Consider the following 53,062-nt stretch of genomic DNA (forward strand, 5'->3'; position numbering starts at 1 on the left):
TTTATATCGAAAAAGATTTACTCAACCCATTTCTGGCAAATTAAAAATTGAGGGGTTGAGAGACTTTGCTACAGTTTATGTAAATGGAGTTAACGTGGGCGAGTTAAATAGAGTTTTCAAAAACTACGAGTTGACAGTTTCGATTCCTTTTAACGGCAGTTTAGAAATTCTAGTTGAAAATATGGGGCGTATTAATTACGGAGCCGAAATAGTACATAATACTAAAGGTATTATTTCTCCAGTTTTTATAAATGAATATGAAATTAGCGGTGGTTGGGAAATGTATAAAATGCCGATGAATGAAGTGCCAGTTATTAAAAACGAAACGGTAAAATCAGGGCGTCCAGTTTTATATGAATCTATTGTGAACATAAATAAACCAGCAGATAGTTTTCTTGATATGACAGCTTGGGGAAAAGGAATTGTATTTGTTAATGGCCACAATCTTGGTCGCTACTGGAAAGTAGGACCGCAACAAACATTGTATGTACCAGGCTGTTGGTTGAAAGCAGGTGAAAATAAGTTTGTTGTATTGGAGCAACTTAATGAGAATAGCAAAACAGAATTAACTTTTACAGATCAGCCGATACTTGAAAAATTAAACTGAGAATACCACTATTAAACAAAAAACAAAAGAATAAATAAAACCTAATAAATAGATTAAAGATGAAAAAAGGAATATTCATAATCGCCCTTTTATTTTCAGCTCAGATATTTGCTCAGGCGATATATGAAGATGAAAGATACGTACCAGAAACAGATCCGTTAGTGTTGAAAAACTTAGACGAATGGCAAGGCAAAAAATTTGGTTTGCTAATGCACTGGGGAACTTACAGCCAGTGGGGTATTGTAGAGTCTTGGTCTATTTGTCCGGAAGATTACGGATGGTGTGAGCGTAAAAAAGGGAGTAATCCAAACAATTACAATCAATACGTTGCCGATTATGAAGGATTAAGAAAAACGTTTAATCCAGTAAAATTTGATCCTGCAAAATGGGCAAAAGCAGCCAAATATGCGGGTATGAAATACATGGTTTTCACTACAAAACACCATGACGGATTTAATATGTACGATACTAAATATTCTGATTATAAAATTACGAGTAAAGAGGTTCCTTTTCATACCAATCCAAAAGCTGATGTTTTAAAAGAGATTTTCAATTCTTTTCGAGGAGAAGGTATTTCAACAGGAGCTTATTTTTCTAAACCAGACTGGCACAACGAAAATTACTGGGATCCTTACTTTCCTCCATTCGACAGAAACGTAAACTACGATCCTGCTTTATATCCAGAAAAATGGCAGAAATATGTTGATTTCACGCATAACCAAATCTTAGAAATCTTAAGCAACTACGGAAAAGTAAACATTTTATGGCTTGATGGAGGATGGGTTAGAAAAAGAGACCAAGTAAACATTAAAGAAAACTACGATGAGAAGTTTACAGAAAACGAATCTAAAAATGGTTTCATTAAACACAGAGTGGTAGATCAAGATCCGAAAATGGACGAATTGGTTGTAAAAGCACGTCAAAAACAACCAGGTTTAATTGTTGTAGATAGAGCAGTTCACGGTAAAAATCAAAACTACTTAACTCCAGAAGGACGTGTTCCTGCTAAAACGTTGCCTTATCCGTGGGAATCTTGTATTCCAGCTGGTGGCGGATGGTCTTATTCTCCAGGCGCTACTTATATGACAGGAAGACAAGGAATTCATTTGTTAATTGATATTGTGGCAAAAGGTGGAAACTTATTGTTAAACGTTGCGCCAAGCCCAGAAGGAGAATGGGATAAAGGTGCTTACGACTTGTTGCAAGCTTACGGAGATTGGATGAAAGTAAACAGCACAGCGATTTACAACACCAAACCAATCGAGCCTTACAAAGAAGAAAACATCTGTTTTACACAAAATAAAGCGGGTAACGTATTTGCCTTTTATTTAGCTAAAGAAGGAGAAGATAAAATTCCTGCTGAAGTTACAGTAAAAGCGATTAGCCCTAAAAAAGGAACAAAAATTACCATGTTAGGCTCTAAAACTTCTTTAAAATGGACCAAAGAAGGAAACGGATTTAAAGTACTTATTCCAGAAAGTTTAAGAAACAATCTTCCAGCAAAAGAAGCTTGGACTTTAAAAATTGAAGCGATTAACAGATAAGAAGGAAACCTATGGTTTTAAATAATAAAAACAAATTCAAAACAGCATGTATTTTGTACATGCTGTTTTTTAGCATTACTATTTTTGCGCAGGAGCCTGCCGATTTTGTCAATCCCATAATTGGAACTTCCAATTACGGAGCAGCATTTCCAGGCCCGATTGCACCGCGCGGAATGGCAAGTATTAGTCCGTTTAATGTGGCTGGAGTAAAAAACACTCCGATGGAAAAAGACAGCCAGTGGCTTTCTAATCCGTATGTGAATGAAAATACTTTTTTGACGGGATTTAGTCAAGTGAATTTAAGTGGCGTTGGCTGTCCAGATTTGGGCGTTATCTTATTGATGCCAACTACGGGAAAAGTAGAAATCGATCATTTAAAATACGGTTCGACTTATTCTAATGAAGTGGCAAAGGCGGCTTATTACAGCGTAAACATTGACAAGTATAAAGTAAAAGGAGAATTTACAGCTTCAAAACGAGTTGGGATTAGCAGATTCACTTTCCCGAAAGGGCAGTCTAATATTTTATTAAATCTTGGTTTAGGTTTAACAAATGAAGAAGGAGCCATGATAAAAGTAGTTTCTTCTACAGAAATTGAAGGAATGCGTTCGGTTGGTTCGTTTTGTTACAACAGCCCAGAAGATGCTTACCCAGTTTATTTTGTGGCTCAATTTTCTAAACCTGCCGATAAATTCGGAGTTTGGAAAAAGCCTACCAAATATAACGGTGTTGAAGCACAATGGATGGGTTACAACGGAAAAGCAAGAATGATGGATAATACCATCAAAACTGTTGTAGGAGATAGTATTGGAACTTATTTTACCTATAAATTCGAAAAACAGGAAACGGTTGAAGTTAAAATCGGAATTTCGTACGTAAGTATCGAAAATGCCCGTGAAAACTTAGCAAAAGAAGTGGGTAACAGATCTTTTGACGCAATTTACAAAGAAACCTATAACGAATGGAACGAAGAATTATCGAAAATTATGGTTGAAGGTGGCTCCAAGGATGACAAAACAATTTTCTATACGGCATTGTATCATACTTTAATTCATCCTAATACTTTAAATGATATTAACGGAGAATATCCAGTAATCAAAAGAACTAAAATTCGTAAAACCGAAGGGACTCGTTATACCGTATTTTCATTATGGGATACGTATAGGAATGTGCATCCGTTAATGTCTTTGGTTTATCCAAAACAGCAATCTGATATGGTAAAAAGTATGTTGGATATGTTTGATGAAAACGGCTGGTTACCAAAATGGGAATTGAATTCGACTGAAACTTTTACTATGGTTGGTGATCCTGCAAGTATTGTTATTACAGATACTTACTTGAGAGGAGTTCGTGATTATGATGTTAGTAAAGCGTACTATGCGATGTTGAAAGGCGCCGATAATATTGAAAATAACCCGCTTCGTCCGGGATTGAAAGATTATATCAAAAAAGGATATTTGACAACCGACAGCAAAGGTCCCGTTTCGACCACTCAGGAATACAATATTTCAGATCATGCTATTTCGCTTATGGCCAACGAATTTGGAGACAAAGACAATGTAAAACGTTTTTATAATCGTTCGTTATCCTACAGAAAATTATTCGATAAAAATCTGAATTTACTTCGCCCAAGAACTGCAAATGGAGATTGGTACGAACCTTTTGATCCTACATCTGGAGCTAATTTTGAAGAAAATGTTGGTTTTATAGAAGGAAATGCTTATCAGTATAATTTTATGGTTCCTCACGACATCAAGGGATTAATGAAATTAATGGGCGGGGATAAAGCTTTTTCAGCGCAGTTGCAGAAAATCTTCGATACTAAACAATTTGATATGGCAAACGAGCCAGACATTGCCAATCCGTATCTGTTTAATTATGTAAAAGGGGAAGAATATAAAGCTCAGGAAAATGTAAAAAGATTGGTGAAACAATATTTTCAAAATAGCCCAAAAGGATTGCCAGGAAATGATGATACAGGAACAATGTCGGCTTGGTTGGTGTATTCGATGATGGGAATTTACCCAATTTCTCCAGGAGATCCAGTTTACGCGATTACAACGCCAATGTTTCATAGAGTGATAATCAAATTAGATCCAAGATATTATAAAAAAGAAAGCATTGTAATTGAAAGACAAATCAATAATGATGGAAAAATCAATTCGATTGAGATAAACGGAAAAACACTTAACAGCTTTTTTATTTCGCACGATGATTTTGTGAATGGTACAAAGCTTAAAGTGATCCAAAATTAAACACACACACACAACTATGTTACAATTAAGAATGAGAAAAACAGCCATTATTTTTGTAATGGCTGTTGGTTTTTTAAACCAAGTACACGCCCAGAAAAAGTATCTGTATCAAGATGCGAAAGCGCCTGTTGAAGACAGAGTAAAAGACTTGTTAAGCCGTATGACACTTGAAGAAAAAGTACGTCAGATGGATATGTATAGAGGAGATTTTTTTAAAGAAAAAGAAGATTTTGCTAAAGGTAAATCGGCTGAAAAAATCGGAAAATTAGGAATCGGAGCAATTCATGATCTTTATCCGCGTTCAGCGAAAATGATCAACGATCTTCAAACCAATGTAATCAAAGGAAACCGTTGGGGAATTCCTGCTCTGATTATGTGTGAAATGCTTCACGGTTATTTAGATGAAGGAAGTACCGCTTTCCCAATGAACATTGGACTTGGTGCAACTTGGGATACTTCTGTTTTGGACAAAGTGGGTAAAGTAATCGGTATGGAAGCTAGAGCGCATGGCGTTCATTTTGGTTTTGGTCCAAACTTAGATTTAGGCCGCGAACCAAGATGGGGAAGAGTAGCTGAAACTTTTGGCGAAGATGCGTATTTGAATAGCGAAATAGGATTGGCATTCATCAAAGGATTGCAGGGAGACGATTTAAAATCAGATCGTTCTATTATTGCCGAGCCAAAACACTTTGCGGTTCACGGTATTCCACAAGCGGGAGGAAATTCTTCTCCAATTTTAGTGGGAGAACGTTCAGTTAGAGAAGATCATTTGCCTTCTTTCCAAAAAGCATTTACAAAAGGAGGTGCATTAGGAACTATGTGTGCGTATTCGGAGTTGGACGGAATTCCTTGTGCGGCAAACCACTGGTTGTTGACAGATGTTTTAAGAAACGAATGGGGTTTTAAAGGACTTGTAGTCTCAGATTTAGGCGCTATTAAATACATTCAAACGACTCATAAAGTTTCTGATTCTCCAAAAGAAAGTATTAGAGAAGCGGTTTCTGCGGGAGTTGATATGCAGTTTTACGATTTCAGTAACGAATTCTGGCAAAATACCATCATTGAATTGGTAAACGAAAAGAAATTGACAATGGAAAACATCGACCGTGCAGCGGGAGCAGTTTTGCGTTTGAAATTCTTATTGGGATTATTTGAAAATCCGTATACCGATAAAAACCTGATTAAAGAGCGTTTTCATACCAAAGAAAACCAAACTGTTGCTTTAGAAGCGGCTCATAAATCGATGGTCTTATTAAAAAACGAAAACAATATTTTACCACTAAGTAAAAATCTTAAAAATATTGCAGTTATCGGACCGAATGCTAATGCTTCGAGAATGGGAGGTTATGCTCCTAAAAACAGTGTTGGAGTAACCGTTTTTGAAGGTGTGCAGCAAGTAATGGGAAAAACAGCCAATGTGGTTTATGAAGAAGGCGTGCCTTTGATTATAAAAGGACAAGCTATTCCATCTAAATATTTATTTACTTCTGATGGATCTCAAAACGGATTAAAAGGAGAATATTTTAATAATAGAAATTTAGAAGGAACTCCAGCTTTAACGCGTATCGACAACCAATTAGAATTTGACTGGCCATGGGCTCCTGGTGATGGTGTCAATGTGGATGATTTCTCTATTCGTTGGACAGGTTATATTCAATCAGATAAATCATTTGACGGTTGGTTGGGCTTAAGTTCAGATGATGGAATCAGAATGTGGGTTGACGATCAATTGGTGATCGACAACTGGACAAAAGGTGCGACAAGCATTGTAACCACTCCAAAAAATATTGAAGCAGGAAAGAAATATAAAGTCCGCATTGAAATGTGGGAAGGAGGCTGGGGAGCCAGAGCTCACTTGCGTTGGAATTTAGAAAAAGTAAACATGCAGCCAGCAATTGATGCCGCTAAGAAAGCAGATGTTGCCATTGTAGTTTTAGGAGAATCAAACGAATTGGTTGAAGAAAATAGAGATGCTGCTACTTTAGATTTACACGGAATGCAGCAGGAATTGATTGAAGCCATCCAAAAAACAGGAACTCCAGTAGTTTGTGTGCTTTTAAATGGACGTCCGCTTTCTACAAATTGGATTGCAGATAATATCCCAGCAGTTTTAGAAGGTTGGTTCCCAGGAGAATTTGGAGGAAGAGCTGTGGCCGATGTTTTATTTGGAGATTACAATCCTGGAGGAAGATTGCCGATTACAGTTCCAAAATCAGTTGGGCAGTTACCTATATATTACAATCAAAAACCATCTGCGATTCACAAATACGTTAGCGAAAGCGAAAATCCATTGTATACTTTTGGTTACGGTTTAAGCTATACGAAGTTTGAATATTCGAATTTAAAAATCAGTGCCAACGAAATTAAACCAGATGGAGAAGTAAAAGTTTCTGTTGATGTGAAAAATGTTGGAAATCTGGATGGAGACGAAGTTGTGCAATTATATGTAAATGATGTTTACAGTTCTGTTACGACTCCAGAAAAAACTTTAAGAGGTTTTAAGAGGTTAAATGTTAAAAAAGGAGAATCCACAACTGTAGAATTTACACTTACAAAAGATGAGTTAGGTCTGTATAACAGGCAGTTACAGTTTGTGGTAGAGCCAGGAGACTTTGAAGTTATGGTAGGTGGAAATTCGACTGATCTGTTAAAAACCAAATTTAAAGTTTCGAACTAAAAGACGTTAAATACCGCATAATTTTAAACGTTTCTTTGATAAAAAAAAGAATACAATTAAAAAAGGCCAAAATCTATTAGATAATAGTGTTTTGGCCTTTTTTTATAAGGCAGAGTAGGATTACAAATGAAAACGTTTTCTTTCAATAAATGACCAAAGATTTACCAACACCTGTGAAAAAATGTCATTTGTCGAAATTATATTTTGTTAACAGAATGTATTCTTAAGTTTAACATGTTATTAACTCTAAAAAAACAACTAATATGATTAAAAGCGTACTAAAATTACTGTTTGTCATATGCCTTTTTGGGTTCCAAGGCCTAGAAGCGCAGACAACAGTAAAAGGAACGATAACAGATGCTCAAAGCGGAATTCCTATTCCTGGAGCAAATATTATTGTTAAAGGAACTAGAACAAGTGCTTCATCAGATTTTGATGGTAAATACAGCATTAATGTTCCAAATCAATCGGCAGTTTTAGTTTTTACTTATGTAGGATCTGGTACTAAAGAAGTTGCTGTTGGATCGCAATCTACAATTAACGTATCTTTAGGTCCAGATGCACAGCAGTTAGGAGAGGTGGTGGTTACCGCTCTTGGTATTAAAAGAGAGAAAAAGGCAATTACTTATTCTGCACAAAACGTTTCTGTAGATGAATTGTCTGAAGCAAGATCATTAAACGTTGCTAACTCACTTTCTGGTAAAGTAGCAGGTCTTAACTTCTCTACAACTTCAAATGGTGTTGGTTCTTCTTCTAGAATTACTTTAAGAGGTAACAGATCTCTTAACGGAAACAACCAACCTCTTTATGTTGTAGATGGTGTGCCAATTAGTAACGGAACAACAACAACTAACCCTGATATTGATACAGGAGGAACTACACAGCCTGATGGTATCTCTAACATTAACCCAGAAGATATTGCTTCGATGACTGTTTTGAAAGGACCATCTGCAGCAGCTCTTTACGGATCTAGAGCATCAAATGGTGTTATCGTGATTACAACTAAATCGGGTAAATCTGGAAAAACTTCAGTTTCGTTATCATCTAACTTTATGGCTTCTTCGGCTTATAATTTGATGAATTTACAAAATGAGTACGGACAAGGTACAAATGGTGCTTATGTTTCTAACTCAAGTTCAAGCTGGGGAGCACCTCTAGACGGACGTCAGGTTTCTGCATGGCAGTTAGTTCGTAATCCAAATTATGCTGGACCAGCGACACAAAGCTATTCGCCACAGCCAAACAACGTTATTGATTTCTACAAAACAGGTTATAATTTAGCCAACACTTTGACTGTTACAGCTGGTAACGAAAAAGCGCAAGGTTATTTCTCTTATACAAACACGCGTGCTGAAGGTATTGTTGGAGGAAACCAATTGGACAGACACAATCTTAACTTAAGATTGACAAGCAAAATCTCTGATAAATTATCATTAGATGTAAAAACAAACTATATCGTTCAGGACATCGACAATTTATTAAGAACTGGAGAAGAGTCTATCGGAACATCTGCTTATTTATTGCCTCGTAGTATTGCTTACAACGATTACAAAGATTTTGAGTATTTTGATGCTGCAGGACAAAGACAAGTAAACTATTTCCTTGACGAGACTGGAGCTCCTGGAGGAAACCCATTCTGGTCTGCTCTAAGAGATGATGCTCGTACAGACAAAAGAAATAGATTTATTGGTTTAGCGTCTCTTAAATATGAGTTTACAAAAACATTAAGCTTACAAGGTAGAGCTGGTTTAGACCAAATGACAAACAAAAACGTAAGAAACAGATATGCAACAAATGCTTTCAATAGCAATATGGGTTCTTACAGCGAATCTTATGAAACAGTTAGCGAGTTAAACGTTGATGCTTTGCTTTCTTACAACGAAAAATTCGGAGATTTCTCTATTGGACTTAATGCAGGTGCGAGTTCATTGCAACAAAATAGTTCATCTTTAGGATCTGGCGGTGTTTTAAGTAAGAGAAACTTCTTTGCGTTATCAAACGTACAAACGATCCAATCTACTTCTACAGCTTCAGAAAAAAGAATTAACTCTGTTTACGGATTTGGTCAAATTGGTTTCAGAAACTATTTATTCTTAGATTTAACAGCTAGAAATGACTGGTCTTCTACTTTACCAAGTGATTACTTCTATCCATCTTTCGGACTTTCAGCAGTTATCTCTGATATGGTAACATTGCCAGAAGTAATTAGTTTTGCAAAAGTAAGAGCTTCTTACGCACAAGTTGGTAACGATACAGATCCTTATCAAACGCAACAAAGATTTTCATACATCGGAGGAAACGGTGGTATGTTATACGGACAAAGCACAAAAGCAAATCCAAACTTGAAACCAGAGATTTCTTCTTCTTCTGAGTTTGGTGCCGATGTTAGATTTTTCAACAACCGTTTAGGTTTAGATTTTACATACTTTAAAACGTTGACTAACAACCAAATTTTCTACATCAACACTCCTGAATCTTCTGGATATTCTAGAGCAATCGTAAATGGTGGAGATATCGAAAATAAAGGTATCGAGTTTACGCTTACTGCAACTCCAATTCAAACACAAAACTTTACTTGGGATATTACAGCAAACTATGCTTCTTATAAGTCAAAAGTAAAATCTATCTTTGAAGGACGTGACGAATTAGTAATTGGTGAAGGACGTTTAGTAAGAAGTAAAGTAGTTGAAGGTGGCGAGTACGGTGACTTATACATCAAAGGTTTCCAAAGAAACGCTGCTGGACAAATTCTTGTAAATAGTGCAGGTATTCCTTTAGCTACAAATGGTTTTGATGTTCGTGCTGGTAACTTTAACCCAGATTGGACTGCAGGTTTCAAAAACAACTTTAAATACAAAGATTTCTCTTTAAGCTTCTTAGTTGACTTTAGAATTGGCGGTGAAGTGATTTCATACACTCAAGCTAGACAAGCTGGTTTAGGGGTAAGTGATATTACCTTGGCAGGAAGAAATGGCGGAATCGTTGTGGATGGTGTTGTAGATAACGGAAACGGAACTTATACTAAAAACACAACAAGCATCAATGCTGAGCAATACTGGACAGCAATCGGTCAAAGAACTCCAATTGCAGAGCCATTCGTTTACGATGCTACAAACATCAGATTAAGAGAGCTTGTTTTTGGTTACTCAATGCCAAAACGTTTATTAGGTAACTCAGGATTTACAAGTATCGATTTCTCATTAGTAGGTAGAAATTTATTCTTCTTCTTAAACAAAGCAGAACACTTTGATCCAGAAGCGGGAGCAGGAACAGGAAACCTACAAGGGATTGAATCTTTCAACATTCCTTCAACGAGAGACTATGGAGTTAATGTTAAATTCGGATTTTAATTAAAAAAGAGATATCATGAAATATACTTTTAAAATAAAAACACTAGGACTTGCGATAGCGATGCTGTCTACTTTCTCTAGTTGTACAAAAGACTTCGAGGAAATAAATACAGATCCGAATTCGCTTACAGAGAGTCAATTAGACCCAACACTTGCTGGACCAGCATTTGCATCTGCACTATATGCAGGTATCCATAATGGTTCTTATTCGTCACCAGGAGTAGATGATCAAGGTACTTGGGGTATTGCAACCGGTATTTTATCATCAACTTTTATCCACTACTTAAACTGTGGATACGGAACAGAAAGAAATGCTTTCGTAAATGGATATGAAGGTAGAGGATGGACTAGATTTTACACTGTTGCAGCTCCAGCTTTAAAGAATGCTTTCAAAGCATCTGAAGGAAATGCAGAAGCTACTGCAGTATTAAAAATCTGGAAAGTTTTCATGTACAACCAAATGGTTGATGCTTATGGGCCAATTCCTTATACAGAAGCTGTTAATGGTAAAGAAAAAGTTCCTTACGACAGTGTAGAATTTATCTATACCGATTTCTTTAAATTATTAGATGAAGCCAATGCAACATTAACTTCTACTTCAGCAACTTCAGTTGCTTCTCTTGCCCCAAATGATAGAGTTTATGCAGGAAGTGTTGACAAATGGAGAATCTTTGGAAACAGTTTAAGATTACGTTTGGCATTAAGAATTTCTGATAAAGAACCTACAAAAGCAAAAACTCAAGCAGAAGCTGCGGTAGCTGCAGGAGTTATGCAGACCAATGATCAAAGCGCTTACTTTAAAGCTAGTAACATTACACCAAACAATTTAAACATGATTGTAAACAGCTGGGGTTATGTAATGACAGCTTCTATGGAAAGTATCTTGGTTGGTTACAACGATCCACGTTTATCAAAATGGTTTGCGCCAGTTTCTACAGGACCATACAGAGGAAATCCTGTTGGAGGTTTAGAAGATCAATTTGGAACTACAGAATTCTCTAAATTCAATAATGATGTTTTAGGAAATGGTCCTAATAACACACTTAGCGAAACTAAAAACATTGAAATCTTTATGGCTTCAGAAAACTACTTGAGTAGAGCAGAAGGAGCATTAAATGGATGGAACATGGGAGCAGATGCTAAAACTTTGTACGAAACAGGTATTAGATTATCTCTTGCTCAATGGGGAATTACAGAGGCTGCAACTGTTAATGCATACATCAATGGAGTAACATTACCAACATTGCCAAACATCTTGACATTATACCCAACTTTAGATTTACAAGATATTCCAGTTAAATTGCCAGTTGCTTGGTCTGCATCTACTGCTGATCAAAGAACTCAAATTGCGGTTCAAAAATACCTAGCAATTTTCCCAGAATCTTGGGAAGCTTGGGCAGATTTACGTAGAAGCGATGCGAAAGTAATCTATCCAGTTTTAAACACAGATAATCCAGATGCTGGAGTTGGTAAATCTTTGATGAAAAGAATTATTTATACTACAAATGAGTACTCAGCAAACAAAGTTGGTGTAGATGAAGGAATTTCTAAATTAGGAGGTCCAGATTCTGGTGGAACAAGACTTTGGTGGGACACAAAATAATTAATTTGGTAAAGTAAAAAATCAATCGATTTGTTACTTGAGCAGAAGGAGAGGAAACTCTCCTTTTGTTTTATAAATAGTGCAGTGAATTTTGCCCCAGCTTTAATTCGTTATAAATAATTATAATTTTTATCCAAATAAAATGATTGTAAAGACAAAATATACTGTTACGGCGCTATTGGCTTTATTTCTTTTTTCTAATAAAATAATTGCTCAGATAAAAGCCGTAAATATCGAAAGCAGTTATATTGCAGATCCGCCTGTTACAGCAAACAGCCACGCATCGACTTTGGTGGAATATAAGCCAAACGAGATTTTGGCAGCTTGGTTTGGCGGAAAATATGAAGGTGCAAAAGACGTCGGAATTTACATTTCGGCTTATAAAGACAAAAAATGGTCGGCACCTAAAAATTTGATTCAGCCACTAATTAAAAATGGCGATACACTTCCTTGCTGGAATCCTGTTTTGTTTAAAAGCAAAAGCCAGAATTTGTATTTGTTTTATAAAATTGGAAAAAATCCGAGAGAATGGTTTGGCGCTATGATTGTTTCGAAAGACAACGGAACAACCTGGGGAGAACCAAAATATCTTCCAAACGGAATTTTAGGCCCAATTCGAAACAAACCAATCGAAACGACTCCTGGCGTAATTTTATGCGGAAGCAGCACCGAAAGTGTCAATACAGACGAATGGCGTGTGCATGTTGAAGAATACACAGAAGCAACAGACTCTTGGAAGAAAATAGCCGTAGAAAATAATCAGAACTTTGATATCATTCAACCAACATTTTTAATTCACAGTAAAACTGATATTCAGATGCTGTGCCGCAGCAAACACAATAAAGTGGTTTCGAGCTGGTCGGGAGACAATGGCCAAAGCTGGATTAGAACCAACACCATAAATGTCATCAATTCAAATTCTGGTATTGATGCCTTAACAGTTGATAAAAACCTGTTTTTATTAGTAAATAATCCGCTTCCTATCGGCAAAGACTGGTTTAACGGACGAAATGTTTTGGATGTTGAATATTCTAAAGACGGTTTAAATTGGACCAAATTATTCAATCTGGAAAAACAGGAAAAAGGAGAATTTAGCTATCCAGCCATCATCCAAACCACAGACAAAAAAATACACGTTTTGTATACGTACGATCGAAAATATATAAAACATACCTCTTTTGATTTATAATCTTTGAGTTGATGGAACGCGGATGACACGGATTTACTTCGTAAAGACGCTGATTTTTACGGATTTTTTTTGAATTTATTTTTTGTAATATCTGCGTTTATCCGCGTTTTCGCAAAGCCAATCCGTATCATCCGCGTTCCATTCTATAGACATCTAATTATGAAAAAACACTTCATTGCAATTCTTTTATTTTGCTGCACTTTCGTGAATGCACAAATGGAGAAGACCTTTTATAAACACGATAAATATCTTTCGTCGGATAAATTGGAAGGTCGTTTTCCCGGTACTGAAGGAAATAACAAGGCGGCGGCTTATATTGAGAAGTATTTTAAAAAATATGGTTTAAAAGAATTCGGTAATTCATATTATCAGCCATTCAAAATTTTTGTCAAAGAAGGCATCAATAAAATGAAATCGGATTCTGTAGCAACGAAGAATGTTGTAGGCTATATCGAAGGTTCAGATCTTAATTTGAAAAACGAATACATTGTTATCGGAGCTCATTACGATCACTGGGGTTGGGGCGGACAAGGTTCTGGAAGCAAAAAGAAAGAAACATTTGCCATTCATAACGGAGCAGATGACAATGCCTCTGGAGTTTCGGCTTTGCTGTGTATTTTGGAGGAAGTTGCTAAAATGAAGATGAAGCCAAAAAGAAGCATCATTTTTATTTCGTTTAGCGGAGAAGAAGAAGGATTGTTGGGCTCAAAATATTTCATTAATCATCTTCCAATTCCAAAAGAAGCCGTAAAAGTGATGCTAAACATGGATATGGTCGGGAGATTAAACGATAAAAAAGAGCTTTATATGGGCGGAGCAGGAACTTTTCCGAACGGAGTAGAGCTGATGAAAAAACTGCAAGAAAACAGCGGATTAAATCCCGTAATTCACGCCGGTGATGTTGGCGGCTCCGATCATGTTTCTTTCTACAAAGAATCCATTTCTGCGGTTGGTTTTCATACAGGCGGACATCCGCAATACCACACGCCAGACGACGATATCGAACTGATTAATTCAGACGGAGGAGCATTGGTAGCAGAATATATTTTTAATGCCCTAACACAAATTGCCAATTACGAAGAAGCTTTGGTTTTTATTAAACAGAATTGAGTTGTTGGATCAAATATTATTAATCCAACGGATTAGATTTAATCTGTGTATATCTGCTTTAATCTTTTTAAATCTGCGTGAAAAAATCTACGTGTAAAAGTATTTCACGCAGATCTGACAAGATTTCAGCAGATTAAATTAGATTTTATTTATGGAATAAATTAAGTCGACTAGTGAAATTAATGCCTGTTCAATTTCACAAAATGAGTTAAGTTAATTAGTTTTTGTTTGTTAGAAGACGGTGTCTATTAAATGTTATAGACGCCGTCTTTCATTTTAAAAGCCCATGAAGCCATGGCATCAATAACAGGAAGCAATCCGTTTCCTGCATGGCTTAATTTATATGTTACAAATGGCGGTACAACAGGTTTTGCCTCGCGAATAACCAATCCGTCTGCTTCTAATTGTTTTAAATGCTGAATAAGCATTTTTTCTGTCACAGCTGGAATTGCTCTTTTCAATTCACTGTAACGCTTATCACCGGTCGATAAATGATATAAAATAATAGGTTTCCAGTAGCCTCCAATTTTCTCCATAACAAAAGTTACGGGACATTTTTCCAACGCATATTGTTTGTTTTCCTGAATAGTAGACGATTCTTTAATTGCTGTCATGATACATACTTTAGGGTAAGTACTTGTATAAAAGTAAGTACAAAGATACCTTTGTCTTGTCAAATAAAAAACATTTTAAGATGAAAATTATAATCTCAGGTTCATTAGGAAACATAGGAAAGCCATTAACGGCACAATTAGTACAGTCAGGTCACGATGTAACCGTTATCAGCAGTAGCGAAGATCGCAAAAGGGACATTGAAAATTTAGGAGCTAAAGCTGCAATAGGATCAGTTAATGATGCTGATTTTCTTTCTAGAACTTTTGTAGGAGCGGATGCTCTTTTTGCCATGACACCTCCAAATATGGGTGGAGTAAATATTGTAAAAAATACTACAGATGCTGGTTCCGCTTTCGCGAAAGCAATCCAAACAGCAAACCTTAAAAGAGTAGTAATGCTAAGCAGCATTGGAGCTGATTTGCCAACAGGAAACGGACCAATTGCAGGTTTGCATAACATAGAGAAGATTTATGAAAAATTAGACACTTCTATCACGTTTTTAAGAGCAGGATATTTCTACATCAATTTCTTTAATGATATTCCGATGATAAAAGGAGCAGGAATTATGGGAGCTAATTTTCCTGCATCAAATCATATTCCGTTAGTGCATCCAAAAGATATAGCGGTGGCTGCAGCAGAAGAATTACAGAAAACTCAAGAGGGTAAAAACATTCGCTATATCATTAGTGATGTAAAAACTCCTTCAGAAATTGTAAAAGCTTTTGGATTTGCAATTGGCAAACCAGAACTTCCTTGGATCGAATTTACAGACGAGCAATATTTTGGAGGAATGACTCAAGCAGGAGTTCCAGAAGAAATGGCTGGTTTATATACCGAAATGGGTACAGGATTACGCAATGAAACGATTGCGGCTGATTTCTTGACAAATGATGGAAAAGTAGACGGTAAAATCAAATTAGAAGATTTTGCTAAAGAATTTGCTTCAAAATTCTAATCATAATCTGTGGGGTAAAATTTTTAAACACATAGAGACATAGTTTTTACGCGTCATAAATATGTTGAAGGAAAAAATAATGCATATAGTTAGCTATGTGTTTAAATTGAACCCGATAGGATTTGACACATCATATAAACAAACATTCCGCTTACTAAGAATAGAAGCGGAATGTTCCAATTTTAAAAAAAAATCTCAAAATGAGAATTGTTCACAGACTGTTTTTAGTCCGTATTTTTTAGAAAACACCGATGTAGTGGTTTCCTGGTTTGTTTACCAGTTTAGCACCTTTAGTAACTTTTCCAGAAGGAATATCAATTACATAAATGTTGCCATCTTTTCCAACTGGAGTAACAGCAATGTAGAAATTGTTTCCGTCAACCACAAAACCTTGATATTGTCCGAAATTTAGATCGGCATCATAGCCAATGCCTTCTACTTTTTGAGCCGTTCTTGCATTCAGATCCAATCGTGCTAAGAAACCTTGTTCTGTTCCTTCGTAAGTGTAAACCGCATAAGCAATTCCGTTTCCAACATATCTCCAAGCATCGATATAACTTCCTTTAACTCCTAAAGCAGTATCTAAACTAAATACGTAATTATCATCGTATTGATTGTTTTGATTAATTCTTAAAATGTAAGAACCTTTTTGAATATCTCTTTGTGTAGCTTGGTAAATGTTTCCATCAGTAGCCACAAAACTGTTAAAACTTCTGTAACCGCTAGTATCTCCAAAGGCAACTTTAGAAGTAATTACAACAGGATTTTCTAAAGAAGGATAATCTACAACAACAGATTTTGAACCCAAACGTGTAAATGAACTTTCGTTTTTTGACGGATCAGCAGTATTGGTTTTACGCATCCAAGTTCCGATAATTAATTTGTTTCCAGCTTTGTTCAATGTTGGGGCATCCAAACGGAAAATGTGGTGTCCTTGAGCTTCTTCTTCAGCAGTTAATGGAATATCGTATTGTTTGTAAGCAGAAATTAAAGTTTGTTTCATGTCTAATGACAATACAGTAGCTTTTCCTCTTGTGTTTTTGTAGCTTTTATCTTCGTTTACACTAACAACAGGAGTAGCCACATTTACTGCAACACCAGTTTTGTCACCATCAAAAAGTTTTACCCATCTTGGGGAAGTGCCAGCATATTGAGAAATATTTACTTTAGCCTCAGATTCTGTAAACTTGTTTCCGCCATTTACTTTGTACGTCATAAATTCACCTCCATTAGCACCTGTATAAGTGATATTGAAAAGAGTACTTCCATCTACAGAAGATTGTAAGCGTGCAGTTCTGCTAGATTGTACAGGAGTTCCGTTATCGTAAACGTTTACAGAAAAATTAGGATCTATAGCATTTTCTTTGCTGATTGCATACACTTTTGTACCGCCATTTCCGTCACCTGGATCGGTTTGCATAACTGCTCCCGCTACGGTAATCCAACGGCCATCTGTTACTGGATTAACAATTTCTGTATTTTTGTTATCGTCGCTGCTGCAAGCTGCAGTTAATGCAAGCGCACCAACCATTAAGCTAGATGTAAATAATTTAAATGTGTTTTTTTTCATCTTTATAGCATTTAAAAATTAGTTATTTATTGAATGATTAAAATTTATTTAAGGTATAGTTGAGTTTTAAATAAAAGGCTCTTCCCGGTTTTTGGGCAGCAAAATTGTCGTAAACCTGTTCGTCAAACACATTTCGCGTATCAAAACTTACTGTGAATTGCTTGTTCGGAAAAACATAGCTTAGACCTAAATCTTGAGGAAATTGTGCTGTAGTTCTATCCGTTTCCAACCATGAAGTGTAAAACGGCGCTACATAACCGCAGTAGTAATACAGATTGAGTTCTGATTTACTCTGAATAACATTTCTAAAATTATACTGAAGATTAGCGTTTAAATTAAAGAAGGGCTCGTTTGGAAGCTGTTTGTTGTAATTTGGAAGAACGTTTCCGTTTTTATCGTATTTGTCTTTAAACAGGGAATTGAATTTGGAAAGATTCATACCAGCAAAAAAGCGATTGTGATAAGAATATTGAAAGGATGCTTCAAACCCAACAGATTGTACTTTTCCTAAATTGACAAATGGAGAAGCTTGAATGGCTTCATTGACGCGATCACTAATCTGGCGAACAATTTTATCTTCGGTATTTCTCCAAAAAGCATTTCCTGAAACCGTAAGTTTATGATTATTCATTTCGTACGGACTAAAGCGAAGACCTGCATTAAAATTATTGCTCTGCTCTGGTTTTAGTCCAGAATTGCTAATGATATTTTCTCCAGGATTGCCAAATATTTCATTTTCTGAAGGAAGTCTAATTGCTTTTTCCGCAGAAGCCATTACCATCACTTTTGGAAGAATAGAATAGGAGGTTGCCATTCCGTAACCATTGTAATTTGTTCTTTTAGAAGTAACAACTTCTTTTACGACATTCTGACCATTTTCGGTTGTAACCTGCGGATCTCTTTGCTCATTTTTCATGTTGTAATTTTTGAGAAAAAGATTCGCTCTCAATCGAGATTGAAACGCAGTCATTTCGTAAGCGAATGAAGAAACCGTTTTGGCTAAATCTCTCGTAATGATGAAATTTCGTGTAATTTCGGGCTGCATTTCATCATAATCATTTCGGTCAAGAATATACGTCATAACATTCACAAGCACTTTATGATTCTCCGTAATCGAATAGCTAAGACCCGCTCGAGTATTAAAAATATCAGATTTCATATGATTAACCGTTGGCGCGCCTTGTTGTGCTCCCGTATTCGTCAAAATAGGTTGACCATAAAGGCCAAGGGCTTTTTCGCCGTTCCAATTGTAATTCCACTTTACTGTGTCATTAATCACATCGTTTCTATGGCTGTAAACAGAAATAAGAGAGAAATCTAGATTCTTAATTAGAAAGTTTCTTTTGCTGTAATTCAGACTAAAGACATTTGCTGCAGATTCGCTAAAACGACCTTTATAAGGTTTTGTCATGTATTGTCCGTGCTGAATCTGATTGTAATCTTGAGAACCATTGTAGCTGATAAGAAGATTATCTGCCCAATCGACATTAGTAAAACCAGCTTCTAATCTTCCTCCAAAAGAACGGTACATGCTTTCAAATCGCTTGGCGCGAATGTATTCGTAACGTCCGTTTGGTGCGATATTGTAAACCCATTTTCCCCAAACTTCATAGTCATTGTCAGAGTAATTCTGAAAAGCATTGGCCTTTACTGTAAATCCGTTTTTGTCTCTAAAAGAAGCATTTACGTTAGATTGAACGGTATTAAAAGAACCGTACGAAACAGAAGCATTTAAACTATTTTTAGCCCCTTTTTTCAAAACCACATTAATAGCGCCTCCAAGCGAATCATCGGCTAAATAAGCAGGTACAACGCCTTTAAAAACTTCAATTCGTTCAATCAAAGCTGGCGGAATACTATTTAGACTGAAAGATGCGCCATAAGTCTGGATTGGAACTCCATCGATGAAAATTCGAATAGCATTTCCAGACATTCCGTTGATATTGTACGTAACCGCAGAACCCAAACCTCCATTTTGCCTGATTCTAACACCACCTGAACGATCCAGTAAATCATTGGTTTGCAAATTTCTTTTTGCAGCTTCTTGCGTTTCGATTACATTAACTGCAAAGCCTTTTTCTATAATGTCTTTTTTGAAGCTTTTTTTCTCAATTTTTACTTCTTTAAGCGCTTTCGGATCTGTTATTTTTTCTAATGCAATATTGATTTGATGCAATGGTCGATTAACCGAGATATGTATGGTTTTCGGTTTAGCTTCCATAGAAGAGACTTCCAAATTGTAACTTCCATAAGCCAAACCTTTTATTTCAAACTGACCATCGTTATCGACTACCACAAACTTCTTTGTTCCTGTAATTTGAACAGATGCCCCAAAAGCAGTTTCGTTATTGGCAAAATAGATTTTTCCTGTAATTTTTCCGGTTTGTGACCAAGCTAAAATAGTAAATAAGAATAGAAGTAAAGTTGTTCTCATATTGAGTCTGCAAATAAAAGTGATGCAAACTTATGCGATAATTTAAATTTAATCTAAATAAAGTAATTAGAAGATTATTAGAATTGCAAGGTTGATTCTAATGTTATTTTAATGTTAGATGTGAAGATGTAAAATGTAAAATGTGGATTAGTGATGTTTTCCTGAGTGAAGTCTAAGGATATGCACAATGTATTTTTTTATGGAAATGAAACAATCTCGCAAAGTCGCAAGGTCGCAAAGTTTTTTCTAAATAACCTCCAGCTTTAGCTGGAGGTTATTTAGAAGCAATAAAAAAGGCTTTAGCCAAATCTTTCCAGCTTTTTTGTCATTTCGACGAAAGGAGAAATCACACAAGCAATTCCGCTTGGTATATCGCCAATCTTTGTCGAATTACTAGTGTGATTTCTCCTTTCGTCGAAATGACAAACTTTATGATAAAAACTTCAAGTAAAATAAAATAAAACTTTGCGTCTCAGCTCCCGATTGCTATCGGGATTGCGAGATTAAAACATTCACTTTGCGCAGTCGCTCAGGAAGACAAAGAAAAGCACAATTCAGCACTGACATTTGACATCTCACATTTGACATCTTACAATTTACAATTTATAAGCGAAGTTCGTAGACTTAATAATCTTCCCTGTATCTGTAATCATTACACAACTGTAATCAGGGAATTTCTGAAGTAAAAGCAAACCTTCTTTTTGCCCTAAAACCATCATCGAAGTGCTTAAGCCATTTGCGGTTTCTGCATTCGGACCAAAAACCGTTACGCTGCATAAACCAGTTGCAGGATAACCAGTTGCAGGATTTATAATGTGGGAATAACGCTTTCCGTTAAAAACAACAAACTTTTCATAACTGCCAGAAGTAGTGACAGCACCTTCTTTTAGCGGAATAGCAGCTAAAATCTTCTCCGGTTTAAACGGATTCGTAATTCCGATTTTCCAATCTTTTCCGTTGGGTTGTTTTCCCCAAGTGCTCATGTCTCCAGAACCGTTAATAATTCCAGCTTGAACACCTTTTGCAATCATCATGGTACGACATTTATCGGTTGCGTAGCCTTCGCCTAAAGCACCAAAACCAATTTTCATTCCTTTTAATTTCAAGAAAATAGTCGATTCTAGACTATCTAAAATGATGTTTTTATAACCCACTTTCTCTACCGATTTTTTTATAGCTTCTGCTGAAGGCATTTCGGTCATCGAACCATCAAATTTCCATACGCGATCTAAAGCAGCAAAACTCACGTCAAATCCGCCATTGGTTATTTCAGAAAGTTTAATGGCTCTTTGCGCCAGTTCAAAAACTTCACGATCTACTTTTATGGGTTTAATACCCGCATTTTGATTGACTTCAGAAACTTGAGAATCGGGTTTCCAATCGGAAATTAAATTTTCAATTCGAGTGATTTCGCCAATTACAATATCAATATTTTGTTCTGCCGAAAGCGAATCTTTATCGACAATGCTAATATCAAAACGTCCGCCCATAAGCAAAGTCGTTCTTTTTCGTAATACTTGCGAATGTGCAGATAAACAACAAGTAATTACAAAAAAGAATAAAATTTTATGGGAGAACATTTTACGCATAAAAAGGTTTTAGTTTAGCTCCAGCGGAGCGAATATTTATAGATAATTGTTAGTAGAGATTTTAAAGCTCCAAGGAGTGACATTTCAACCATCAACCATCAACAATTCATAATTAATAGCAGTCCGTTAAAAATTGTTTATTGGCTTTGTATTCTTCAAGTGTTTTTAATCCTTTTGATACACACAATTCGCTTAAAACAGCTTCGACATCTTTCTGCATGGCAAGCGAACCGCAAATCATAATAACACCGCCTTTTTTCAATAAATTAGTAAAGAACGAGGAATCTCTTTTAATCAAATCCATTACATAAATGTGTTCGGCTTCGCGAGATAAAGCGACATGAAAATTATCCAGATGTTCTTTCTGCATCATGATTGCAGCAAACTTTTTGTAAGCCATTAAAGTTGGTGTTTCCATTCTAAATCCGCTATAGAGATGAAGTTCCTGTTTGGCTTTGTTTTGTTCAATCATTCCTAAGAAAGGAGCAATCCCTGTTCCGTTAGAAACAAAAGCTACTTTTTGCGCTTTCTTTGGAAGATGGAAAGCGGGATTTTTTACAATCTGTGCTTTTACGATATTTCCTGGTTCCAAAGCATTCAAAAAGCCAGAACCCAATCCGTTGGGATGAAGTTTTACCACTAACTGAATGTTTCCAGAATGATTTCCGATAGAGTAGAGGCGTTCTCTAGAATCATTAGCAGGATAAATTGCCAATAAGTCGCCAGAACTAAATTTTGCTCTTGAACTAGCTCTTAAAGTCAGTATAAAAGTATGTTCGGTTTCAGAAATTGGCGTTTTATCCAAAACCATTAATTTTTGCAAGCCTTTTGGAACGTGATTGTATAATGATGGAGTTGTCGCCAAAGGAATTCCCGTTTTTTCGCTCCATAATTTTACCCATTCTACAAATTCAACAGCCGATTTATCGTTTACAGTCTGTAGATTTAAATAACGGTCTGCCCATTTTTGCTTTCCTAAAAGCTGATCGATTTCAATAGCAAACTGGCAAAAGTCGGGATACGATTTAGAACCAAAACCAACTACAGAAAAATGAATGCTTTGTTCTTGATTTTGTTTTTCTAACAAAGCTTTAAATTGCGTTCCGTTAGAAGGCGCGTCTCCCAAACCATGAGTCGACGTAAAAACGATAATGTGTTCGGCTTTTGGATAAGTGGCATATTTATTCAACTCGCTCACAAAAACTTTTTGTCCGTGATTAATCAATTGTTTCTGAATGGAATTGGCAAATCGGAAAGTGCTTCCATTTTCAGAACCGACTAAAAGGATAAAAGTACTTTCGCTAGCCTTAAATTTATTTTTAATTCGACTAGATCTTCTTTTTAAAGTAATTGCAAAACCAGAATAAATAAAGAATAAAATATTAAGGCACGCAATAGCCAAAATAACCGCCCAGATTCCGTTAATTCTTCCTGTATGAAGATCAAGGCTTAATGCCGCAAATTGAGCTGTCATTGGCGAAAGCTTTTCAGAAATTACAGTTCCTGTAACCTGATTTACTTCAACTTCTCTGTCTTTCAGTTCAATGATATAATATTCTTCTGGATCGTCTGTAAAAGGAAATTCGATTTTCTTTACATCAGACAATAAAGTGGTATTGAAAATTGAAGTTGTTTTCGCTTTATCTGAAAGTTCAGTTTTTACAGGTTTTGCTTTTTCTTCGCCCATAAAAAAGTTGAATCTTTCTAGCGATAAATAAGTTCCTGTAAGCGAAATAATCAAAATCGGAATCAAAGCCAATCTTCCTAAAAGAACATGATAATATTGTGCAAAGTATTCTTTGATTATTTTAGAAAAGAAATTTCGGATCCCGCGCTGTCTTTTTAAAACCAGCACAAAACCCGAAATGGATATTAGCAGTAAGCAAAAAGAAATTACACCTACAAAAAAACGTCCCGCTTCATGAAGAAATAGCGAACGGTGCAAACTCGTAATCCAGTTGATGAATTCAGATTTTTTTGCAGGAGTTCCTAATACTTTTCCAGTTTTTGGATCAATGTATGCTTTAACATCATTTCCTTCTGCATCAATGGCTTGAAGCGTTACAAACTGATTGTAATCGACACTTAATTCTGTAATTTCAGAATACTGTTTCTTTAAAATTGGCAGGGTTTCGCCTAGAGTTATTTTATTAAAATCTTCTGCTTTGTAAGGAAGTGTTTTTTCCTGAACTGCATCGACTGCCAGAATGATTCCTGTTACCGAAGCCAAAAGCAAAAAAATAGAAGAAAATAAGGCTAGAGCCAAGTGCGCGTAACGCCAAAAAGAAAGAGTCATTGAGTGTATTCTAGAAATGGAATCGTATTATATTTTATTTAATCTTACGTATTTGATGTAGCCTTTGCCATCTGTTTTTGCTGCAAGACCTTCAGTAGTAAGCGGCACTTCAAGATCGCTTACATAATATTTCTGATCTTCTACAGCAGACTCAAAGCGTAATTTGTAGCCTTTATTAATTTTTGAATTATCAATTTCGATAGTAGTTACGCTACGATCACCGCCTGTTATAGAAGCACCAGTTTTAGCGCTAATATCATCAGATTTTTGAGCAGCATGAAATTTATTCCATTCTTTTAAAGATTTGTACCATTTTTTATCATCGCCCATTACGTAAAGTGTTTTTTCGTACTCGCCAGCTGAGTTAACCAGAGAAACTACGATATAAGCGCCTTCTCCCATATAATTGTTCATTTGCAGCATAATCTTGTATTTGCTTGATTGCGCCTGTGATTGGAAAGAAACTAAAAAGATAAAAGCGCTTGTAAGAGCAATTTTTAATATTGATTTCATTTGAAATTATGTATTTGTGTGGATTTGTAACTTAAATTCCAATATTCAAATTTCAAATTCCAAATCCCAAAAATAGAGTTTGGAATTTGGAATTTCAAATATTGATTATTAATTAATTGTTTATTTTAAGAATTCAACAGAAACGTTGTTTTTGGTAAGAAGCTCGTTTTCTTTTGCTAAAGCATAAGCCGTTTCGTCAAACTCTGTACTGATATCTTTTTTAGCTCCGGCAGAAACTAGATATTTTAAAATAGAATCGTCTTTAGAAGTCATTGCCGCTCTGTGTAAAGCGGTTAAACCATCTTTATTTTTTGCATTGATATCTACTTTTAAATCAGTGATTTTTTTAAGAAGAGCGACATCATTTTTAGTAATAGCTAAATGATATAGAGTGTTTCCGTCTTTTTGAGGAGCAGCCAAGTTTAATCCTTTTTCCTGAAGCAATTTGGCTTTAGCATCAAAAGGATCTGTTGTCGCTTTTTCTCTTCCTGCAGGACGATAAGATTGTACAAGATAAACGCCCAAATTATTTCCGTCTTTGTCTTTTACGTTTACATCTGCACCTTTAGTTAAAAGTAAATTTACAGCTTCTGGAGTTCCATTCCTAACGGCAAAAGTCAAGGCAGATTCTCCTTTTAAATTTTGAGCATTTATGTTTTTTACAGAAGGAAGAAACAACTCTAAAGCTATAGTTTCTCTAGCTCCAGCTGCTGCCATAATTGGCGTGTTGCCTTCTTTATCGGCTTTGTTTACATCAACACCTTTCTCTAAGAAATATTTAATGATTTCTGTCTGATTTGGTTTTCCAGCCAAAAAGTGAAACACATTTTGTCCAGCTTTGTTTTGAGATGTTGCTTTAATTTTTATTTCTTCAACCAGATATTTATAAGTTTCTAAAGTGTTGCTTTCTCTACGGCTTCCTTGCGCCGCAAATAAAAGTGCATCGCTAGTTGGTTTAACTCCCTTTTCTAAAAGCTTTTTCAAAAGAGCAATATTTCCAGATCTTGCAGCATAAGTAAAAGCCGTGTTTCCGTCATTATCAACATCTTTTAAAGACATTCCCTTCGTAGAAAAATAGTCAGCAGCTTTTAATTCTTTGTCTGAAGCAATAGCTAAAAGTAAAAGAGTGGCACCGTTGGCATATTTTTTTTTCGGATTAAGTCCAGCTTTAAAAAAAGCATCGTACATCGCTGCATCTGACTGGCCGCTTGAAGCAGCAAAATCAGCAGGAGCAGTTCCGTGGCTGTCTTCATAATTTACATCAGAACCTTTAGCAATTAAATATTGTACCAATTCAGTATTGCCTCTGTAAGCCGCCCAGTGCAAATAGATTCGATTATCGTGAGTTAACTTTGTAACTGAATTTCCAGGCTGTTCTACTAAAAATTTAATTGTAGCAAACGGAGCATCATTGTTAATGGCTAATGTTGTAACGTCAAATGCGTTTGCATTAGCTTCTGCAGGATTGTTTCCTTTAGCAATTTCTGCCTGAACCGTTTCAACAGTTGGAGAAGTTTTCCAGAATGCAGCATCTAACAAAGCGTTTTTTTGCTGAGCACTTACAAATAAAGTAGCAGCAAATGCAAAAGAAACGAAAAGATTCTTTTTCATATTTCGATAATTTATGGTTATTGAATTGTACAAGATTTAATTTGTGTTTTTGGGAATATTTTACTCTATTTAGAATAAATAAAAATAAAAGCAAATGTAAAAATTAATATTCTTAAACCAAGAACAATTTGCTTTAAAAAGACATTTTGATGAAGTTTTTCTGAAAATTAAGACTTGCTTAGGTACTTTTTAATATTGTTTTAATCTGTCATTAAGGTCAATTTTAGATTGGCTTTGTCTTTTCTTTAACTGCTTTAGACGGAAGTCTTGTATTTTGAAACAAACGATGCTTTTTGCGCCAATTTTTCCAGAGTTAGGAGTGTTTTTAAAATCTCATTTTATTTAAATGTCTGTATTTAAGAGTTTTATGTTTTTAAATGACGCGAAATTATTTAGAACAATTATTAATAGCTAGCGTTTTTTCATCCAAAGATTGCTCTTCAAATTTCACTTTTAGCAAATTAGATGTTGATAACTGTTTCTCATTTGTGATCAAAAAGGAGTAGGTTTTCATGTTGATAACTCCATATTAATTTTAAGGAAACAGCTAGTTCCTTGTAAATTACAGATTATTATTTTCATGTTGATAAAATTTGCTCCAACCTGAATTTTTGAAGTTTTAAAACTGTTGATAATTGAGCAGATTTTTAACATCTAAAACTGGACAAAAGAATAACTGTGGGCTAAATTTGTAATTATAGAAATCACGCTATCACTCTCCCCAAAATAAGCGCTCGGATTTTTATTTCAAAATAGTCACTTAAAACTCTCTATATATGTCAATATTCGATAAAAGAATCAATTATAAACCTTTTGAATATCCTGAGGTTCTGCAATTTACCGAAGCAATTAATAAAGCTTATTGGGTACACACTGAAGTAGATTTTACAGCCGATACGCAAGATTTTCATGCGCATTTAAATCTGGCTGAAAAAACCGCCATCAAAAATAGTCTATTGGCAATTGCCCAGATTGAGGTAGCCGTGAAAAGTTTTTGGGGTAATATATATGAGCATTTTCCGAAACCAGAATTCAACGGGTTAGGAACTACTTTTGCTGAATGCGAATTCAGACATTCAGAAGCATATTCTCGTTTGCTGGAAGTTTTAGGCTACAATGACGAATTTGAAAAACTATTGGAAGTTCCTGTAATACGCAGACGCGTAGATTATCTTTCGAATGTATTGAAAGACACAAAATCTCAGGACAACAGAAAATATATGGTTTCGCTGATTCTGTTCAGTATCTTGATTGAAAATGTTTCCTTATTTAGCCAATTTGCCATTTTATTGTCATTCACAAGATTCAAAGGCTATATGAAGAATGTAAGCAATATTATCGCTTGGACTTCTATCGATGAGCAGATTCATGCTAATGGCGGAATTTATATCATTAATAAAATCCGTGAAGAATTTCCTGAGTATTTTGATGCAGAAACTTTAGAATTGGTAAGAGAAACAGTTAAAGAATCAATTGGTGTTGAAGCAGATATTTTGGATTGGATTTTTGAAAATGGTGCGATTGAAACGATTAATAAAGAAGATTTGGTAAACTTCATGAAATTTAGAATTGACGAAAGTTTGAAACAAATCAATATTGAAACGATTTTTAATGTTTCTCCAGAAGAATATTCAAAAATGACTTGGTTTGAAGAAGAAGTTTTTGCAAACAGTTTAGACGATTTCTTTGCTAAACGTCCAGTTGAATATACAAAACACGATAAAAGTATCACTGCAAACGATCTTTTCTAATACGAGCCCATTACAATATGAATACAATAGACACAAACCCAGCAAATAATTTTGAGCCACAAAACGACAGCAAAATGTGGTGGAAAAATTCTGAAAGCGAACAGATTTTAAACCGCGGTTATCTTTTGAAAGGAGAAACTGTAGAAGGAGCAATCGATAGAATTTGTACGGCCGCAGCAAGAAGGCTCTACAAACCAGAATTGAAAGAATCTTTTGTAGAAATGATCGAAAGAGGCTGGATGAGTATTAGTTCGCCTGTTTGGGCCAATATGGGAACAGAAAGAGGACTGCCAATTTCTTGTTTTAACGTACACGTTCCAGATAAGATTGAAGGAATTACGCATAAGCTTGGAGAAGTAATCATGCAAACCAAAATTGGTGGCGGAACGTCTGGTTATTTTGGCGAATTACGCGAACGCGGAAGTGCGGTAACAGACAACGGAAAGAGTAGTGGTGCAGTAAGTTTTATGAAACTTTTTGATACAGCAATGGATACAATTTCGCAAGGCGGAGTTCGTCGCGGTGCTTTTGCTGCTTATTTGGATGTGGATCATGCGGATATCGAAGAATTTTTGAAAATTAAAAGTATCGGAAATCCAATTCAGAATTTGTTTACCGGAATCTGTGTGCCAGATTATTGGATGCAAGAGATGATTGATGGCGATACCGATAAAAGACAAATTTGGGCCAAAGTTTTAGAAAGCCGTCAGCAAAAAGGTTTGCCTTATATTTTCTTTAGCGATAATGTAAATAAAAATAAACCGCAAGTTTATAAAGATCAAAATCTAAGAATCAATGCCAGTAATTTGTGCAGTGAGATTATGCTTCCGTCAACTCATGATGAATCATTTATTTGCTGTCTTTCTTCTATGAACTTAGAGTTATATGAAGAATGGAAAGATACGGAAGCGGTTAAATTGGCAATTTTTTTCTTAGATGCTGTTTTGCAAGAATTCATCGAAAAAACAGAAGGCAACTATTATCTTTCTGCTGCTAATAAATTTGCCAAAAGACATCGCGCATTAGGTTTAGGAGTTTTAGGATGGCATTCTTATCTGCAGAAAAACATGATTCCGTTTGAAGGAATGGAAGCTAAAATGAAAACAACAGAAATTTTTAAACATATTAGTGATAAAGCCGATAAAGCGACGCAGGAATTAGCTAGAATTTATGGCGAGCCAGAATTGCTAAAAGGTTATGGAAGACGTAATACCACTACAATGGCAATTGCGCCAACAACATCTTCTTCTGCAATTTTAGGACAAACTTCTCCAGGAATTGAGCCTTTCAGCAGCAATTATTACAAAGCAGGATTGAGCAAAGGTAATTTTATGCGTAAAAACAAATACCTTAAAAAATTGCTTGAAGAAAAAGGCTTAGACAATGAAGAAATCTGGAGAGGAATTATGCTAAACGGCGGAAGTGTACAGCATATATCGCAGCTTTCTCAAACAGAAAAAGATGTGTTTAAAACCTTTAAAGAAATTAGCCAGCTTGAAATTGTACAACAGGCTGCGATTCGTCAGAAATTTGTAGACCAAGGACAAAGTTTGAATCTTAATATTCCAGCTGAATTGCCAATTAAAGAAGTAAACCGATTAATGATTGAAGCTTGGCAATTAGGAATCAAAAGTTTGTATTACCAAAGAAGCCAAAGTGTTTCTAAAGAATTAGTAACAAGCCTTGTTTCTTGCAGCAGCTGTGAATCATAAAATCTAAAGCCGAATCTAAATTTAAGATTCGGCTTTTTTATTAAAATGGGTTGAAATGTTTCTCGCAGATTTGGCAGATTAAACAGATTTTTTTTAGTAAAGGTATTTTTGTGTAGTTTGTCATTCCGAGGAACGAGGAATCTCACTAGAAATTCCGTAATTTATTTCCATGCAGTTTGTCATGTCGACGAAGGAGACATCTCCGCAAGTAACTCCGCAATCAAAGTAAAAATCAAACCTTCGACTTCAACCTACTCAAAGTTTCTTGAGAAATATTAATATAAGAAGCCACAATTTTATTCGGAAGTCGTTTCACAATCGCAGGATTTATTTTTAAAAGCTGATGGTATCTTTCCAAAGCATCCATAGTAGTAAAAGACATCAAGCGATTAGTATTATTCACATACGCTTTTTCTAGATAATTGCTGTAAAACTCGCGCCATTGCGGAATAATTTTCATTAAATGATTAAAATCTTCGTGAGAAATAGTCAATAATTCCGATTTTTCAACAACCTGGATATTTTCTGCCGCTGGCATTTTAGTAATAAAACTGACCAAAGCTGTAGCAAACTGATTTTCAAAAGCTATATATCTTGTAACATCTTTCCCCTCTTCATTGATAAAAAAGATTCTCAAACAGCCTTTTGCAACAAAAAAAGTCTCGTGGCTAATTTGACCTTGAGCCAGCAAAATCTCATTTTTTCCTTTTTTTACATGTTTAAAATAGGAGAGAATAGTTTCTAAATCTTGATCAGAAACGTCAATGCTTTTTCGAATGGAATTGCCAAGCTGTTCGTATATCATTTAATTATAATCTCTAACGAATTTGCGGTAATAAATAATATCTTCAATTGATAAAACTACCAAATCGTGTTCTTGTGCAAAGCTAATGATTTTGTCTAGTTTCGCCATGCTTCCGTCTTCGTTCATCAATTCGCAAAGAACGGCTTCGGGCTGTAAACCGGCTAATTTCATTAAATCAACGCTTCCTTCTGTGTGGCCATTTCTCTCTAAAACGCCTTTGTCATTCGCTCTAAGCGGAAAAATATGCCCAGGTCTTGCCAAATCTTCTGGTTTTGAATTTGCTGCAATTGCTGTTTTTATTGTGGTAATTCGATCCTTTGCAGAAACGCCAGTTGTTACTCCGTTTTTAGCTTCGATTGTAATGGTAAATGGAGTTTGAAAACTGCTTGTATTTTCTTTTACCATGTATGGAAGTTCCAATTGGTCTGCTTTTTCATTAGTTAAACAAAGACATACAATGCCGCTGCATTCCCGAATCATTAATGCCATATCTTGAACATTCATATGATGAGCAGAAAATATGAGATCGCCTTCGTTTTCGCGATTTTCATCATCGGTTACTAGAACACCTTTTCCGTTTTTAAGTTGCTCTAAAGCATTTTCAACACGTTCTTTACTTGAAATTCCAAATTGCACCAACGGACTTAATTCTGTACTTATCATAAAAGCTTTTTTAGAAATAATAAGCAACAAATCTAAAGTTGTTTATAGCCAAAAAGTTTGACATAAGTCAATAAATTGGCATCTATATTTTTTAAAGGTAATTTAATTTAGTTGTTATAAAATCTTAATTTAGTACCCAAATTTTATAATTCAAAATCTAATAAACACCACCTCAAATGGAGAATATTACCGTTATTATAATGCTGCTTTTTGGCGTTGCTTTTCTTAGCCTTGTTAGTAAAAGATATAATTTCCCAATTCCGATTGTTTTGGTTTTGTGCGGTGTTGTTATTAGTATTGTTCCTGGGCTTCCGGTAATTGCTCTGAGTCCAGAAATTGTGTTTATTATATTTCTGCCGCCTCTGCTGTATCACGCGGCGTGGCATACCAGCTGGTCTGATTTTAAGCAATCTATACGTCCGATCACTTTTGCTGCCGTTGGTCTGGTATTTTTTACCACTGGATTAGTTGCAGTTTTTGCCCATTGGCTTATTGATGATATGTCTTGGCCGTTGGCTTTTTTACTGGGCGCTATTGTTTCGCCTCCCGATGCGGTTTCTGCAACTGCTATTACAAAAGGTTTAGGGCTTAATCCGCGATTAATTGCTATTCTGGAAGGAGAAAGTTTGGTAAATGACGCTAGTGGTCTTGTTGCCTACAAATATGCGCTAACAGCTATTACAGCAGGCAATTTTGTTTTGTGGCAAGCAGGATTAAATTTTGTCTTGATGTCAGCTCTAGGTATAGCAGTAGGTCTTGTGGTTGGTTTAATAATGTATTATATCCATAAAAGATTTGTTTGCGATGATATTATTGAAGTTACGCTCACGCTATTGACTCCATTTGCTTCTTATCTAATTGCAGAGCATTTTGAAGGTTCGGGAGTTTTGGCTGTTGTAACTACGGGGCTTTTTCTTGCGGCGCGATCGGGAACGATTTTTTCTCATGAAAGCCGAATTATGACTAACACAATTTGGGATGTGTTGAATAATATTTTGAATGGATTAATTTTTATTTTAATCGGACTTCAATTGAGACAGATTATTGAAGGGATCAGCAATTACTCTGGAAATTCATTATTTATTTGGGGAGCTGTTATCAGTATTGTGGTGATTTTAGTTCGTTTTTTATGGGTGGTTCCCGCTACAATGCTTCCGAGATTTTTTAGCAAAAGAATTCGAGAAAAAGAAGAATTTGATTATCGCAATATGATCATTTTTGGCTGGTCGGGAATGCGTGGTGTAGTTTCTATGGCTGCGGCTTTGGCGCTTCCGCTAATGTTGAATAAAACAGAAGCATTTCCGCTTCGAAATTTAATTATATACTTAGTTTTCTGCGTTATACTTTCAACTTTGGTGATACAAGGGCTTACGCTTCCCTGGCTTATTAAAAAGCTGAAAATCGAGCGTTATTCTATATTGGCAGAAGAATATAACATCAGAAATGTTATTGTGTCGGAAACTATCGCGCATATAGAAGATAATTTCTCTTTGTTGAATGATGAACTCCTCCATAACATTAAAAGTAAATACGAAGTAAAATTCAATCGCTTGCAAAAAACAGAACTTCCTGCCAATTTCTTCGGAAACGGAAAACTTCTTGGTGGTGAAATTTTTAATGATTTTACTAAAATTCAAATTGATCTGCTTAATGTGGAACGATCAAAACTTGAATCTATGCATAAGTCAGGTTCTGTAAACGAAGAAATCTTCCGTAAAATAGAAAAAGAACTCGATTTGGAAGAGACACGCTTGTGGATGGAAATGTATGAGGAAAATTAATTTTCTGAAATTCCAATTTTTTGAAATTCCAAATTCCAAGGAATAACTATATCAAGCTTTGTCAAAGTTTAGAACTTTGACAAAGCTTTTTCTTTTTTAGTTTGGAATCTTTACGTCACTGATAGCCAGATTAGCACTAGCTTGTGCCATTATTTTAGAAGAATTTTTATTGATCACTTCTGCTTTAATGTTTATAATCGTTTTTCCTAGTTTTTCTAGTTTCGTTCTAACGATTACCGTTTGGTTTTCGAAAGCAGGATTAAAATAATCGATATATAGATTGATTGTCGGATAAAATTTTTCGAGCCCTAAAACCATAAAATTTACACCAATGCAATCGTCTATCATTCCCGCTGTAACGCCTCCATGAAGCATCCCGACAGGATTCGTCATTTCTTTTCTAACTTCAAACTCAAATTCTACTGCTTTTTCTTCAACAGAAATTACTTTTCCGTTTAACCAATGTGCGAAAGGAGAAGGGCTTCCTGTAAAATGTTTCCCAATATAACTTTGAAGAAATTGTAATCTTTTATTTTCCATTAATTATGCTTTTTACTGATTTTATAATATGCAATTTGTTTTGTTTTAGAATATTAAATAAATTTGCTTGCATTTTGCAAGTGCAAATATATTAATCGCTTGCAAAACGCAAGTTAATTTTTAATTTATTTTTATGGCTTCTTCAAAAAAAAGATCAGATTGTCCAATAAATACTTCTTTAGAAATATGGGGAGATAAATGGTCATTGCTGATTATTAGAGATTTGATGTTTAAGAAACAATGCACGTATGGCGATTTTTTAAAATCGAAAGAAAAGATTGCGACTAATATTTTAGCAAGCAGACTTCTGGTTTTAGAAGAAAATGATCTTATAATTAAATTAGACCACCCAGAAAGTAAAGCCAAAGTTTTGTATCAATTGACAGAAAAAGGAATTGAACTTTTCCCTGTTTTAGTTGAAATAAGTTTATGGGCCGAGAAATACTATGAAATTCCGGAAGAAAGAAAAAGTTTGCTCGAAAAAGCAAAACAAGACAAAGTAGCCTTTATAGAAAAAGGAATTAGAAAGCTGAAAGAGCTATAATTATTAATTTTCTTCTTCAGCTAAAAATCATAGACCACTAAGAATTCACTATTAAATCACGTTCATTTTCTGCATTAAAAATGTAGCACTTTTGTTTTTACAGATTCCGTTTCGAAGTTTATAATCAAAGTGTAAATCGTTGTTTTTAATTTCTACTTCGAAACATTGATTGGTTAAAATTTCAGGATATTCATTAGTAGTTAGGCAAACTTCAATGTCGTGAGTAGCAATTGCTCCGATGGCTTTTTTAGAAATAATTTTCTTTACCACTTCGATTGTCCCGTTTCGTTTGTCATCAGAATTTGTGCCTCTTAAAATCTCATCTAGTAAAACAAAAGCAGGCTGATTGTCAAGTGCATCCATAATTTGTTTTAAACGTTTAATTTCGGCAAAAAAATACGATTCAGAATCCGATAAAGAATCCGATAATCGCATTGAGACCAATACCGGAAGCGGGTGTATTTTAGCTTGAGAAGCACAAACAACCGAACCAATGCCGCCAAGTACCATATTGATTCCTAAACTCCTTAAAAATGTACTTTTTCCAGACATGTTTGATCCTGTCAAAATCACGAAAGATTGTGGATGAAATTGAGTATCGTTTCCAATTCTTGTTGTTGGATTAAGTAAAGGATGGCTTAAGTCCTTAAATTCAATTTTATAATCAGAATTGATTTCAGGGAAAGTAAAATCATCATTATTATAAGCTAAATTCGCTAGACTGTTTAAAGCTTCGATTTCGCCAATAATCGAAATCCAATGATTCATTTCAGAAGCATAATCTTCTTTCCATTTTAAAAGCGCTCTTAAAACATGCAAGTTGAATAAAAATGTTCCGTTGAATAAAATCGCTGTTACAAAATTGCTTATCGTATCCATTCTAGAAAATAACTCAGAAAGCTGTTTTAAATGCTGGCTTGCTTTGGCATTTTTAAAATTAAGCTGTTCCTGCAAATGAATAAGTTTTTTAGATTGGAACGATTCATTTTCAATTTTTTCAATCAATAAACTGTATTGTTTTATGATTTTATCGACGTTGTCCGCTTTGGCTATTTCCGATTGAATTCTCTTTGTTGATCTTCCTAAAACAATCAAATTGGCAATAAAAATATAAGTCAGATAAGATAGCAAAATGGTTTTTGACGTAATAAAATAGGCTGCCAAAACCCCGAAAAATGTTACGGGAAGAATGATTGAAAGTGCAACTAAAATTTTAGGTAATGAATTGTTTTTGAAGGAAGTCCAATGTTTAATTGCTTCGTAAGATGCTTTCGAATCTTGACTAATAATAGCAAGCGCCTGAAATTCCTGTCTCCAGTGTATTTTACTTTTTAATTCGTTTACAGCTTCTTGATTTTCTAAAATTTCAGTCTCAGGAAGCGTATGAAGCAATAGTTCGGCAAGTGTTTTTTTTCCGATATAAGAAGCCGTTCTATTGAGATTTTGAAATAGAGAATGTTCTCCAAAAATATCCAAATCGTAAGCATACGGATGATGGAAATCGATAAACTCGGCACCATTTTCAAAATGTATTTTTTCTCTATTTAGGAAAGCAATTTCTCTTTGATTGATTTTTAATAGCGTTTCTGCAAGCAATCTTTGAAACGATACGCGCGAATGTATTTTCATTAAAAAAATAAAACCAGCAAAAGACAAAACAGCTAAGGTGACATAAAGCATTTGATCTGTTTTGATGTAATAAAACATAAAAAACAAGAAAAAGAAAATACTTACTAACCTCAAAAGGCTTATGCTGTTGTATTTTTTGTTGGTTTTATTATAGAGTTCTGAGTATTTTGTAACGTTTTCTGGATATGCTTTCATTCTATTATTTTGCTTGAAATACAAATATAGTTTTTAAGTTACAAAATCATCATGTATTAGAACTAATCTTCATGCATTACCAAAATTGGAATAGGAACATCTTTTGATATTTTTTTAGTAAAACTCGAATCAAAAAGACTCTCAAAGAAAGAACGTTTGTGTGTAATCGTTGTGAGAATGTCAATGTCTTTGTATAGCACAAAATCTAGGATGGTTTCTTTTACATCATCGCTTGGTAAAACTAAAAATTCGACATTTTCTCCAGCAAATTCTCTTTCAAACTCTTTTCTCATTTCATCGGTAACATCAGAATTAGATGTTTTTACATATAGGCTTTTCACCTTAGCGTCTGTTTTTTTAGCTATTTTCAGAATTTTTTTCAATTCTTTTTTGTCTTTTTCGCGGTAGCATGTCGTAAAACCAATTGTTTTGACTTTTTTGTATTTGGCGTCAATCGGAACGCATAAAACAGGCACTTCAACACCAGATATGACAGATTCGGTGTTAGAACCAGTAAAAAATTTGGTCCAGTCAGAAACGCTGTTGGTTCCCATAATTACAAAATCGACTTTGTCTTCTTCGACTGCGTTTTTAAGATTATAAATAAGGTCACCATCCATTAAACGGTGTTTGATTACAATATCTTCTAAATTACGTTTGGCAGCAATTTCTCGAAGTTTTGGAATTTCGTCTTTAAACATTTCAAATTTTGCTAACTCGATTGAACTATATATAGAAGCATAATTCTCTGGAAAAAATTGGCTGTCGTAAACAGGAATCTCGAACGTATGAAGTAAGATTAATTCAGCGTTTACAACTTTAGCAAATTCTAAAGCATGAACAAACGCATTGGTTGCAGCATCAGAGAAATCGGTTGGAAATAATATCTTTTTCATCGTATTTAAGATTAAGATTTGTCTCTCAAATTTACTCATTCTGCAAAGAATACAACCTGATATTTATCAGTAATTTAACAATTAATGATTTATTAATCTTAATAATTTTAAAGATTTGTCATATAAATGAAGCATACGTTCATGCAGAAAAGAAATTGAGCCTTTTTTTATACCTTTGCAGCATGATAAATCAAGATTCTATAGTTGCTTTGGCTACGCCTTCGGGAGCTGGAGCTATCGCCATAATTCGTATTTCTGGAGCTGAGGCTATTACAATTGGGAATTCGGTTTTTAAGTCTATTAAAAACAAAGATTTAACCAAACAGAAAACGCATACACTGCATTTAGGACATATTGTTGACGGGAGTAAAACGCTTGACGAGGTATTGGTTTCGGTATTTAAAGGCCCGAACTCATACACAGGTGAAGATACTATCGAAATTTCGTGTCATGGATCTACTTATATTCAGCAGCAGATTATTCAATTATTGCTTCGAAATGGCTGTAGAATGGCAGATGCAGGTGAGTTTACATTGAGGGCTTTTCTTAACGGAAAATTAGATTTGTCGCAAGCAGAAGCCGTTGCCGATTTGATTTCGTCAGATAATGAAGCTTCTCATCAAATTGCAATGCAGCAAATGCGCGGCGGATTTAGTAATGAAATTGCCAAACTTCGTGAAGAACTTTTAAATTTTGCTTCTTTGATTGAATTGGAATTGGATTTTGCTGAAGAAGATGTGGAGTTTGCTGATAGAACACAATTTCATGAGTTGTTAAACCGAATTGAGTTTGTGTTAAAACGTTTAATCGATTCGTTTGCGGTTGGAAATGTAATCAAAAACGGAATTCCAGTTGCTATTGTGGGCGAACCCAATGTTGGAAAATCAACTTTGCTAAATGCTTTATTAAACGAAGAACGTGCAATTGTGTCTGATATTGCAGGAACAACTCGTGATACAATTGAAGATGAATTGGTGATTGGCGGTATCGGATTTAGGTTCATTGATACGGCTGGAATTCGTGATACCAAAGATGTTGTAGAAAGCATCGGGATCAAGAAGACTTTCGAAAAAATAGATCAGGCACAAGTGGTAATTTACTTATTTGACGGATTGAAATTTCAAACATCAAGCGCTGAATTTGTAAATGAAATCGAGCAGATTAAGAATAAATATCCGCTAAAACCACTGCTTATTGTGGTCAACAAAAAAGATATTTTATCTGCTCAAGAAGTGGCCAATATTACCAATCAGTTAGAAAATCTAAATGCGAAACTCTTATTGATTTCTGCGAAAGAAAAAATAGGAGTAGAAGATCTAAAAAATGAATTATTGTCTTTTGTAAATACAGGAGCACTTCGTAATAACGAAACTATCGTAACCAATACAAGACATTATGATTCGCTACTAAAAGCACTTGACGAAATCCAAAAAGTAAAATTTGGTCTAGAATCTGGTCTTTCAAGCGATTTAATGGCGCTTGATATTCGCGAAGCTTTATATCAATTCGGACTTATTACTGGACAGGTGTCAAATGATGAATTGTTAGGAAACATCTTTGCTAACTTTTGCATCGGCAAATAAAAGGCGCAAAGAAACGCAAAGAAACGCAAATCAAAAATAACAAAAAGAGTTAAGATGTTGGTAATTAACATTTTAGCTCTTTTTTTATTGTGCTGTTTTTTGCAATATTTGAGTATTGTTTTGCTAAAACTTGTACCTTATTTGTATCTCGAATTTCGAGGTACAAATCCTATGACAAAAAAGGATGAATTATGGCAAAATACCCATTTTGATGGGGTGTATTCGAATCGGAACTTCTGGAGGAGAAGTTAGCAAACATATCATTTGTACGGACATCGCTTGTGTTGTGTCCAATATTTTGGCAAGAGGAATTCCAGAATTAGAAATAATGATTATGGGAGTTTGAAAGGCATTTTAAGTGCAGTAGGTAACTTAAATATAAAAGATTATGAGTTCAAACATTAGGATTGCCAAAATCTGCCAGTTCTGTAATAGCGAATTTACAGCAAAGACAATTAAAACGAAATTTTGCTCGCTGGCCTGCGGCAGCAAAAATTACAAGAAAAGATGCAGCGAAAAGAAAAGAGAGGTAAGAAGAGAAGAAATGATATCCACGCATGCTGCCGACGTGGAAAAGCTGGAAAAACTTGAGTTTTTCACTATTGATCAAGCAAGCCTGTTTATGGGAATAAGCAGAAGAACGCTTTACAGAGTGATTTCAAGAAGTGAAATTGCCATTAGTAAAATTGGATCAAGGACTTTTATAAAACGTTCAGCCATTGATAAGTTTTCTGAAGGCATTTACAAAAATGGAAGAAACGAAGAAGCTGTTCAGAAGTTTCCGGGAATTGAAAACTGCTATACAATCGCTGAGCTGCAAAAGAAGCTGGGCATTTCTCCTGCTGCTTTGTACAATATACTTTTAAAAGCAGGAATCTTAAAATTTAATGTCGGCAGGTTTGCATATGTTTCCAAGAGAGATATCAATTTATTATTTAACCTTCAGAGCAATGAGTAAAACGATCGTAACCCTTAGAAAGAAAGCTATTTCTCAAGGCAGAATGTCTCTGTACTTGGATTTTTACCCTGCTGTCTGGAATGCAAATAGCAATGATTTTACCAGACGCGAGTTCTTAAAGCTATACATTTATCAGAAGCCGGCTGACCAGTACCAGAAAATGGCAAATAGTGAAAACCTGCATACGGCGGAACTGATCCGAGCCAGAAGGCAGAATGAGATCAATAAATCGGAAATCTATTCTCCATTTGAAAAAGAGCAGCTGCAGATTCAAGCGCGAGGAAATGAATCATTCCTAATGTATTATAAGAAGCTTGGACAGAAAAAATCAGGAAAAAATCTATCGATCTGGAATTGTGCGATAGGGCATTTTGAAGCCTTTTTAAATGGAAATGATCTGCTGTTTAAGGATGTTACAGTTGCACTGATTGAAGACTTCAGAGATTATCTTCTTAAAGCCAGAAGCATGAGAAAGAATAAGAAGCAGCTTTCGCGCAATACAGCGCTTTCCTATTACAATAAGATAAAAACTGCTTTAAAAGCTGCATACAAAGAGGACAAGCTGAGAACCGATATAAATGCGAAAATCGGAACCATTAAAGAAATGGAATCGCAGCGCAGCTTTATGACCCTTGAAGAGACGCGAAGACTCTTTGCAACACCTTGTTCAAATATTTTAGTGCGCAGAATTTCTATGTTTTCCGTATTGACAGGATTGCGTTATGTGGATATAGCCAAGCTGGTCTGGTCCGAAATCCATCGCATTGAAAATGATGGCTATTATATCATATTTAGACAGAAGAAAACAGAAGGAGCAGAGTCGCTGCCTATTTCGGAAGAAGCTTATGAGCTTTTAGGAAAGAGAAAAGGGGAGAAAGAACTGGTTTTTAAAGGGTTAAATAAATGGGATGTAGACCGCACTCTTCCTGTTTGGGTAGCATTGTCCGGAATTAGGAAACATATTACTTTCCATTGTTTTAGGCATACATTCGCAACGCTGCAAATTACTGCTGGAACTGATATTTTTACTGTTTCAAAGATGCTGGGCCATAGAAGCGTTAAGACTACTCAAGTTTACGCGAAAGTAATTGATCAGAAGAAAAGGGATGCGGCAAACAGAATTTCTTTAGGAGTGCCTAAGGCTTAAAATTTTATGATAGGATATGGAGCTTTCGCTCCATATCCTGCATGTTTTTACTTAAGAAAGCGATAAGCAGGCAAACCTTTTCACGCCTTTTTTATCCATGTTCTGCAGCTTTATGCACTGAGGGCTTTTGGCTATGGAAATCACTCTATGAAATGGTTTGCTTTCGACATCATTCCCCTTCCCAATCATTTTTCATCCTGCTTTTAGATGATTATGTCGAAATTATTCTATTTCATATAAATTTTTAACAATTCCACAGAGAGGTGCATAGGATTAAATTTTTAATTTTGGATGGACTACAATGGATGTTAAACAAACAGATCTTTTGAAATGGAAAAATCTATACGGTTAAAGGTGAGAAAAGATTTGGACCCGCGCCAGCAGCTCACAGTCATTAAACTCAAGGGCAGCCTTATCTCACGAGGCTATACGGAAATCATCCACATTCAGGATCAGGATGAGGAGTTCCACATCAACACTTTTGAAACTGAGCCTGAACGGCGAAATGAAGTCCAGAAGTATATTGCCGCATTTCTTGCTTTGGAGGACCTGTCGGAGGCCGTTAGGCCGTTACTATGAAATAATCTACGCCGCTGCAGGCCAATCCCCAAAAAAAAGCAATACTGTTAATAGCACTGGACTGGCAGGCAGAGAAACATAGTAGGGAAGGATTGCCTGCAAAGAAAAATGATTACATAAAATCAGATGCCCGCTTGCAAAAATACTTCTGCTGACGAGGCTTATTTGAGTTTAATCCCATCACAAAGTTAGGGAAGAGCACTGCAGTTCGCTACAAAAAATTCCCCCATAAATGCGGGACGCACGTCCCGCTTTATTGCGTTGCTTTTTGCGCTCGCTTGCCTCTTCCCTGGGCAGGTGCTGTTATTAATCTTAAATATACAGCACCATGAAGACAGAACAGCAAAGCAGTTGGAAAACCGTATCGGAAATAGATCTGGTCTACAAAACAAAAGTGAAGAGCTCTGAAAGGCCGCACATCGCTTCTTCGAAATGCGCCTACGGGATCCTTATCGGCTGCTGGAATCCCGATAAGATAGAATTCATCGAGCAGTTCAAAGTGCTGCTTCTGAGCCAGAGCAATAGAGTTCTTGGCATTTATGAGGCTTCTTCAGGAGGCATCACGGGCACTGTCGTAGACATCAGGCTGCTGTTTGCCTCAGCGCTGAAAGCCAACGCTGTGGGGATCATCATAGCCCACAACCATCCTTCAGGAAATACAGCCCCATCGGAGGCCGACCGTGCCATTACCAGAAAGGTTAGGATGGCCGGAGAACTGCTGGACATCAGGCTGCTGGACCATCTGATCGTGACATCGGAGAAGTATTATTCATTTGGAGATGAAGGCGTCCTGTAGGCGCCTTTTTTTTTCTTTTAGAGAAAGGTCGGGATCCACGACGGCGAGAGCTTGGAATCCTGTAATCTTATCGGGATATGCTGTAATATTTTTGGGTTTTATAGTCGTAATTTTATAATAATATGAAAGGCTTTTGGACTGCATAATCTGTCAGAAAGATAACAGGGAACCGGCGGGGTTCGTCTGGAGGTTCTGCACAAAGATTTAGTTAATTGCCCCATACCGTTTCAGGCACCCGCCGGCTGCCGAATGACTCCCTAATTTTAGGGAGTTTTTTATGCAGGCAACTGTTTTTTTTGGGGTTTTGCCGCGGTTTTTAAAAGCGTATCGTGAGGGCTCCCCAAATGTCAAGAATTTCAGAATCGGCATTCTGCCTGCTGCAGAATATGATCTTATTTCCCTGTTCAAAATAGCATACAAATCATAATGTTTTAAAGCTGCGCGCGGACAAAAATAGAAGCGGCAGGATAAGAATAAAAAAAGCTGCTAAACTTTCGGATAGCGGCTTTCTTTTTGTTTTCTACTGTTTTTTTTCTCTTCCAAGACCTGCCAGTTTTTCATTGAGTTCGGTCAGTCCGGCCCTGCCGAGGCAGTCCGCCGAAAGCTGTTTTAGCTCCTCGATGTTTTCCTTTGCCGTGCGATTGAGAAGCGCCGAAGGGCCGGGGTCATTTTCAATCAGTCCGCGCCCGATTACGTGATGCAGCAGCAGCACATTTTTTCGCGAAATCTTCAGATCAATCCTCACCGGTTCGTTCATGCCCGGGATACTCATTATGGTATCAAAAACCTGGGCGGCATCATTTTCTGTAAGCATAATTCCTCGTTTTTAAAATTAGTAATCCACTGGTTCCAAAGATAGCCAGAAGCCATCAAAACACCCCGTTCGAAATATGGACGGGATGCGAGGAATCCAAGCGGCTTTTCTAATTTCGTCCTGAAGATCGTTTGAAAAGGCTTTTTAGGCTTACATGCTTAAGGAAGCTCAAAGACTGCAATGTTCCTGCAGTCGGCCAGATGTCCGTTTGTTAAACAAACGATCTGGCTGCCCTTTGGCTCGGAACTCGCAGGCAGTGAAACTCAAAGGAGGATTGTTTGAAAAAAGGAAAAGGAAAAAAGATGGGAAAAGAGATTTTAAACAGGACGCGCATTGCGGCGGTGCGCTTTACCGCCGCCGAATATGCGGCATTGGAAAGAAGGTTCAAGACAACCACATGCAGGCAGATGAGCGAATACCTCAGAAGCTGCCTTCTGAACAGGCCCGTGACGGTAAAGAACAGGGATGCCTCTCTGGATGAATTCATGCTCGAGTTCATCCGCCTGAGAAAAGAGCTTGCCGCAATAGGAAACAATTTCAACCAGAGCGTTAGAAGGCTCCATACCCTGCAGCATAATGCCGAGTTCAGGCAGTGGATTTCAGAGACCGAATCGCAGCGGGAAAGGGTGCTTGCTGAGGTGTCGGAAATTGTGAAGATGACCCAAAAAATAACCCGAAAATGGTTGCAGTGATAAAGACGGGGCATTCGGTGCAGAGCATTTTCTGGTATAATGAAAACAAGGTGAAGCAGGGCGCGGCCGAGTGCATCGGGGAAGGCAACTATCCATTGGCAGCCCAGGAGCTTACTGCTGCAATGAAACTCAACCGCCTTTTGCATCAGAACGCGCTCAACGGCAACGTGAAAAGAAACAGCGTGCACATCTCTTTGAACTTTCACCCTTCGGAGAATTATTCCAAAGAAAAGCTCATGAAAATAGCCGATGCCTATATGGAAAAGATAGGCTTCGGGGAGCAGCCTTATCTGGTTTATCGGCACGATGATGCAGGGCATCCGCATATCCATCTGGTGTCGATAAAAGTCAGGGAGGACGGAAGCAGAATCGATATGCAGAACATTGGCAGAAACCAGTCCGAGAAAGCCAGAAAAGAGATTGAAAAACAGTTTAATCTGGTGAGGGCTGAAGGGAGGAAATCGCAGGAGGCTCTGGTAAAACCCGTTGCCGTTTCTAAAGTTTCCTACGGCAGGACAGAGTCCAAAAAAGCCATGGGCGGAGTGCTGCAGTCCGTGCTATTGAGCTACAAGTACAGTTCGCTGGCAGAGCTTAATGCGGTGCTGCAGCTCTACAATATTAAAGCGGACAGAGGAAGGGAAGATTCGAGGATTTTTAAGTCCGGCGGGCTGGTGTACCGGATATTGGATAAGGGCGGAAAAGCGGTAGGAGTTCCAATTAAAGCGAGCGATTTTTCCATCAAACCCACGCTTGCTTTTTTAGAGGGCAGGTTTGCTTTGAATAATGCCGAAAAGGCCTTTGAAAAGAAGAGGATCCGAAATGCAGTGGACACCGCTTTTTTGCACAAAGATATGGATATGGAAAGGCTTGCCGCATTGCTTGGAAAAGAAGGGATTCATGCCGTTTTGAGAAAGAGCGATGCGGGGCAGCTATACGGAATCACCTACGTGGACCATGTGGCAAGATGCGTTTTAAACGGGAGCGATCTGGGAAAAAGATACAGCGCCAAAGGCATGCTGGAACGCTGCGGGCAAGGTGCTGCAGCCAGCGATAGTGGAGCTGCTGGAACAGTTTTGAAAAAGGAGCATAAAGAGCAAAGAGACGCCGCTTTTGAGGAGATTCCAAAAGGCAATTCAGAAGGCATTTCTGCTAGTGGACTTGAGGGCCTTTTCAGACCGGAGCGGCAGGCGGATTATGTTCCTGCGGGACTGAAGAGAAGACGGCGAAAAGGAAAAAGGAAAGGGCATTCAGATCTGAGATAGAGATGAAGCGAAACATTAAAATAATATGGGCATGCAGACGGGAGAAAATGAACAGGCGCTCAGAAAAATAGTGGACATGACAAGGCTCATCAGCATCGTGCTGCTTTTGGGGCATTTCTACTATTATTGCTATGGAGCTTTTAAATTGTGGCATCTCACGGGAGGTTTTGGAGATAAGATTCTGGAAGCGGCCTGCCGCACGGGACTCTTCGGAAATTTCCATATTTCCAAGATCGCCGCGCTGTGTTTTCTGCTGATCTCGCTCTTGGGGGCAAAGGGAAGGAAAAACGAGAAGATGCATTTTAAGAATGCTTTTTATAAGCTGTTTTTTGGAATGGGACTCTATTTTTTAAGCGGATTTTTTCTGCTGTTTGCAGATGAGGCTTATGCAGCAGTGCTTTACATGCTCCTTGCATCTGCGGGATTTCTCTTGGCGCTTTCGGGAGGCACCATGCTTTCGCGGGTGATTAAAGGCAGGCTTGCTTTGGGGGATATTTTTAACCGGGAAAATGAGACCTTTCCCCAAGAAGAACGGCTTTTGGAGAACGAGTATTCAATTAATCTTCCCGCCCGCTATTATCTTAAAGACAGGCAGCGCTCAAGCTGGATCAACATCATCAATCCCTTCCGCGGGCTGATGGTTCTTGGAACGCCCGGATCTGGCAAATCCTACTTTGTGATCCGCCATGTGATCACCCAACATATTGCCAAAGGCTTCAGCATGTTTGTCTATGACTTCAAGTACGACGACCTTTCCAAAATTGTTTACAATGCCTTTGAAAAGCATAAGCATGCGTATGGGGTGATGCCCACATGCTATTTCATAAATTTTGACAATATCATGCACCGGTGCAATCCCTTGGATCCGCAGAGCATGCAAGATATTACCGACGCTTCTGAGTCCGCAAGGACTATTTTAATGGGGCTCAACCGGGAATGGATAAAGCGCCAGGGGGATTTTTTTGTGGAGTCGCCGATCAATTTCCTGTCGGCCGTGATCTGGTATCTCAGAAGATACAATGGCGGGGAGTTCTGCACGCTTCCCCATGTGATCGAACTCATGCAGATTGATTATGACACGCTCTTTACGCTGCTGCGGACAGAAACTGAAATCGAGGCGCTGATCAACCCTTTTGTCAATGCCTATCTCAACGATGCGATGGACCAGCTCGAGGGGCAGATCGCTTCGGCCAAAATTGCCCTGGCAAGGCTTTCCTCACCCCAGCTGTACTATGTGCTTTCGGGAAATGATTTTACCCTTGACATCAATAATCCCCTAGAGCCCAAGATTGTCTGCATGGGCAACAATCCGCAGAAGATTCAGATCTATGGGGCGGTTTTGTCGCTTTATGTGAACCGGCTCATCAAGCTGGTCAACAAAAAGGGCAAGCTCAAATCGAGCCTGATTTTTGATGAGTTTCCTACCCTCTATCTCAATAATATGGACAGTCTGATAGCCACAGCCAGAAGCAACAGAGTCAGCACCTGTCTGGGAATTCAGGACTTCAGCCAGCTGCGCAAGGATTACGGACGCGAGCAGGCCGACGTGATTTTCAATATCACGGGAAACATTATCTCAGGGCAGGTCACCGGCGATACGGCCAAACAGCTCTCCGAACGTTTCGGCAAGATCATGCAGGATAGGCAGAGCATCTCGATTAATAGCGCGGACACTTCCGTAAACCGTTCCAGACAATTGGAATCGGCCGTGCCCCCTTCCAAGATTGCATCTCTAAGTTCAGGGGAATTTGTCGGGATGGTGGCCGATAACCCAGACTGCAGGATTGGGCTGAAAACTTTCCATTCAGAGATTGTAAACGACCATGGGGCTCTACGAAAAGAGGAAGAAAGTTACAAAGAAATTCCTGCTGTCAGAAAGCTCGATAACGGGATGATCCAGCAGAACTTTGGCCAGATTAAGCAGGAGGTGCAGGAGATCATTCAGACCGAAATGGAAAGGCTATTGAATGATCCTTCGCTGGCGCATCTTATCGTTGCAAAGGGGAAGTGAGTTTTGCCTCCTCATGGATAAGGTTTGGCGAAGGCTGCGCTTACATGTTACAGGAAATCAGGTGAAATGCAGGGTTTTTAAAAACTGGAGTATTTCATTTCTCATCACCGAAACGCCAGGCTGCTCATAGGGGGCATGGCCGCAGTTATCAAGGATGACCATTTTTTTTTGGCAGTTTAGCCTATTGTAGAACGGTCTGCTGGTTTCCCATGCGGTCCAGGCATCTTTGGCAGGCTGCAAAAAAAGCAGGGGGGCGGCGCTAAATTCTTCCGGTTCGATGGCAGGGGTGAAATCCATAAAGGTCCTCAGAAAGCGCAGCTTAATTTTGCTGCCTCCAGCGAGGGGATCTTCAGCAAAAACTTTTGAGAATTGGCTGTCATTGGTGATGCGCTCCATTTTGCAGAGCCATTTTATAGGCACAGAAAGTGAATCCGTAAGCTCTTTGAAAATTCTAAGTAAAGGCATGCCCAGCCTGCTCTGCCATGCATATTTTGCCAGGTCGTCTCTCACAGGCTGCAGTCTTGGATCGGCCAAGGTGGTGGCGATGATGCCTTTTACTTTTTTGTTTTTTGCTGCAGCCTGATAAGCCAGCATGCCGCCCATACTGAGCCCGAACAATACTATGGGCCTGGGGTCTTTAAGCAGCTCCTCATCTATAAGGTCGGAGATGCAGTCCACCCATTGGGAATATTCGAAATTGCTCTTTTGCTGATTTGCGGTTAAGCCATAGCCCGGAAGATCAGGCGCTATGTACTCATAGCCATGGCTGTTTAAGAAGTTCCCAAATAGTCCGATTATGCGGCCGTTGCCGCCCGCACCATGCAGGATGATGATTTTTACCGCAGCTTCTCCATTGCGCATCGCATCCAAATGGATATTGAAGTGTCTCCACTGCCAGTATTCTTCTTGGGGCAGCCTGCTGTCTTTGTATTGCAATTCTTCAGGCAGAAAAGCGCTGTATTTTTTCCAATAGGAGGTATTGCGGTAATAATCCATTTAAGCGGTTTTTTTGGAAGGGTAAAGGTATTGAGAAAAATAATCCCGCAAAAAGTTAAGGATTATCGCTATGAATAGAAATGAAAAAGATTTTTTTAACTTTTTCAGAATCCTCCGGCGCTTCGTTCAAGAAAATTTAACAAGGAAACACCCTGTGAAGGAAGATGGGAATGTCTGAAATAAATAGAATATTTCAATTTTAGCCCTATATTCGTTTGTGCATTTCAAGCAGCAGTTAAACAGCCGTCAGAAATGACAAGGGAGGAATCCATAAAAGAGTACTGTTAGAATCAATAGAATGCAAAATATCAGGCATTAGTTCCATTTTCCAGATCTTTTATAAAATCAACAGGCGAGTGCCCCGTGATTTTTTTGAATGTAGTGGTAAACCTGCTGTGCGATGAAAAACCGCAGAGCTCAGCAAGATAGCTGATTTTGTATTTTAAAAAGCTTGGATCGTTACGTAAACGTTCCACTATGTAATTGATTCTTAATTCATTGATATATCCTGCGAAATCTTTTTCAGTATTTTTATTGATCACATAGGACAGATAGCGGTGATTAATGCCTAGTTCTGCGGCTAGAGTGGTTAAAGAAATTTCACTGTTAAGGTAAAAATGCGATGCCTCAGATTCCTTCAAACTGTTCAGGATGCTGTTTTCGGTCGCCTCCGACATATATTCTTTTGCACCCTCTTTTTTAGCCGCTTTACTTTTGGTGATGCTTCTTGCGAAATTTTTGAAATCCTGTTTTCTTCTGTAGCTGAAAAAAGCAATCGTAATCAGAACAATTAAAATAAAAGCAGCCGTTATGATCATCGTGCTTTTTTTGTACTGGGTCTGGCTTTTGACTTGATTTTTATGAAGAGTCTTAATCAGATCATCTGCAATGGCTTTCCTGCTCTGTTCTTCATCCTTATGAAGTTTCAGATTCAATTCATTATAGGCGATGTATTTCTTATTGTTATTTTTTTTGTAAAAATCCATCAAAGAGCTATACACTTCCTGTTTCAAGATGAAAAAATTCGACTGGCCTGCAATGCGTTCCGCTTTATTATAGTGCAAAAGGGCTTGCGTAGGATCGGCTTTTTCAACATACACATTTCCCAATCCATTTAAAATAAAACCTTTAAGAGGGCTTGCGGAAGACTGTGATGCTTCAAGTTCGCTTTTTGCCCTATTATAATAAAAGAGTGCCGAATCGGCATTCTTTAAAGAAAGATAATTTTTAGCGATAAGCTCATCGTTTACTGCAGTTTGGAAATTTAAGTCAATGGAAGGACCGGCTTTTTTAAAGAGTATATTTCCATTTTTCAGCTGTTTAATCGCTTTAGGATAGCGCGAAGAGTTCATTTCATAATAAGCGATTTCCTGTGAAAGATTTCCCAAGAATTTATACATCTCAGCCTTGTCTTTAATCTTTTTGCTTGCCTGAACCGCTTTGTTAAGATACACTTTTCCTAAGCTGTAAATCTCGTATTCTCGATGAAGAGTAGATAGAAAGCCATTGATTCTAGCCAATTGGGTATAATTCAAATCAGCATTTGCGATGCTGTCTGCTTGTTTGAGGACTGAAACAGCTTCAGTACGCAAGCCGTATTGGCGCAAAAGAGTTGCCCTTAACATGTTGGCTTTAATGCGCTCAGTATTATTTTGGGCAATTTTATATAAATAAGCAGTATTGCTCAGGGCCTTTTTAGGATTGGAGCTTAAGAGAACTCTGGAGGTTTCGTCAAAAACTTTATCGTACTCTGAATTTTGGGAGTAACTGCAGGTGCTAAAAATAAAAACGCAAAGGAATAGTAAAAATGATCTAAAGTGCATATAATTAATTAAAGGGTAATAAGCTGATAGTGGCTTGGGATAAGATAGCCTGTTTTTGGTGATGCAATATTACAAAATAAAACGGCAGAGAAAACAAGTAGTAATACTGTAATTATTCTCAAAATCCTTTCCTGAGAATATTCTTTTTTGAGGTTAAATATGTGCGAATGATGTTTTTTTTTGGGAGAATCGGCATTTCAAAGAAGCCGATTTTACATCTATTCCAAACTTTATCTCACCAGTAAGAGTACGAATATTCAGTTATATCCTTTCCCCCTCTCTGGGGGAATTGCTCCGAATGTGTATTTGGTAATGGTCTGTTTTTTAGTTGGTTATTTGAAATGTGAGAAAAAAAAGCTTTCGTTTTTGCGCTATAATGAAAGCATACCAGTTTTTAACGCTTGTTCTTAATGGTATTTTCGCGGCCTATTAGCAAATAGCTTAATTAACTAAACTTTTTACAATCATGACTAATTTCCTGACATCTTTCAAAAAAGAAAAAATGTTAATCTGCCTGCTGCTCTACTGTTTGTTTTACACGCATAGGTCGACAGCTCAAAACGATTACAGCAATTCTCATCAGCAATTCTATAAGACAATTTCTTTTGGTGAAAAAATTGATTTTGGAGACATTGATGAATCTGCAGCCTGGACGATCACTAATGCCAAGAAAAATATTTACCTCACTTTGAGAGGCAGCGAAATTAATACGTATGAATTTTCCGAACCGGGAGAATATGATATTAATTTTCGTGAAACCATACAGCATGACGCAGAGTGCAGCCATGCCGTACTGCCTGAGAACTTTCGCATAAAGGCTGAGTCTGTTAAAATGGCCTTTGATTTTTCAAAAATTTCATTTTCTGAGAAGGTAGTGAGAGGAAAAAGCTATTCAGATCTGATTGTTGCAGTTCCTGTAAAAATTTCTATAAAAGAAAATACGGCCGCTAAATTGCCAGCGCCAGGCTTGTCCATTGCTGGAATTGGAGTATCAATGAAAGCTGAACCTTTAGAGAAGGAAATCATTTTAAGCAATACTACCCAATTGTTGAAATACAAAATAACAGGAACAGCGGATAGGGAAACGTATCTGATGTTTGATTTTTATGATTTCAACAATCAGGCGCAGACGTATAATCTTCCTCAGATAGTAAAATAACAAAACGATCAAGTATGATAAAAAACTACTTTTATTTAAATAGCGGCTTGAATTTACGAAAAGCAATTGCTCTGTTTTTTGTGTTTTTTATATCCAGCCACGCATCGAATGCACAATGTGCCACTCCAGTTTCTGGATGTTCAAATACCGATCTGTCTAATTTTGGCGCCGCGTCAAATAATAATGCGGCGACAATTGAGTACGATAACTTTGTTTCAAGCTGGCACACCACGGTGGTAAGAACCTCTGACGGATCATTTCAAACTTGGGGAGAAGCCATTTCCAATACTGGAACAAACGTTTTATCTCCGCTAACAATAAACAGGACCAATTTTCCGGCCTTATCGGTGGGAGCAGTGCCTTTAAAAGTGGCATTAGGAAGCTCTTCTTCCAGTAATGTGCAAGGTATACTTTTAGCGACAGATGGCTTGTATGCCTGGTCTAAAGTTGGAATGGTATTAGATGCATCCCTAACTGGCAATGCTACTTTTCAAAAGCTTGCAATAGGCGGAAATGCAAATGGTCTGCCTGCTGGAGTAAACCCAGGAGATGTAAAAATGATGTTTGCAACCTATAGGACACTTGCAATCACTACCTGCAGCGGCGATGTTTGGGTAATTTCCCAAACTGCAGCCGTACGAGGAAATGGCGCATCAGGAAATGCAACAAGCTGGTATAAAGTCAGAACTTCAGAAGCTGGAAATCCTTATTTAACGGATGTTGTGGCCTGTAGAGGCAATAACGACGGACTTATGGCATTAAAATCTGACGGCACGGTTTATGTTTGGGGCGTTGGTGTATTTTTAGGAAACAACACGGCTGCGGCTAATCAAAATTATGCCGCGCCAATGGCGCTTCCTAGCGGAATTACGCCAAAAATGATTGGATCGACAGGTAACGGTACGGCAAGGTCACATTATATTTTAGCTACAGACGGCAATTTGTACGCTTTAGGCACTAATGCTAACGGCCAGTTAGGAGATTGGACAGTTTCGCAAAGGCTATCATGGATTCAGCCTAGATACAACTCGACATCGGGACCTGTCATGAATGACATTAAATGGTTTAGTCCTCAAGAACATGATGCGCAATACGCGGCGGTGAATGTTCTTACTGCAAGCAATAAAATATTTGCTTTTGGCAACAGTAACGGTTCGCTTCTTGGACTTGGATCCGGAGCAATTAATAATCCCGCAAGTCCCGGAGGATTAACGGGTTCTGATAATATTCTCGCAGTTGAAACTGGAGGACATACTTCAATGCTGGTAAAGAGCTGCGAAACTAAGTTTGGTTATGTGGGGCATCGCATCAGCGGAAGTATGGGGGATGGGACAAATAACACAACAAATGAAACAAGCTATACTTTTGCAACAGCAAATGTGCAAATCTGCGGTGCAGAATCTAATCCTGCAATTCAGCCTATTTCAACAGGGGGCGGACCAGATTCAAAATATTGTGTCGATGATCCAGTTCTATTAAATCCAACTCCAGCGGGAGGAACATTGAGTATTCTCAGCGGTCCGGGAACTTTATCTGGAAATACTTTGAGTTTTACAGGCGAAGGTACCGTTTCGGTTCAGTATTCGGTAACTACTGCATGCGGAGGAACATCGGTAACAACGAGAAGTTTTGATGCAGCGCTTTGCCCTGCCGATCTTCAAATTACGAAAGTGGCAGATAATGCCGTAGCAAGTGTTGGAAGTAATGTTGTGTTTACTATTACAGCCAAGAATAACGGTCCATATAAAGCTACAGGCGTAACAGTGAATGATGCGCTTCCTTCAGGATACACTTTTGTAAGTGCTGCGCCTTCTGTAGGAACATGGTCAGCGCCAAACTGGACGATAGGATCTCTTGCAAATGGAGCAAGCGCGTCTTTAGCGGTTACTGCTACAGTAAATGCGACAGGATCTTATGCCAACACAGCTAGCATTACTGGAAATAATCCCGACAATACTGCTGGAAATAATTCGGCTACTGCTACGCCTTTAGTGCAGAGCAATCTTTCAGTTGTAAAATCGATAAACAATATGTCTCCAAATGTTGGAAGTAATGTTACTTTTACCATTACAGCTTCTAATGCTGGACCTAGTAAGGCAACAGGAGTAAAAGTTATAGATAATCTTCCATCAGGATATACTTTTGTAAGTGCATCAGCCTCATCAGGAAGCTGGTCAGCACCAGAATGGAATATCGGAAATCTTGCTAGTGGGGCAACTAGTACTCTTACAGTTGTAGCAACCGTTAATGCTGGAGGCTCTTATACGAATACAGCTGCTATTTCAGGTTTGGAAAACGACCCTGTCTCTGGAAATAATTCTAGTTCAGTTACACCAACTGTGAATCATAATCCAACAGCAGTTGCAGATATTTACACAGTTTCAGAAGACAACTCAGTTACATTGACGCCATTAGCCAATGACAGCGATGCTGATGGCGATACAATTACAATCGCTTCAATCAACGGAACAGCTTTAACAGGTTCAGCTCAGACTATCGCAGTTCCAAACGGAACAGTAAATATCTCAGCAGCGGGCGTAATCACTTTCACGCCGGATGCAAACTTCAACTCGGCAACTGCCATCTCTTTCCCATATGCAATAGGAGACGGCCACGGCGGAACAGCTACAGCGAACATCAATATTACAGTGACTGCTGTAAACGATGCTCCTACAGCGGTAAACGATTCGTATACGGTTGCAGAAGACAATACTGTTACATTGACGCCATTAAGCAATGACAGCGATGCTGACGGCGATACAATTACAATCGCTTCAATCAACGGAACAGCTTTAACAGGTTCAGCTC

Annotated in this window: 39 protein-coding genes (1 of these 39 running past the window's edge); 24 read left to right on the plus strand and 15 right to left on the minus strand. The window is 37.3% G+C overall.

The window, feature by feature from the left end; all coding sequences use genetic code 11:
* From J7574_RS20270 to J7574_RS20305, 8 genes are all read left to right on the plus strand, one after another.
* Positions 1 to 607, plus strand: the 3' portion of a protein-coding gene (locus J7574_RS20270) for a beta-galactosidase (RefSeq protein ID WP_290973015.1). It extends 1,244 nt beyond the left edge of the window; the window shows 607 of its 1,851 coding nt (coding positions 1,245-1,851); its start codon lies beyond the left edge, outside the window; it ends in the stop codon at positions 605 to 607.
* A 59-nt stretch (positions 608 to 666) separates the two neighbouring features.
* Entirely contained in the window at positions 667 to 2,151 is a 1,485-nt protein-coding gene (locus tag J7574_RS20275) for an alpha-L-fucosidase (protein WP_290973018.1), read from the plus strand.
* A gap of 11 nt (positions 2,152 to 2,162) precedes the next feature.
* Positions 2,163 to 4,406: a GH92 family glycosyl hydrolase gene (locus J7574_RS20280; protein WP_290973021.1), complete on the plus strand. Its 2,244-nt coding sequence runs from the start codon at positions 2,163 to 2,165 to the stop codon at positions 4,404 to 4,406.
* A 16-nt stretch (positions 4,407 to 4,422) separates the two neighbouring features.
* Positions 4,423 to 7,083 (plus strand): glycoside hydrolase family 3 N-terminal domain-containing protein, encoded by a 2,661-nt coding sequence (locus J7574_RS20285; protein WP_290973024.1) that lies wholly within the window; start codon positions 4,423 to 4,425, stop codon positions 7,081 to 7,083.
* Positions 7,084 to 7,346: 263 nt separating this feature from the next.
* Positions 7,347 to 10,433 carry a SusC/RagA family TonB-linked outer membrane protein gene (locus J7574_RS20290; protein ID WP_290973028.1) on the plus strand — a complete coding sequence of 1,029 codons (3,087 nt, stop codon included), beginning with the start codon at positions 7,347 to 7,349 and terminating at the stop codon, positions 10,431 to 10,433.
* A gap of 16 nt (positions 10,434 to 10,449) precedes the next feature.
* The gene (locus tag J7574_RS20295; RefSeq protein ID WP_290973031.1) at positions 10,450 to 12,036 is read left to right on the plus strand and encodes a SusD/RagB family nutrient-binding outer membrane lipoprotein; all 1,587 of its coding nucleotides are present in this window, start codon (positions 10,450 to 10,452) and stop codon (positions 12,034 to 12,036) included.
* A 142-nt stretch (positions 12,037 to 12,178) separates the two neighbouring features.
* On the plus strand, positions 12,179 to 13,225 hold the full coding sequence (locus J7574_RS20300; protein WP_290973034.1) for an exo-alpha-sialidase: 1,047 nt from the start codon (positions 12,179 to 12,181) through the stop codon (positions 13,223 to 13,225).
* 159 nt (positions 13,226 to 13,384) lie between these two features.
* Positions 13,385 to 14,335: a M20/M25/M40 family metallo-hydrolase gene (locus J7574_RS20305; protein ID WP_290973036.1), complete on the plus strand. Its 951-nt coding sequence runs from the start codon at positions 13,385 to 13,387 to the stop codon at positions 14,333 to 14,335.
* Positions 14,336 to 14,583: 248 nt separating this feature from the next.
* Here the strand turns inward: J7574_RS20305 and J7574_RS20310 are convergent, their stop codons facing one another.
* Positions 14,584 to 14,949, minus strand: a complete 366-nt coding sequence (locus J7574_RS20310; protein ID WP_290973038.1) for a helix-turn-helix domain-containing protein — start codon at positions 14,947 to 14,949, stop codon at positions 14,584 to 14,586.
* 80 nt (positions 14,950 to 15,029) lie between these two features.
* On the opposite strand from J7574_RS20310, the gene J7574_RS20315 reads away from it, so the two are divergent.
* Positions 15,030 to 15,905: an NAD(P)H-binding protein gene (locus J7574_RS20315; RefSeq protein WP_290973040.1), complete on the plus strand. Its 876-nt coding sequence runs from the start codon at positions 15,030 to 15,032 to the stop codon at positions 15,903 to 15,905.
* A 238-nt stretch (positions 15,906 to 16,143) separates the two neighbouring features.
* Here the strand turns inward: J7574_RS20315 and J7574_RS20320 are convergent, their stop codons facing one another.
* The 6 genes from J7574_RS20320 to J7574_RS20345 all read right to left on the minus strand — a co-directional run bounded on the left by J7574_RS20320 (position 16,144) and on the right by J7574_RS20345 (position 25,918).
* Entirely contained in the window at positions 16,144 to 17,475 is a 1,332-nt protein-coding gene (locus J7574_RS20320) for a hypothetical protein (protein ID WP_290973043.1), read from the minus strand.
* A gap of 37 nt (positions 17,476 to 17,512) precedes the next feature.
* A complete protein-coding gene (locus J7574_RS20325; RefSeq protein ID WP_290973046.1) occupies positions 17,513 to 19,909 on the minus strand; it encodes a TonB-dependent receptor in 2,397 nt (798 codons plus the stop codon).
* Between the two features lie 596 nt (positions 19,910 to 20,505).
* On the minus strand, positions 20,506 to 21,498 hold the full coding sequence (locus tag J7574_RS20330) for an FAD:protein FMN transferase (protein ID WP_290973050.1): 993 nt from the start codon (positions 21,496 to 21,498) through the stop codon (positions 20,506 to 20,508).
* 112 nt (positions 21,499 to 21,610) lie between these two features.
* A complete protein-coding gene (locus tag J7574_RS20335; RefSeq protein WP_290973053.1) occupies positions 21,611 to 23,794 on the minus strand; it encodes a PepSY domain-containing protein in 2,184 nt (727 codons plus the stop codon).
* 27 nt (positions 23,795 to 23,821) lie between these two features.
* Entirely contained in the window at positions 23,822 to 24,307 is a 486-nt protein-coding gene (locus J7574_RS20340) for a DUF2271 domain-containing protein (RefSeq protein ID WP_290973056.1), read from the minus strand.
* Between the two features lie 120 nt (positions 24,308 to 24,427).
* On the minus strand, positions 24,428 to 25,918 hold the full coding sequence (locus J7574_RS20345) for an ankyrin repeat domain-containing protein (RefSeq protein ID WP_290973058.1): 1,491 nt from the start codon (positions 25,916 to 25,918) through the stop codon (positions 24,428 to 24,430).
* Positions 25,919 to 26,694: 776 nt separating this feature from the next.
* On the opposite strand from J7574_RS20345, the gene J7574_RS20350 reads away from it, so the two are divergent.
* Positions 26,695 to 27,669 carry a ribonucleotide-diphosphate reductase subunit beta gene (locus J7574_RS20350; protein WP_290973060.1) on the plus strand — a complete coding sequence of 325 codons (975 nt, stop codon included), beginning with the start codon at positions 26,695 to 26,697 and terminating at the stop codon, positions 27,667 to 27,669.
* Positions 27,670 to 27,686: 17 nt separating this feature from the next.
* Positions 27,687 to 29,381, plus strand: coding sequence for a ribonucleoside-diphosphate reductase subunit alpha (locus tag J7574_RS20355; protein WP_290973063.1), 1,695 nt, complete (start codon positions 27,687 to 27,689; stop codon positions 29,379 to 29,381).
* 232 nt (positions 29,382 to 29,613) lie between these two features.
* On the opposite strand, the gene J7574_RS20360 is transcribed toward J7574_RS20355, so the two are convergent.
* Both J7574_RS20360 and ribB read right to left on the minus strand, forming a co-directional pair.
* Entirely contained in the window at positions 29,614 to 30,186 is a 573-nt protein-coding gene (locus J7574_RS20360) for a Crp/Fnr family transcriptional regulator (RefSeq protein ID WP_290973066.1), read from the minus strand.
* The gene (ribB, locus tag J7574_RS20365; RefSeq protein WP_290973069.1) at positions 30,187 to 30,849 is read right to left on the minus strand and encodes a 3,4-dihydroxy-2-butanone-4-phosphate synthase; all 663 of its coding nucleotides are present in this window, start codon (positions 30,847 to 30,849) and stop codon (positions 30,187 to 30,189) included.
* Positions 30,850 to 31,025: 176 nt separating this feature from the next.
* Here ribB and J7574_RS20370 point away from each other — a divergent pair, with 176 nt between their 5' ends.
* Positions 31,026 to 32,630, plus strand: a complete 1,605-nt coding sequence (locus J7574_RS20370) for a Na+/H+ antiporter (protein ID WP_290973072.1) — start codon at positions 31,026 to 31,028, stop codon at positions 32,628 to 32,630.
* A 96-nt stretch (positions 32,631 to 32,726) separates the two neighbouring features.
* On the opposite strand, the gene J7574_RS20375 is transcribed toward J7574_RS20370, so the two are convergent.
* Entirely contained in the window at positions 32,727 to 33,170 is a 444-nt protein-coding gene (locus J7574_RS20375) for a PaaI family thioesterase (protein WP_290973074.1), read from the minus strand.
* 133 nt (positions 33,171 to 33,303) lie between these two features.
* On the opposite strand from J7574_RS20375, the gene J7574_RS20380 reads away from it, so the two are divergent.
* Positions 33,304 to 33,714: a helix-turn-helix domain-containing protein gene (locus tag J7574_RS20380; RefSeq protein WP_290973077.1), complete on the plus strand. Its 411-nt coding sequence runs from the start codon at positions 33,304 to 33,306 to the stop codon at positions 33,712 to 33,714.
* 51 nt (positions 33,715 to 33,765) lie between these two features.
* Here the strand turns inward: J7574_RS20380 and J7574_RS20385 are convergent, their stop codons facing one another.
* Together J7574_RS20385 and J7574_RS20390 are read right to left on the minus strand one after the other, a co-directional pair.
* Positions 33,766 to 35,538 (minus strand): DNA mismatch repair protein, encoded by a 1,773-nt coding sequence (locus J7574_RS20385; protein ID WP_290973079.1) that lies wholly within the window; start codon positions 35,536 to 35,538, stop codon positions 33,766 to 33,768.
* A 62-nt stretch (positions 35,539 to 35,600) separates the two neighbouring features.
* Positions 35,601 to 36,434, minus strand: a complete 834-nt coding sequence (locus J7574_RS20390) for a universal stress protein (RefSeq protein WP_290973081.1) — start codon at positions 36,432 to 36,434, stop codon at positions 35,601 to 35,603.
* Between the two features lie 182 nt (positions 36,435 to 36,616).
* On the opposite strand from J7574_RS20390, the gene mnmE reads away from it, so the two are divergent.
* From mnmE to J7574_RS20420, 6 genes are all read left to right on the plus strand, one after another.
* Entirely contained in the window at positions 36,617 to 38,017 is a 1,401-nt protein-coding gene (mnmE, locus tag J7574_RS20395; RefSeq protein ID WP_290973084.1) for a tRNA uridine-5-carboxymethylaminomethyl(34) synthesis GTPase MnmE, read from the plus strand.
* A gap of 184 nt (positions 38,018 to 38,201) precedes the next feature.
* The gene (locus tag J7574_RS20400; protein WP_290973087.1) at positions 38,202 to 38,363 is read left to right on the plus strand and encodes a hypothetical protein; all 162 of its coding nucleotides are present in this window, start codon (positions 38,202 to 38,204) and stop codon (positions 38,361 to 38,363) included.
* A gap of 42 nt (positions 38,364 to 38,405) precedes the next feature.
* Positions 38,406 to 38,975 (plus strand): helix-turn-helix domain-containing protein, encoded by a 570-nt coding sequence (locus J7574_RS20405; RefSeq protein WP_290973089.1) that lies wholly within the window; start codon positions 38,406 to 38,408, stop codon positions 38,973 to 38,975.
* Entirely contained in the window at positions 38,968 to 40,122 is a 1,155-nt protein-coding gene (locus J7574_RS20410) for a site-specific integrase (protein ID WP_290973092.1), read from the plus strand. The genes J7574_RS20405 and J7574_RS20410 overlap by 8 nt, the downstream gene beginning before the upstream one ends.
* A gap of 330 nt (positions 40,123 to 40,452) precedes the next feature.
* The gene (locus J7574_RS20415; protein WP_290973094.1) at positions 40,453 to 40,701 is read left to right on the plus strand and encodes a hypothetical protein; all 249 of its coding nucleotides are present in this window, start codon (positions 40,453 to 40,455) and stop codon (positions 40,699 to 40,701) included.
* A 328-nt stretch (positions 40,702 to 41,029) separates the two neighbouring features.
* Positions 41,030 to 41,497 carry a JAB domain-containing protein gene (locus J7574_RS20420; protein ID WP_290973097.1) on the plus strand — a complete coding sequence of 156 codons (468 nt, stop codon included), beginning with the start codon at positions 41,030 to 41,032 and terminating at the stop codon, positions 41,495 to 41,497.
* A gap of 520 nt (positions 41,498 to 42,017) precedes the next feature.
* On the opposite strand, the gene J7574_RS20425 is transcribed toward J7574_RS20420, so the two are convergent.
* Positions 42,018 to 42,311: a hypothetical protein gene (locus tag J7574_RS20425; protein ID WP_290973100.1), complete on the minus strand. Its 294-nt coding sequence runs from the start codon at positions 42,309 to 42,311 to the stop codon at positions 42,018 to 42,020.
* 278 nt (positions 42,312 to 42,589) lie between these two features.
* On the opposite strand from J7574_RS20425, the gene J7574_RS20430 reads away from it, so the two are divergent.
* Genes J7574_RS20430 through mobC form a run of 3 tightly spaced genes read left to right on the plus strand, consistent with a single transcriptional unit; the run spans position 42,590 to position 46,276 of the window.
* Positions 42,590 to 43,003, plus strand: a complete 414-nt coding sequence (locus J7574_RS20430; RefSeq protein ID WP_290973102.1) for a plasmid mobilization relaxosome protein MobC — start codon at positions 42,590 to 42,592, stop codon at positions 43,001 to 43,003.
* Entirely contained in the window at positions 42,991 to 44,265 is a 1,275-nt protein-coding gene (locus J7574_RS20435; RefSeq protein WP_290973105.1) for a relaxase/mobilization nuclease domain-containing protein, read from the plus strand. The genes J7574_RS20430 and J7574_RS20435 overlap by 13 nt, the downstream gene beginning before the upstream one ends.
* Positions 44,266 to 44,296: 31 nt before the next feature.
* Positions 44,297 to 46,276 (plus strand): conjugal transfer protein MobC, encoded by a 1,980-nt coding sequence (mobC, locus tag J7574_RS20440; protein ID WP_290973108.1) that lies wholly within the window; start codon positions 44,297 to 44,299, stop codon positions 46,274 to 46,276.
* Between the two features lie 57 nt (positions 46,277 to 46,333).
* On the opposite strand, the gene J7574_RS20445 is transcribed toward mobC, so the two are convergent.
* Together J7574_RS20445 and J7574_RS20450 are read right to left on the minus strand one after the other, a co-directional pair.
* Entirely contained in the window at positions 46,334 to 47,272 is a 939-nt protein-coding gene (locus J7574_RS20445; protein WP_290973111.1) for an alpha/beta hydrolase, read from the minus strand.
* Between the two features lie 308 nt (positions 47,273 to 47,580).
* Positions 47,581 to 49,095 carry a helix-turn-helix domain-containing protein gene (locus tag J7574_RS20450; RefSeq protein WP_290973114.1) on the minus strand — a complete coding sequence of 505 codons (1,515 nt, stop codon included), beginning with the start codon at positions 49,093 to 49,095 and terminating at the stop codon, positions 47,581 to 47,583.
* A gap of 466 nt (positions 49,096 to 49,561) precedes the next feature.
* On the opposite strand from J7574_RS20450, the gene J7574_RS20455 reads away from it, so the two are divergent.
* Together J7574_RS20455 and J7574_RS20460 are read left to right on the plus strand one after the other, a co-directional pair.
* Positions 49,562 to 50,254 (plus strand): hypothetical protein, encoded by a 693-nt coding sequence (locus J7574_RS20455; RefSeq protein ID WP_290973116.1) that lies wholly within the window; start codon positions 49,562 to 49,564, stop codon positions 50,252 to 50,254.
* A 14-nt stretch (positions 50,255 to 50,268) separates the two neighbouring features.
* A partial coding sequence (locus J7574_RS20460; RefSeq protein ID WP_290973119.1) for an Ig-like domain-containing protein occupies positions 50,269 to 53,062 on the plus strand: 2,794 nt, incomplete at its 3' end.

This window comes from Flavobacterium sp. (genome assembly GCF_017744675.1).
Classification (GTDB): Bacteria; Bacteroidota; Bacteroidia; order Flavobacteriales; family Flavobacteriaceae; genus Flavobacterium.

Coding starts and splice junctions, on each gene's coding strand:
- J7574_RS20295 (WP_290973031.1), top strand. CDS start 10,450: ATGAAATATACTTTTAAAATAAAAACACTAGGACTTGCGATAGCGATG.
- J7574_RS20345 (WP_290973058.1), bottom strand. CDS start 25,918: ATGAAAAAGAATCTTTTCGTTTCTTTTGCATTTGCTGCTACTTTATTT.
- J7574_RS20385 (WP_290973079.1), bottom strand. CDS start 35,538: ATGAAAGCATATCCAGAAAACGTTACAAAATACTCAGAACTCTATAAT.
- J7574_RS20420 (WP_290973097.1), top strand. CDS start 41,030: ATGAAGACAGAACAGCAAAGCAGTTGGAAAACCGTATCGGAAATAGAT.
- J7574_RS20300 (WP_290973034.1), top strand. CDS start 12,179: ATGATTGTAAAGACAAAATATACTGTTACGGCGCTATTGGCTTTATTT.
- J7574_RS20275 (WP_290973018.1), top strand. CDS start 667: ATGAAAAAAGGAATATTCATAATCGCCCTTTTATTTTCAGCTCAGATA.
- J7574_RS20390 (WP_290973081.1), bottom strand. CDS start 36,434: ATGAAAAAGATATTATTTCCAACCGATTTCTCTGATGCTGCAACCAAT.
- J7574_RS20450 (WP_290973114.1), bottom strand. CDS start 49,095: ATGCACTTTAGATCATTTTTACTATTCCTTTGCGTTTTTATTTTTAGC.
- J7574_RS20340 (WP_290973056.1), bottom strand. CDS start 24,307: ATGAAATCAATATTAAAAATTGCTCTTACAAGCGCTTTTATCTTTTTA.
- J7574_RS20400 (WP_290973087.1), top strand. CDS start 38,202: ATGAATTATGGCAAAATACCCATTTTGATGGGGTGTATTCGAATCGGA.
- J7574_RS20320 (WP_290973043.1), bottom strand. CDS start 17,475: ATGAAAAAAAACACATTTAAATTATTTACATCTAGCTTAATGGTTGGT.
- J7574_RS20330 (WP_290973050.1), bottom strand. CDS start 21,498: ATGCGTAAAATGTTCTCCCATAAAATTTTATTCTTTTTTGTAATTACT.
- J7574_RS20350 (WP_290973060.1), top strand. CDS start 26,695: ATGTCAATATTCGATAAAAGAATCAATTATAAACCTTTTGAATATCCT.
- J7574_RS20305 (WP_290973036.1), top strand. CDS start 13,385: ATGAAAAAACACTTCATTGCAATTCTTTTATTTTGCTGCACTTTCGTG.
- J7574_RS20415 (WP_290973094.1), top strand. CDS start 40,453: ATGGAAAAATCTATACGGTTAAAGGTGAGAAAAGATTTGGACCCGCGC.
- J7574_RS20310 (WP_290973038.1), bottom strand. CDS start 14,949: ATGACAGCAATTAAAGAATCGTCTACTATTCAGGAAAACAAACAATAT.
- J7574_RS20370 (WP_290973072.1), top strand. CDS start 31,026: ATGGAGAATATTACCGTTATTATAATGCTGCTTTTTGGCGTTGCTTTT.
- J7574_RS20325 (WP_290973046.1), bottom strand. CDS start 19,909: ATGAGAACAACTTTACTTCTATTCTTATTTACTATTTTAGCTTGGTCA.
- J7574_RS20280 (WP_290973021.1), top strand. CDS start 2,163: ATGGTTTTAAATAATAAAAACAAATTCAAAACAGCATGTATTTTGTAC.
- J7574_RS20355 (WP_290973063.1), top strand. CDS start 27,687: ATGAATACAATAGACACAAACCCAGCAAATAATTTTGAGCCACAAAAC.
- J7574_RS20335 (WP_290973053.1), bottom strand. CDS start 23,794: ATGACTCTTTCTTTTTGGCGTTACGCGCACTTGGCTCTAGCCTTATTT.
- J7574_RS20405 (WP_290973089.1), top strand. CDS start 38,406: ATGAGTTCAAACATTAGGATTGCCAAAATCTGCCAGTTCTGTAATAGC.
- J7574_RS20315 (WP_290973040.1), top strand. CDS start 15,030: ATGAAAATTATAATCTCAGGTTCATTAGGAAACATAGGAAAGCCATTA.
- J7574_RS20425 (WP_290973100.1), bottom strand. CDS start 42,311: ATGCTTACAGAAAATGATGCCGCCCAGGTTTTTGATACCATAATGAGT.
- mobC (WP_290973108.1), top strand. CDS start 44,297: ATGCAGACGGGAGAAAATGAACAGGCGCTCAGAAAAATAGTGGACATG.
- mnmE (WP_290973084.1), top strand. CDS start 36,617: ATGATAAATCAAGATTCTATAGTTGCTTTGGCTACGCCTTCGGGAGCT.
- J7574_RS20290 (WP_290973028.1), top strand. CDS start 7,347: ATGATTAAAAGCGTACTAAAATTACTGTTTGTCATATGCCTTTTTGGG.
- J7574_RS20375 (WP_290973074.1), bottom strand. CDS start 33,170: ATGGAAAATAAAAGATTACAATTTCTTCAAAGTTATATTGGGAAACAT.
- J7574_RS20435 (WP_290973105.1), top strand. CDS start 42,991: ATGGTTGCAGTGATAAAGACGGGGCATTCGGTGCAGAGCATTTTCTGG.
- J7574_RS20410 (WP_290973092.1), top strand. CDS start 38,968: ATGAGTAAAACGATCGTAACCCTTAGAAAGAAAGCTATTTCTCAAGGC.
- J7574_RS20455 (WP_290973116.1), top strand. CDS start 49,562: ATGACTAATTTCCTGACATCTTTCAAAAAAGAAAAAATGTTAATCTGC.
- J7574_RS20360 (WP_290973066.1), bottom strand. CDS start 30,186: ATGATATACGAACAGCTTGGCAATTCCATTCGAAAAAGCATTGACGTT.
- ribB (WP_290973069.1), bottom strand. CDS start 30,849: ATGATAAGTACAGAATTAAGTCCGTTGGTGCAATTTGGAATTTCAAGT.
- J7574_RS20380 (WP_290973077.1), top strand. CDS start 33,304: ATGGCTTCTTCAAAAAAAAGATCAGATTGTCCAATAAATACTTCTTTA.
- J7574_RS20445 (WP_290973111.1), bottom strand. CDS start 47,272: ATGGATTATTACCGCAATACCTCCTATTGGAAAAAATACAGCGCTTTT.
- J7574_RS20285 (WP_290973024.1), top strand. CDS start 4,423: ATGTTACAATTAAGAATGAGAAAAACAGCCATTATTTTTGTAATGGCT.